51 protein-coding genes (1 of these 51 running past the window's edge) are annotated in these 57,671 nt (G+C 69.8%); 23 read left to right on the top strand and 28 right to left on the bottom strand.

Annotated elements, in window-relative coordinates; translation table 11 throughout:
• Positions 1 to 449 precede the first annotated feature (449 nt).
• Complete coding sequence (locus AB0367_RS33115) at positions 450 to 590, bottom strand: hypothetical protein (RefSeq protein ID WP_366230426.1); 141 nt, start codon at positions 588 to 590, stop codon at positions 450 to 452.
• 225 nt (positions 591 to 815) lie between these two features.
• Here AB0367_RS33115 and AB0367_RS33120 point away from each other — a divergent pair, with 225 nt between their 5' ends.
• Positions 816 to 986 carry a hypothetical protein gene (locus AB0367_RS33120; RefSeq protein WP_366230427.1) on the top strand — a complete coding sequence of 57 codons (171 nt, stop codon included), beginning with the start codon at positions 816 to 818 and terminating at the stop codon, positions 984 to 986.
• 406 nt (positions 987 to 1,392) lie between these two features.
• Here AB0367_RS33120 and AB0367_RS33125 read toward each other — a convergent pair whose 3' ends face one another.
• The 3 genes from AB0367_RS33125 to AB0367_RS33135 form a co-directional block, all read right to left on the bottom strand.
• Complete coding sequence (locus tag AB0367_RS33125) at positions 1,393 to 1,962, bottom strand: nuclear transport factor 2 family protein (RefSeq protein ID WP_366230428.1); 570 nt, start codon at positions 1,960 to 1,962, stop codon at positions 1,393 to 1,395.
• 132 nt (positions 1,963 to 2,094) lie between these two features.
• Positions 2,095 to 3,057 carry a D-2-hydroxyacid dehydrogenase family protein gene (locus AB0367_RS33130; protein WP_366230429.1) on the bottom strand — a complete coding sequence of 321 codons (963 nt, stop codon included), beginning with the start codon at positions 3,055 to 3,057 and terminating at the stop codon, positions 2,095 to 2,097.
• A gap of 187 nt (positions 3,058 to 3,244) precedes the next feature.
• Positions 3,245 to 4,456, bottom strand: coding sequence for an ABC transporter substrate-binding protein (locus AB0367_RS33135; protein ID WP_366230430.1), 1,212 nt, complete (start codon positions 4,454 to 4,456; stop codon positions 3,245 to 3,247).
• Positions 4,457 to 5,278: 822 nt separating this feature from the next.
• Between AB0367_RS33135 and AB0367_RS33140 the strand changes: the two genes are divergently transcribed.
• Positions 5,279 to 6,007 (top strand): SDR family oxidoreductase, encoded by a 729-nt coding sequence (locus tag AB0367_RS33140; protein WP_366230431.1) that lies wholly within the window; start codon positions 5,279 to 5,281, stop codon positions 6,005 to 6,007.
• Positions 6,008 to 6,103: 96 nt separating this feature from the next.
• Here the strand turns inward: AB0367_RS33140 and AB0367_RS33145 are convergent, their stop codons facing one another.
• The 4 genes from AB0367_RS33145 to AB0367_RS33160 all read right to left on the bottom strand — a co-directional run bounded on the left by AB0367_RS33145 (position 6,104) and on the right by AB0367_RS33160 (position 8,262).
• Positions 6,104 to 6,202: a hypothetical protein gene (locus tag AB0367_RS33145; RefSeq protein ID WP_366230432.1), complete on the bottom strand. Its 99-nt coding sequence runs from the start codon at positions 6,200 to 6,202 to the stop codon at positions 6,104 to 6,106.
• Positions 6,163 to 6,345: a hypothetical protein gene (locus tag AB0367_RS33150; RefSeq protein WP_366230483.1), complete on the bottom strand. Its 183-nt coding sequence runs from the start codon at positions 6,343 to 6,345 to the stop codon at positions 6,163 to 6,165. The genes AB0367_RS33145 and AB0367_RS33150 overlap by 40 nt, the downstream gene beginning before the upstream one ends.
• 108 nt (positions 6,346 to 6,453) lie before the next feature.
• Positions 6,454 to 6,726 carry a GlsB/YeaQ/YmgE family stress response membrane protein gene (locus tag AB0367_RS33155; protein WP_366230433.1) on the bottom strand — a complete coding sequence of 91 codons (273 nt, stop codon included), beginning with the start codon at positions 6,724 to 6,726 and terminating at the stop codon, positions 6,454 to 6,456.
• A gap of 786 nt (positions 6,727 to 7,512) precedes the next feature.
• Positions 7,513 to 8,262: a helix-turn-helix transcriptional regulator gene (locus AB0367_RS33160; RefSeq protein ID WP_366230434.1), complete on the bottom strand. Its 750-nt coding sequence runs from the start codon at positions 8,260 to 8,262 to the stop codon at positions 7,513 to 7,515.
• A gap of 97 nt (positions 8,263 to 8,359) precedes the next feature.
• Between AB0367_RS33160 and AB0367_RS33165 the strand changes: the two genes are divergently transcribed.
• Together AB0367_RS33165 and AB0367_RS33170 are read left to right on the top strand one after the other, a co-directional pair.
• Positions 8,360 to 9,670 (top strand): MFS transporter, encoded by a 1,311-nt coding sequence (locus AB0367_RS33165; protein WP_366230435.1) that lies wholly within the window; start codon positions 8,360 to 8,362, stop codon positions 9,668 to 9,670.
• Between the two features lie 144 nt (positions 9,671 to 9,814).
• Positions 9,815 to 10,012 (top strand): hypothetical protein, encoded by a 198-nt coding sequence (locus tag AB0367_RS33170; protein ID WP_366230436.1) that lies wholly within the window; start codon positions 9,815 to 9,817, stop codon positions 10,010 to 10,012.
• Positions 10,013 to 10,033: 21 nt separating this feature from the next.
• On the opposite strand, the gene AB0367_RS33175 is transcribed toward AB0367_RS33170, so the two are convergent.
• Positions 10,034 to 10,996, bottom strand: coding sequence for an alpha/beta hydrolase (locus tag AB0367_RS33175; protein WP_366230437.1), 963 nt, complete (start codon positions 10,994 to 10,996; stop codon positions 10,034 to 10,036).
• A gap of 64 nt (positions 10,997 to 11,060) precedes the next feature.
• Here AB0367_RS33175 and AB0367_RS33180 point away from each other — a divergent pair, with 64 nt between their 5' ends.
• Entirely contained in the window at positions 11,061 to 12,008 is a 948-nt protein-coding gene (locus AB0367_RS33180) for a WYL domain-containing protein (protein ID WP_366230438.1), read from the top strand.
• Positions 12,009 to 12,205: 197 nt separating this feature from the next.
• Here AB0367_RS33180 and AB0367_RS33185 read toward each other — a convergent pair whose 3' ends face one another.
• The gene (locus tag AB0367_RS33185) at positions 12,206 to 12,817 is read right to left on the bottom strand and encodes a YdeI/OmpD-associated family protein (protein WP_366230439.1); all 612 of its coding nucleotides are present in this window, start codon (positions 12,815 to 12,817) and stop codon (positions 12,206 to 12,208) included.
• Between the two features lie 222 nt (positions 12,818 to 13,039).
• Between AB0367_RS33185 and AB0367_RS33190 the strand changes: the two genes are divergently transcribed.
• Both AB0367_RS33190 and AB0367_RS33195 read left to right on the top strand, forming a co-directional pair.
• Positions 13,040 to 13,369, top strand: coding sequence for a metalloregulator ArsR/SmtB family transcription factor (locus tag AB0367_RS33190; RefSeq protein ID WP_366230440.1), 330 nt, complete (start codon positions 13,040 to 13,042; stop codon positions 13,367 to 13,369).
• A 46-nt stretch (positions 13,370 to 13,415) separates the two neighbouring features.
• Entirely contained in the window at positions 13,416 to 15,449 is a 2,034-nt protein-coding gene (locus AB0367_RS33195; protein ID WP_366230441.1) for a cation-translocating P-type ATPase, read from the top strand.
• A gap of 201 nt (positions 15,450 to 15,650) precedes the next feature.
• Here the strand turns inward: AB0367_RS33195 and atzF are convergent, their stop codons facing one another.
• The 5 genes from atzF to AB0367_RS33220 are packed head-to-tail and all read right to left on the bottom strand — an operon-like array spanning position 15,651 to position 23,835.
• Positions 15,651 to 17,321, bottom strand: coding sequence for an allophanate hydrolase (gene atzF / locus AB0367_RS33200; RefSeq protein WP_366230442.1), 1,671 nt, complete (start codon positions 17,319 to 17,321; stop codon positions 15,651 to 15,653).
• Positions 17,318 to 20,812 (bottom strand): 5-oxoprolinase/urea amidolyase family protein, encoded by a 3,495-nt coding sequence (locus AB0367_RS33205; RefSeq protein WP_366230443.1) that lies wholly within the window; start codon positions 20,810 to 20,812, stop codon positions 17,318 to 17,320. The genes atzF and AB0367_RS33205 overlap by 4 nt, the downstream gene beginning before the upstream one ends.
• A 4-nt stretch (positions 20,813 to 20,816) precedes the next feature.
• On the bottom strand, positions 20,817 to 21,455 hold the full coding sequence (locus tag AB0367_RS33210) for an urea amidolyase associated protein UAAP2 (protein WP_366230444.1): 639 nt from the start codon (positions 21,453 to 21,455) through the stop codon (positions 20,817 to 20,819).
• The gene (locus AB0367_RS33215; RefSeq protein WP_366230445.1) at positions 21,452 to 22,249 is read right to left on the bottom strand and encodes an urea amidolyase associated protein UAAP1; all 798 of its coding nucleotides are present in this window, start codon (positions 22,247 to 22,249) and stop codon (positions 21,452 to 21,454) included. Before AB0367_RS33215 ends, AB0367_RS33210 begins: the two co-directional genes overlap by 4 nt.
• A complete protein-coding gene (locus AB0367_RS33220; protein ID WP_366230446.1) occupies positions 22,246 to 23,835 on the bottom strand; it encodes an amino acid permease in 1,590 nt (529 codons plus the stop codon). Before AB0367_RS33220 ends, AB0367_RS33215 begins: the two co-directional genes overlap by 4 nt.
• 244 nt (positions 23,836 to 24,079) lie before the next feature.
• Here AB0367_RS33220 and AB0367_RS33225 point away from each other — a divergent pair, with 244 nt between their 5' ends.
• Positions 24,080 to 24,640 carry a helix-turn-helix domain-containing protein gene (locus AB0367_RS33225; RefSeq protein ID WP_366230447.1) on the top strand — a complete coding sequence of 187 codons (561 nt, stop codon included), beginning with the start codon at positions 24,080 to 24,082 and terminating at the stop codon, positions 24,638 to 24,640.
• A gap of 142 nt (positions 24,641 to 24,782) precedes the next feature.
• Positions 24,783 to 26,537 (top strand): extracellular solute-binding protein, encoded by a 1,755-nt coding sequence (locus AB0367_RS33230; protein WP_366230448.1) that lies wholly within the window; start codon positions 24,783 to 24,785, stop codon positions 26,535 to 26,537.
• A 25-nt stretch (positions 26,538 to 26,562) separates the two neighbouring features.
• On the opposite strand, the gene AB0367_RS33235 is transcribed toward AB0367_RS33230, so the two are convergent.
• Both AB0367_RS33235 and AB0367_RS33240 read right to left on the bottom strand, forming a co-directional pair.
• A complete protein-coding gene (locus tag AB0367_RS33235; RefSeq protein ID WP_366230449.1) occupies positions 26,563 to 27,990 on the bottom strand; it encodes an Hsp70 family protein in 1,428 nt (475 codons plus the stop codon).
• Positions 27,991 to 28,801: 811 nt separating this feature from the next.
• Positions 28,802 to 29,593: an SMI1/KNR4 family protein gene (locus AB0367_RS33240; RefSeq protein ID WP_366230450.1), complete on the bottom strand. Its 792-nt coding sequence runs from the start codon at positions 29,591 to 29,593 to the stop codon at positions 28,802 to 28,804.
• A gap of 290 nt (positions 29,594 to 29,883) precedes the next feature.
• On the opposite strand from AB0367_RS33240, the gene AB0367_RS33245 reads away from it, so the two are divergent.
• Both AB0367_RS33245 and coaA read left to right on the top strand, forming a co-directional pair.
• Positions 29,884 to 32,295 carry a family 20 glycosylhydrolase gene (locus tag AB0367_RS33245; RefSeq protein WP_366230451.1) on the top strand — a complete coding sequence of 804 codons (2,412 nt, stop codon included), beginning with the start codon at positions 29,884 to 29,886 and terminating at the stop codon, positions 32,293 to 32,295.
• 331 nt (positions 32,296 to 32,626) lie between these two features.
• Complete coding sequence (coaA, locus tag AB0367_RS33250) at positions 32,627 to 33,571, top strand: type I pantothenate kinase (protein WP_366230452.1); 945 nt, start codon at positions 32,627 to 32,629, stop codon at positions 33,569 to 33,571.
• Between the two features lie 44 nt (positions 33,572 to 33,615).
• On the opposite strand, the gene AB0367_RS33255 is transcribed toward coaA, so the two are convergent.
• The 4 genes from AB0367_RS33255 to AB0367_RS33270 form a co-directional block, all read right to left on the bottom strand.
• Positions 33,616 to 35,964, bottom strand: coding sequence for a hypothetical protein (locus AB0367_RS33255; protein ID WP_366230453.1), 2,349 nt, complete (start codon positions 35,962 to 35,964; stop codon positions 33,616 to 33,618).
• A 150-nt stretch (positions 35,965 to 36,114) separates the two neighbouring features.
• Positions 36,115 to 36,498, bottom strand: coding sequence for a nuclear transport factor 2 family protein (locus tag AB0367_RS33260; RefSeq protein WP_366230454.1), 384 nt, complete (start codon positions 36,496 to 36,498; stop codon positions 36,115 to 36,117).
• 204 nt (positions 36,499 to 36,702) lie between these two features.
• Positions 36,703 to 37,272 carry an HDIG domain-containing metalloprotein gene (locus AB0367_RS33265; protein WP_366230455.1) on the bottom strand — a complete coding sequence of 190 codons (570 nt, stop codon included), beginning with the start codon at positions 37,270 to 37,272 and terminating at the stop codon, positions 36,703 to 36,705.
• Positions 37,273 to 37,473: 201 nt separating this feature from the next.
• Positions 37,474 to 37,938 carry a VOC family protein gene (locus AB0367_RS33270; protein ID WP_366230456.1) on the bottom strand — a complete coding sequence of 155 codons (465 nt, stop codon included), beginning with the start codon at positions 37,936 to 37,938 and terminating at the stop codon, positions 37,474 to 37,476.
• A 114-nt stretch (positions 37,939 to 38,052) separates the two neighbouring features.
• On the opposite strand from AB0367_RS33270, the gene AB0367_RS33275 reads away from it, so the two are divergent.
• A complete protein-coding gene (locus AB0367_RS33275; RefSeq protein WP_366230457.1) occupies positions 38,053 to 39,033 on the top strand; it encodes a transcriptional regulator in 981 nt (326 codons plus the stop codon).
• A gap of 138 nt (positions 39,034 to 39,171) precedes the next feature.
• Positions 39,172 to 39,906 carry a phosphotransferase gene (locus tag AB0367_RS33280; protein WP_366230458.1) on the top strand — a complete coding sequence of 245 codons (735 nt, stop codon included), beginning with the start codon at positions 39,172 to 39,174 and terminating at the stop codon, positions 39,904 to 39,906.
• Positions 39,907 to 40,450: 544 nt separating this feature from the next.
• Here the strand turns inward: AB0367_RS33280 and AB0367_RS33285 are convergent.
• The 4 genes from AB0367_RS33285 to AB0367_RS33300 all read right to left on the bottom strand — a co-directional run bounded on the left by AB0367_RS33285 (position 40,451) and on the right by AB0367_RS33300 (position 43,876).
• Positions 40,451 to 41,455, bottom strand: a complete 1,005-nt coding sequence (locus AB0367_RS33285) for a hypothetical protein (RefSeq protein ID WP_366230459.1) — start codon at positions 41,453 to 41,455, stop codon at positions 40,451 to 40,453.
• 7 nt (positions 41,456 to 41,462) lie between these two features.
• Complete coding sequence (locus tag AB0367_RS33290; RefSeq protein WP_366230460.1) at positions 41,463 to 41,690, bottom strand: hypothetical protein; 228 nt, start codon at positions 41,688 to 41,690, stop codon at positions 41,463 to 41,465.
• A gap of 520 nt (positions 41,691 to 42,210) precedes the next feature.
• Positions 42,211 to 43,056 carry a GTP pyrophosphokinase family protein gene (locus AB0367_RS33295; RefSeq protein WP_366230461.1) on the bottom strand — a complete coding sequence of 282 codons (846 nt, stop codon included), beginning with the start codon at positions 43,054 to 43,056 and terminating at the stop codon, positions 42,211 to 42,213.
• A gap of 157 nt (positions 43,057 to 43,213) precedes the next feature.
• Complete coding sequence (locus AB0367_RS33300; RefSeq protein WP_366230462.1) at positions 43,214 to 43,876, bottom strand: hypothetical protein; 663 nt, start codon at positions 43,874 to 43,876, stop codon at positions 43,214 to 43,216.
• Positions 43,877 to 44,152: 276 nt separating this feature from the next.
• Between AB0367_RS33300 and AB0367_RS33305 the strand changes: the two genes are divergently transcribed.
• Together AB0367_RS33305 and AB0367_RS33310 are read left to right on the top strand one after the other, a co-directional pair.
• Positions 44,153 to 45,097, top strand: coding sequence for an MAB_1171c family putative transporter (locus AB0367_RS33305; protein ID WP_366230463.1), 945 nt, complete (start codon positions 44,153 to 44,155; stop codon positions 45,095 to 45,097).
• 50 nt (positions 45,098 to 45,147) lie between these two features.
• Positions 45,148 to 46,329, top strand: a complete 1,182-nt coding sequence (locus tag AB0367_RS33310) for a cytochrome P450 (RefSeq protein ID WP_366230464.1) — start codon at positions 45,148 to 45,150, stop codon at positions 46,327 to 46,329.
• Between the two features lie 218 nt (positions 46,330 to 46,547).
• Here AB0367_RS33310 and AB0367_RS33315 read toward each other — a convergent pair whose 3' ends face one another.
• Positions 46,548 to 47,006: a PaaI family thioesterase gene (locus tag AB0367_RS33315; RefSeq protein WP_366230465.1), complete on the bottom strand. Its 459-nt coding sequence runs from the start codon at positions 47,004 to 47,006 to the stop codon at positions 46,548 to 46,550.
• Positions 47,007 to 47,132: 126 nt separating this feature from the next.
• On the opposite strand from AB0367_RS33315, the gene AB0367_RS33320 reads away from it, so the two are divergent.
• On the top strand, positions 47,133 to 48,467 hold the full coding sequence (locus AB0367_RS33320; protein ID WP_366230466.1) for a PLP-dependent aminotransferase family protein: 1,335 nt from the start codon (positions 47,133 to 47,135) through the stop codon (positions 48,465 to 48,467).
• A 76-nt stretch (positions 48,468 to 48,543) separates the two neighbouring features.
• Here AB0367_RS33320 and AB0367_RS33325 read toward each other — a convergent pair whose 3' ends face one another.
• Complete coding sequence (locus AB0367_RS33325; protein ID WP_366230467.1) at positions 48,544 to 49,206, bottom strand: helix-turn-helix domain-containing protein; 663 nt, start codon at positions 49,204 to 49,206, stop codon at positions 48,544 to 48,546.
• A 229-nt stretch (positions 49,207 to 49,435) separates the two neighbouring features.
• Here AB0367_RS33325 and AB0367_RS33330 point away from each other — a divergent pair, with 229 nt between their 5' ends.
• The gene (locus AB0367_RS33330) at positions 49,436 to 50,251 is read left to right on the top strand and encodes a DUF3050 domain-containing protein (protein WP_366230468.1); all 816 of its coding nucleotides are present in this window, start codon (positions 49,436 to 49,438) and stop codon (positions 50,249 to 50,251) included.
• Positions 50,252 to 50,261: 10 nt separating this feature from the next.
• On the opposite strand, the gene AB0367_RS33335 is transcribed toward AB0367_RS33330, so the two are convergent.
• The gene (locus AB0367_RS33335; protein ID WP_366230469.1) at positions 50,262 to 51,758 is read right to left on the bottom strand and encodes a condensation domain-containing protein; all 1,497 of its coding nucleotides are present in this window, start codon (positions 51,756 to 51,758) and stop codon (positions 50,262 to 50,264) included.
• Here AB0367_RS33335 and AB0367_RS33340 point away from each other — a divergent pair.
• The 6 genes in view from AB0367_RS33340 to AB0367_RS33365 are tightly spaced (each overlapping or abutting the next) and all read left to right on the top strand, a layout consistent with a single transcriptional unit that may run on beyond the window.
• Positions 51,664 to 53,121, top strand: a complete 1,458-nt coding sequence (locus tag AB0367_RS33340; protein ID WP_366230470.1) for a class I adenylate-forming enzyme family protein — start codon at positions 51,664 to 51,666, stop codon at positions 53,119 to 53,121. The two genes, AB0367_RS33335 and AB0367_RS33340, sit on opposite strands and share 95 nt — an antisense overlap.
• Positions 53,118 to 54,569 carry a condensation domain-containing protein gene (locus tag AB0367_RS33345; RefSeq protein ID WP_366230471.1) on the top strand — a complete coding sequence of 484 codons (1,452 nt, stop codon included), beginning with the start codon at positions 53,118 to 53,120 and terminating at the stop codon, positions 54,567 to 54,569. Before AB0367_RS33340 ends, AB0367_RS33345 begins: the two co-directional genes overlap by 4 nt.
• Positions 54,550 to 55,470 (top strand): thiamine pyrophosphate-dependent dehydrogenase E1 component subunit alpha, encoded by a 921-nt coding sequence (locus AB0367_RS33350; RefSeq protein WP_366230472.1) that lies wholly within the window; start codon positions 54,550 to 54,552, stop codon positions 55,468 to 55,470. The genes AB0367_RS33345 and AB0367_RS33350 overlap by 20 nt, the downstream gene beginning before the upstream one ends.
• Entirely contained in the window at positions 55,467 to 56,432 is a 966-nt protein-coding gene (locus tag AB0367_RS33355) for a transketolase C-terminal domain-containing protein (protein WP_366230473.1), read from the top strand. Before AB0367_RS33350 ends, AB0367_RS33355 begins: the two co-directional genes overlap by 4 nt.
• Entirely contained in the window at positions 56,425 to 57,606 is a 1,182-nt protein-coding gene (locus tag AB0367_RS33360; protein ID WP_366230474.1) for a 2-oxo acid dehydrogenase subunit E2, read from the top strand. The genes AB0367_RS33355 and AB0367_RS33360 overlap by 8 nt, the downstream gene beginning before the upstream one ends.
• On the top strand, positions 57,603 to 57,671 hold the 5' end (the start) of the coding sequence (locus AB0367_RS33365) for an amino acid adenylation domain-containing protein (protein WP_366230475.1). Its footprint extends 6,045 nt past the window's final position; only the first 69 of its 6,114 coding nucleotides appear in the window; its start codon is at positions 57,603 to 57,605; the stop codon falls past the right edge of the window. Before AB0367_RS33360 ends, AB0367_RS33365 begins: the two co-directional genes overlap by 4 nt.

Here is a 57,671-nt window from a genome sequence, read left to right on the forward strand (position 1 = left end):
CCTTGTCGACACTGCGGTCGCGCTTGGTCAAGAATTCCTTGGCCTTGTCCAGAAGCTTGCTCACGGCGGGAGTCCTCTCCTCATCAACAGTCGAAATCTCTTCCCACGGACAGCGCCACGAGCGCCGGGCGCGGCCAGCTGCAGTGTGAACTCCGTCCACTCAGGGCGACTGCTCGTTGCGTTCTACCCCGGGATGCCTCGGCCATGCCTCGACGGCGACGGCCAGGCTCAACCAGCTCTGGCAGCGCGAAAGTCAGGTCACGGCGCCAAGCCCGGCCGGCAAACTCCTCGCGCCGCCATGACGTGCCCACAACCGGTGCCGTAACCGCAGTCGATGGGGCCGTCCGCCAGCCACAGTACGGCCACACGGGGATGGGCTACCTGACGACCCGGACATGTTCACTCAGGCCGAGACGCACGCTCGGCCCGGCGGTCGACGGCTGCCGCCACTATGCCTGACCCCCGCACGCGGCGCTGGCAGCCTGGATGCGCCGCACGGTGCGCAGGGCCTTCTTCGCCGCGACGCGGACCTCGCCGTCGAAGACCGTCGCGCCGCGGTCCTCGGCCTGCAGACGCTCCAGGGTCGGCACGACCCGCTCGTCGCCAATCGAGCGAGGGCGACCGCGGCCCAGGAGCGACAGCTCGGATCCCCGTCCGCAGCCGCCTCGACCAGCCACGGGATGATGTCCGGGGCGAAGAGGGCCAGTCTGGGTCACGCCGGAACCGACCACTCCCCGCCTGCGCCCGTTTGGCGGACGCCGCGCGCAATGGGCTCAGGCAGCACCATCGGACAAGCCCAAAACAGGAGGGACCGAATGGCCATCACGGGAACGCTGATCGGGGACAGTCTGCGCCCGGGAGCGGAGTTCGCACCTCCCAGCGCGCGGATCAGCAGGATCTACCGACTCGACCTGAACGACACCGCCGCAACGACCCAGCCGCAGGTCTGGACCGTGATCGACTTCGAAGCGGACGACGCGGATTAGCCCGATTTCACACGGCTGACGGAACCCGATCCTCCGTCGACCACGCGGCGCGCACGCCTACGCCATCCCTCGCCGGGCTGGTTACCGTCGAGGCCGCGGTGCTTCGAAGCGTGTGGGCGGCAAACCGGATCGTGGTGGGCCTCCTGACAGCAACGAGAACTGGTTCTGGCGCAGATTCCGGATGCTGTTGGTGATCTTGGAGGTCAGTCGGCGGTCATAGCGTGGAAGCGGCATCGCCGCCAACTCCGGACGCCCACACCGTCATCGGCCGGTGGTTCTACGTTGCGGTCCACCTCGCCGCAGCCGCCGCAGCGCTCCTCGGGTATCGGGCCGGTCGTCACGCAGCGGCGCAAGCGGTGCCACGGCCGATCCTCGCCGGTGCCCTACAGCACTGCCGCGCTCCCATTCATGCCTCGACCCCAGCGGCATAATCTTCTGAGTTCCAGTCCACTCCGCGATCAAGAAAGGTCCACAATGGGTCCTTTTGATCCCTCTCCGATCGAGCGCCAGCCTGTGGCCGACTGTCCTGAACCTCGCCGACACACAGCTCATCAAACACAACCATGCGGGATGCGATACGCCACCGACCATGAGCATCCGGCGTGAATTTATCCAGGTACCTACATTTCACGGTCGTCGATTGCTGCGCGCCAGAGTCTTCTTGTATACGGCGCCTTAGATAGCACACGCAGTAGGACTCAACCAAGGCGACATCCGGATCTGGCAAGTCAACGATGACGTTGGTGATGACATGGACCGAAGAGTCCAACGTTGCGTGGCGAATTTTCATGTCCTCAATCAGCCCGTCGACCCCGCCTTGGTACGCACCATGGTGATCGAAGGCATTGTCGTGGTAGCACGCACGCACCGAGTCCCAGTCACACCGATCGACCGCCCTCGCATACCGGTACAGGCAATCAGTAACGGCCATGGTCACATCGACCCGTGATCGGTCGACCTGGTCTTCCTGCGGCATTGGTCACCCACTTCCTCAAATCTGTCGATGCTGTACTGCATCAGGCAGCTGTGTTCGGCGCTCGGACGTTCGTGTCAATGTGCACGCGGCCTGACCCCTCATTGCTCTCGCCTGACCCTGTGCTGCGCCCGCTTACGACTCGGCCGGGATTACCCGAACCGGGGTGCCCTGCAGCCATGACACGACGTCTTCCACCACGTGCGAGAAGAACCGCTCGTACATCGGCACCGAGACATAGCCGATATGTGGCGTCAGAACAGTGTTCGGCGCGTCGCGCAGCGGGTGGTCTGCTGGCAACGGCTCGACGGAGAACACGTCCAGCGCCGCGCCGGCGATGACGGCGTCCGACAGGGCCTCGGCCAGGGCATACTCGTCCACGATCGGCCCGCGCGAGGTGTTGACCAGGTAGCCGTGCGGGCCGAGCAGTTCCAGCTCCGGTCGACCGATCAGGTTCCTCGTACGTTCACTCAGCGGGAGGTGGACGGTAGCTACATCGGCGCGCTCGAACAACTCGCGCTTGCCGACGAGTTTCGCGCCTACCGACTCCGCCCGCTCGTTGGTGAGATTCTGGCTCCAGGCGACGACGTTCATGTCGAAGGCCAGTGCGTAGCGGGCGATCCTCGAGCCGATATTTCCCAGCCCGATGATGCCGAGGGTCGATCCTGCCAGTTCAGGACCGATCGTGGTCTGCCACCGCCCTGCCCGCAGCGCGGCATCCTCCGCCGGCACTCTGCGGGTGACTGCCATGATGAGGGCCCAGGTCAGCTCGGCCGTGGTGTGCGGCATGCCGCCAGTTCCGCAGACCACGATCCCGCGGGCATGTGCGGCCGCGACGTCGATCGCCGCGTTGAACGGACCGGTGGTGACCAGGAGTGCCAGATTGGGCAGGCTGTCGAGGATCGCCGACGGGAACGCCGTCCGCTCGCGCATCGCCACGACCACTTCGAACGGCTCCAGCCGGCGCACCAGGTCAGCCGGGTCGGCGATATGGTCGTGGAAGAATGTGACGTCGGCCCGGCCGTCGAGGGGCGTCCAATCGGCACTCGACCGGGCGACGCGCTGATAATCGTCAAGGACGGCGATCCGAACCGGCATGGCGCGGGCTCCCTCGATAAGCTGGTTACGGGGTCAGGGACATCCTGCGACGAAGGTCGGCGCGAAGTTCCGCCTTGGCGGCCTTGCCGCCCGAGCCGCGATGCAGTCCGGCCATAGGCGATCATCATCTGGGACGGATGATGATCCGTGGGGCGGAGGATGTCCGCCCCACGGATGACTCATCGGTCTAGCAGGGCGGCTGGTAGGTCGCCCACGGCCCCTTCGGCCTGTTGTCCGCGCCGAACTCGATCAGCGACAGGCCGCAGAGGCCATCCGCACCGAGGTGCTTGGTGGCGGAGTAGGACAGAGTGAAGCTTGCCTGGCCGAACGAGGCCGGATATCTCGAGATGCTTTGGATCGCTTCGTTCAGCTTCTTCGAGTCGTCCGCGCCGCCGGCCTTCTCGATCGCGAGCTTGACGATGTGCACGGTGTCCCAGGCTTGGGCGTCATAGGCCGTGACCTCGTAGTCCGCGCCGTTCTTGTTCTTCAGGAGCTTGGTCAGTTCCTGGGTACGAGGGTTCTGGTTATTGATGGAACCCATGAACACCAAACCGTTGAGGGCACCCGCGTTGGCCAGCTTCCAGGACTCCGGCTGGTTCCCGATCGACGCAAGCGAGAACCGCGGCTTCGCGGCCAACTGGCTGGCGAGCGTGTTCTGCGCGAGCACCTCGAACGGGCCACCGAGGCTGGTCACCATCACCGCGTCGACGTTCGCGTCCTTGAGTCGGGCCACCTGCGCGGACAGGTCGGCCGCCGCAGTGGCGCCCTTCTCTGTCGCCGTGACCTGCACACAGGGCATCGCGCCGAACAGCGACTTGTTCACCGCCGCGATGGTCGACGAGTCATCGGTCAGCACGCCGATCTTCTTGATGTTGGCCTTCTGGAACGCTCCGCAGTACACCTCGGCCCAGTCGCCGGTCGAGTTGGCGAGCATGTAGATGAACTCGTTGTTCGGCGCGTCGACCAGCGACTGGGTAACGCTGGTGGGGGCGATGGCCGGGATGCCGAGCTGGGTGAGGGTCGGCTTGGCCTGCGCCGATGCCGCGCCACCAGTCTGCATCAGCACCAGCTTGGCGCCCTGGCTGACCAGCTTCTGCACCACGGCCGGCGACTTGGTCGGGTCGCTCTCGTCGTTGCCCACCACAAGCTGGAGCGGACGGCCCAGCACGCCGCCCTTGTCGTTGATGTCCTGAACGGCCAGCCGGATCGTCTTGCCGGAGATGTTGCTGTATGAAGCGCCCGGACCGGTGCTGTCCTGGTCCAGGCCGATGATGATCGGATCGCCGGTCGCCGTGCCGGTGCTCGGTGTGTCGGAGCCACTCTTACTACAGCCCGCGAACGCCACCAACGCGGCGATCAGCGCCCCGGCAAGCGCCGCCGATCTCCTGGATATGGCCACGTATACCCCTGCCTTACTGGGACAAACCGAAAATGGGCTCAACTGTTACGTCGCTACCACCACGTCGTTCCTGCATGCGGGGTCTGACGAGGGGTTCCCGGGAACCTAGCAAGCGCTTGGTCGACTCAATATCTCTTCGGGCGCCGTCCCGTGTCAAGGGTCCACAATGGCGAGCGGGTTACAGAACGATCAAGCCGGTCATCGTTGCACCCTGCGGGTGCCGAGTAGTCCCGTCGGCGGGTTGAACTGCTGGTTCGTGGGAGTGAGCCTTGGCGGGGTTCGATCGCCGTTGGTCGACTGTGGCGTTGACCCGCGCCCACCTGATCTTCCGGCAGCTCCTCGCGTAGCTGGCCTCCCCGGCCCGCAGCCGCCCGCGCATCGCCGATGCGGCAGGTGACCACCAGCGGTCGCCCCGCCGAGGCGCGGACTTTATGCGCAGGGCTGCCGTGGCGCGGTGCTGGCGGCGGGACACTCCCCCACTGGGCGGTCACCTCCGCCGTCAGCTTTTGGGGCAGTCCTCGGCCTAACAACGTCAGCGACTGCCAACGGCCATGGTGATGTTGCCATGGCCAGGGACACCCTGAAGGGCTTTCTACGCTGGGCTTCGACCCGACCCGTTTCCAGACCGAGCCGCCAGCCTGCTACCGGGCCTCCTGGCAGCTACCCGGACCGGACTCACACCGGCAGGCGACGACGAGCTTACGACTCAAGGTCCACTACACGAGTTCACCTCCGAGTCTGCTTGGCGCACGAAGGGCCGAGGCTAGCCTCGAGGGACGATGAGGGGATTTGTGACCTAGAAAAAGGCAGAAAAGGTACGAAATGGATGTCAGTTCACTTACCGGGCAGGTAGCCGTCGTCACTGGCACCACCAGCGGAGTGGGGCGAGCGACGGCGAGGCGGCTCGCTGCGGCGGGTGCTGCCGTTATTGGGGTCGCGCGCCGGGATGAACGTGAGGTCGGCACGATCACCCCTGAGCCCGTCAGCGGCAGCTATCGGCACGTTGTCGGCGACGCGGGCAGGGCAGAGACCGCGACCGCCGTCGTCGACCTCGCGATAGCCGAGTTCGGGCGGGTGGACATTCTGGTCAACAACGCCGGCATGGGGCACTACGCAGACCTCGTCGAGTCGGATGTCGACCTCTTCGACCAGATGATGGCCACAAACGTGCGAAGCACGTTTGTTTTCACGCGAGCCGTCGTGGATACGATGATCGCGCAGCGGAGCGGTCTCATCCTTACGATTTCTTCCCAGGCCGGCCTGGACGGATACGGCGGAGAAGCCATCTATTGCGCTACAAAGCACGCGCAGGTCGGGTTCTCGCGAGCTCTCCGCAAGGAACTGCAACCATTTGGGATCAAGGTTGGTGTCATCTGCCCCGCCGGCATTGAGACCGATTTCGCCGTTGGGCAAGGACGCACACCAGAGGGTATCGCCACCGCCGGATATCTCTCCCCTGACGACGTGGCGGACGTCGTCCTGTTCGCCACATCGCAAAGCCGCATTGCGACGATGGTCGATATTGGCCTTATCTCGGTCAACGAGTCCTGACAGAGACGATGTCCCTCCGAGATCTGACCCAAGCCCTGACTGACTTCGGGTCGCCGGGTCGCCGGGCCGGCGTGGCCGTTCAGCCGCTGACGACGCTCATCGGGTGACGGCACGGAAATGGGCCGTCATCCGTGCGGCGTCCGGCGTGTGCCCGGTCAGCAGGCGGAACCCGGCAGCGGCCTGGTGAACGAGCATGCCGCTGCCATTCGCCGTTCGGCAGCCCAGCGTTCGAGACGGCCCAGCAGGGCCGTCTCGAACGGCCGGTAGATCACGTCGACCACCCACAGCCGCCGCGTCAGCAGGTCGAACGGCAGCGGCGTCCCGGGGTGTCCCTGCATACCGATGGGGTGGCGTTGACGAGGCCGTCGACCGGGGCACCCGTCATCACACCACCGCCGAAGCGGGGCGCCTGGGGAGTGTCGAACCGGCCGAACGGTGATGCCGGGTCAGTGCGCGCGGCGCCGGCCGTAGAAGCCGGCAACCGCCCACACGCCGAGCGCGGCGAGCACCACCTGGGTGAGCAGTTCCAGCCAGTCGATGCCGGGCGTGTTCGCGTAGCCCAGGGCGCCCGCGATCGCGGTGCCGATGAACGCCGCGATGATGCCGATGACGATGGTGAGCCAGATCGGTATGTGCTGCCTGCCGGGTACGACCAGGCGCCCCAGCACGCCGATGATCAGGCCGACGACCAGCGCGGAGATGATGCCACCGATGGCCATGTCACGCCTCCAGATCTCCGGGAATGCCGTTGTCCGTCTGGATTCCCGAACCGGATCGACGGCAAACCACTACCCCACGCCGTGGCACAGGTCACCCGGTGGCGACCGGTCGCCAAACAAGGGTTATGGGTCGCGAACCGGCAGGCGGCTCAGTGGCGGGCAGCAGCCCGATCCGGCCGTGATAGACGGCCGAGCTGGTCAGTGTCCGAGCCAACGAGCAGCCCGGCGGGGCAGGTGACCAAGACGCCGACGATCACCATGCCCGGTCGAGGACGTAGCCGAGACTTGCGGGCTCGCGGCCGGTGACCGCGCCGCCGGATGACGATCCGACGATGGGCTCGACTGCCGTTCAATGCTCACGTCACACCACCTCGCACCGGCCGCCACGGCCAGCCACTGCGGCCGGACAGCGTCAGCAGCCGCTTCAACCAACTCGCCACCACCGCCGAAGCCCGCCCGATCGGCACGCACCAGATCCGGCACCTCCTCGCCTCCCACCTCCTGGACCTCCGATACGGCATCCCGAAGTCGCCGAACGCCTCGGCCACGACCCCGCAACACTGCTGCACTACTACTCCCGCGTCAACGCCGCCCGCCGCCGCCAAGCCGCCCACGACCTCGCCGACCTCATCACACGAACAGCAGCCGTCACACACCTCGACACCGCAGACCGACCGCCGAAACCAGCCTGAGGATCGACCGGCAGGACCCTCGTCTATGCCTGCAGGTCCATCGTGGACGGAGCATCATGAATGGGAGTGGTGGGCGTCGACGTGGGGTGCCGCGTCAGAAAAGTGAGCGCTGATACCGGCCTGGGCTTTGTCCGACAAGGGCGGTGAAGGCGTCGATGAATGCGCTGGGGTTCGCCCAGCCGCACGCGGCGGCGACGCCGGTAACGGGAGTACCCTCCGTGAGCATGATCAAGGCCCGATGGATGCGCAGCTGCGTGCGCCACTGCCGGAAGCCCATCCCGGTCTCCCGATAAAACAGCCGGCTCAGGGTGCGTTCACTCGCGCCCACTTCGCGACCGAGTTGATCGAGGGTAACCGGATTGGACAGATCGCGTTCGACGAGCGCCGCAATCGCCACCAGGCGGTCGTCACGAGGTTCGGGCAGGTGCAGGGGTTGCTCGGGGGCCGACACGACGTCATCGATGATGACCCAGCGGAGCCTTGTCAGCGAGCTGGCGGATCTGGCCTCGTCTCTTGTCAACGCAAGCGTCGCCTCCCGCGCCAGAGGAGTCATGACCAGAACGGCAGGAGAGTCTGGCAGCAGAGCCGCCATCGCCATAGACAGAAACACGATGTGCATGTCCGTCGAGCCGTGGGCGCGGTGCTGATGCTCGAATCCGGCAGGAATCCACACAACGCGGTTCGGCGGGGCGATCCACGCACCGGCCTCGGTCACGAGCGAGAGCAGACCGGTCGCCGGGTAGACCAGGTGCCCCAACTGGTGAGTGTGTACCGGTGTGCGCTGGTCGTGCTCGAGCGGGAATATCGACTCCAGGCCCGGTGAAAGATGGCGGAATTCAGGCATAGGCAGTCACTATAACGGTTGTCCTCATCGTCGATTCGGGATGGACTCGTAGCGACACCCAGACCCCGCGTTCGGGCACCAGCTCAAGAGGAGTTCCATGGCAACCGCTACCGGCCCCATCCCACGAATCGACTACCCGGCCCCCAGCGAAGAGCCGTTGCGCCCGGAAGAGATCGAGGCGGCGGCCGGCCAGTCGCGCAGTCGCCTCGGCTACTTGGTCCTTGGCGTCGGACTCTTGCTGATCGGGCTCAATCTCCGTATCGGCGTCACCGCCGTGAGCCCCGTGCTCGCCGATATCCAATCCGGCCTTGGCCTTTCCGAGGCGGTCGCCAGCCTGCTGACGACGATCCCGGTCTTCGCGTTCGGTGCCTTCGCGTTCCTAACGCCCGGGCTGAGTCGACGCATCGGCATCCACCGACTGCTCGGTGCGGCGATGGCCACGCTCATCGTGGGCATCGTGCTCCGGGTCATTCCCGGTCTGAGCGCCTTGTTCGGCGGCACTCTGGTCATCGGAGCAGCCATCGCGATCGCCAACGTCCTGCTACCAGCGGCCATCAAACGCGACCTCGCCCACCGGACTGGCCTCATGATGGGCCTGTACGCCACTGTCATGTCCCTCGGCGCGGCCCTGGCATCGGGGTTCACCGTGCCGCTGCTCGCTGTCACCGGCGGGCAGTGGCGGCCCGCCCTCGCGCTCTGGGCCATCCCCGCGGCGATCGCACTCGCGGTATGGATCCCACAGATGCTGCGCTCGCCCGGTCGCGCACGACGCCCACACTCGGTCGCCGACGCCACCTCCGAATCCGGGGAACCCCCGTTCCGCGTTATCCTCACCGATCCCATCGCGATCGGCGTGACCGCGCTGATGGGCATCCAGTCGATGATCTTCTACGCAACGATCACGTGGCTTCCCACCCTCCTGCAGGACGCCGGCATCGACCCCGGCACCGCAGGATGGATGCTGTCCTTCTCGGCCATCGCGGGCGTCGTCGCGGCACTGTTCGCGCCCGCCCTGACCAGGCAGTGGCGACCGACCTGGCTGCCCATCGCAATAGCCACGGTGCTCACCGGAGCAGGCCTTCTCGGAGTCGCCATCGCCCCCACGCAAGCCACCTTGCTCTGGATGATCCTCATCGGGCTCGGACAGAGCGCCTCCATCGCCCTCTCGCTCAGCTACATCGTCTGGCGCTCACCGGACGCCCATCACGCCGGCCACCTCTCCACAATGGCTCAAGGATTCGGCTACCTGTTCGCCGCCTTCGGCCCCCTCGGGCTCGGGGCCCTCCACAGCGCAACAAATGGCTGGACCATCCCGATCATCGCGCTCGGAGTGCTCCTCATCGCGCAACTGCTCGCCGGAGCGGTTGCCTCTCGACCACGGCACATCCGAGCCAAACTCCGCCACTGAACAACCCACTATCCTCAGGCAAGGCGGACACCGCATCATCGGCGTCCGCCTTGCCCTGATTCTCTGCTTGCCGACCGGCCATCTCATTTGCGCGACCGCGATCACGACAGAGATGGCAGGCGCGACCCGCCCGCTGAGGTCCCCTTGGACATCGCGCGCCACCACGTCGAGCGCGTGCAGCGGCAGAATCTCCGTCCATCACCGGCGAACCCGTCGTCAGCCACCAACCCGCAGCGCAGGGTCGGCACCGCCGGACAGTGCTCGTCATCGCCGTTCGGGCTGGTCGACATCGCCGTCAACGCCATCAGCGACTACAACCTGCAGGCCCGCACGGAACCCTGAGGCGGATCTCCTGCTGGAGTACTAGGCGGCATCCCGCTGGTCCAGCCACTTGAGTATCGCCTGGTTCGTTTCTTCCGGCTTTTCCTGCTGGATCCAATGACCGCAATCCAGACGGACTACTTCCACATTCGGCACGAACTCTGTCAGGTTTTCAGACCTCGAGACCGCATCACGGTCGCCGTAGATCATGAGGGTGGGCTGTTGGATGATCGGGTCCAGGTCTGCCAACAAGCGCCAGTTGCGGTCCAAGTTTCTGTACCAATTTACACTTCCCGTGAACCCCGTTGCTTCGAAAGCGGAGACGAAAACAGCCAGTTCACTGTCGCTCATGACCGGCTCACCGAGGGGTGTTTCCGCTCTGGCGAGATTGATCAACGCCATACCCGGCTGAGGCTCTGCGGGGGGCTCGTTCTTCCGGTACATGTTGCGAAGGAACTGGAACGTATTCTCTTCGAATACGGCATCTGCGACGCCCGGCTGTCGATTGAAGTGGACGAAATAGAAATCGCTGCCAAGTGCATCTTCCATGGACTCGATCCAGGGCTTTTCTCCGCGCTCGGGGTAAGGCAGGCTCAGATTAATCACCTTGTTTACACGGCTTTGATACAACAAGGTCAATCCCCAAACAACAAATGCGCCCCAATCATGACCGATAAAGGTGGCATCTTCGTATCCGTAGTGATCGAGGAGTGCGACAAGATCCGCCGACAAGTGCTCGATGTCATAGTCGGTTACTTCAGTCGGACGGGATGAGTTGCCGTATCCGCGCTGGTTCGGAACGATGACGTGGTAGCCCGCTGCGGCGAGGGCGGGCATCTGATGGCGCCAAGAAAAGGCGTGCTCCGGCCAGCCGTGACAGAGCACGATGGGCCTTCCTGCATTCTGCCGGCCCGCTTCGAAGACTTCGAGTTCCACGCCGTTGACTGAAATGAGGGTGGGTTCGGGAAAATCGGTTGGATCGACGGTGTGCGCCGGTGAGGTCATGTCGCCATCCTGCCGACCGAAACCGGTCATCCCATGACCGGTTCTCTGTGGAAATGTTGTCCGGGTGCGAGCCGACCGGCTGATGGCCATCCTCCTCCTGCTCCAACAACGCGAGCACGTGACAGCGGCAGAGGTCGCCCGGGAGCTGGAGGTCTCCGAGCGCACCGCCCGCCGCGACCTCGACGCCCTGGCCATGGCCGGAGTACCCCTGTACTCCATGCAGGGCCGAGGCGGCGGCTGGCGCCTCCTGGGCGGCGCCCGCACCGACCTGTCCGGGCTGACCGCGAGGGAGGCCCGCGCCCTGTTCCTGGTCGTCGGCCCGGCCTCGGCTGCGACGCCGGCCGTAAAAGCAGCGCTGCGCAAGCTCGTCCAAGCCCTGCCGGAGCCCTTCCGGGTGCAGGCCGCAGCAGCAGCGTCATCGCTGGTCATGGACCCGCAACGATGGGGGTCGGGCCGGGTCGAGCACCAGCCACCTCGCTACCTCGACGAACTCCAGGACGCGGTGATCCGCGGCGTCCAGGTGCGGCTTGGCTACGTCGACCGCGACGGCGCCGAAACCGAGAGAACCGTCCACCCGCTGGGCATCGTCGCCAAAGGTCCGTCGTGGTACCTCGTCTGCAACACCGAGGCCGGCCGGCGGACCTTCCGGATCGACCGCGTGTCGTCCGCCGACCCGACCGGTGATCCCGTACACCGACCCGAGGACTTCGACCTTGCCGAGAGCTGGCGCGAGATCGCCGACGAGGTCGAACGCAGGCGAACGCCCCTCGAGATCCAGGCGGTATGCGGGCCCCACGGGATGAGCCGGCTCCGGATGATGCTCGGCGATCGGCTCGAAATAGGAGGCGCCACGACCGACGGCCGCATCGAGGTCGTGATCCGCGGCTACAACGAGTACGCGCTCGCCGGCGAGCTTGCCGGGCTCATCGAATGGCTCGAGGTGACCGGCCCCCCGGGTGTCCGAGACCACCTGGCCTCGATCGGCAACGCGCTCGTCCAGCGATACGGCTGAGACCGGCATGGCGCGTCATCGCTCCTGCGATGTCTACGGTTACGCGCAGCGCAGGCACGCCAACGCGACCTGCAGCCGTCGCCCTTCCCGGACCGCGCACCAGCGGAGATCTTCACGCTTCTTGAACCGGACGAGACGGAGTTTCGAGAACAGTCCTGGTTCATGACGTGGGTTTGTCCGTTCCGGCAGACACCCGGTCACGACGTCGGCGGGTCCGCCGGCCTGGCTCGCTGCGGCTGGATCGTCTCGTGCCGGGCCAGCATCGCCACGCACTCGGCGATCTTCCGGGTGCGCGTCTCGGCCCGCTTGACGGCATTGACCCGGCCGATGAGGGCGAAGCGGTTGGTCTTGGTGAGCACGTCGAACATCGCCTGCGCCGCCGGGTCGGCGGCGATCGCGGCTCGCAGGTCAGCCGGCACCTCCGCTTCCGACGGCGGCGCATAGGCGGCCGCCCACCGCCCGTCGGCCTTCGCGGCGTCCACCGCGGCGCGGCCAGCGGGCAGCATCAGGCCGGCCGCCTCCAACCGGGCCACGTTGGCGACGTTGCGTTGGGACCAGATGCTGCTGGACCGGCGCGGGGTGAACCGCCTCCAGGAACTCCCCTCGTCACGCTTGCGGGCCTGCCCGTCGATCCAGCCGAAGCACAGTGCCTCGTCGACCGCCTGCTGCCAGGTCAGCGTGGTGACGGAGCCGCCCTTCCTGGTCAGGGCGAGCCACACGCCAGGAGAGGCGGTGTGGTTGTCCAGCAGCCACGCGCGCAGCACCGCGCCGTCAGCCACGATCAACTCGTCCAGTTCGGTTCCGGCCACCACCGCAGGCTACCGGCCCGTCGCCGCAGGTCAGCGGCCCGGCCGGTGCGAGGGCATCACCTTCTTTCGGTGCCATCGAGGTCGACGTCGACGCCGAACTCGCCCGGCTCGATTCACCGGCTACCGACCGCTGGGGTGTGCGACGCCCTGTTCTGATGGCGCTGGCCTCGAGCATATTATTCAGCCCAACCTGAATACAGGAATTTCTGTATCGTTAGGGTTGTGGAGACGTTACTGCATTCGGACGCGCTGGCTCGGTTCGGGCACGCGCTGTCGGATCCGACCCGTACCCAGATCCTGTTGAACCTACGCACCGGGCCCGCGTATCCGTCGGAGATGGCGGAGCGGATCGGGGTGTCGCGGCAGATTCTGTCCAATCACCTTGCCTGCCTGCGCGGTTGCGGTCTGGTGGTGGCGGTGCCGGAGGGGCGACGCAGTCGTTACGAGCTCGCCGACGCGCGTATCGCGGCCGCGCTCGGGGATCTGCTGGGGCTGGTGCTGGCCGTGGATCCGGCCTGCTGCCCGGACGCGCAGACCCAGGATTGCTGCTGACGGCACCCGCTGACGCCACGACGATGACACGAAAGCGAGAGCGGCGATGAGCGACGCGTGCTGCGGCACCGACGATCCCCGCGACGACCACGACGCTGCCGGTGAGCAGCCGAAGCGGTTGTGGCAGGTGCGAGAACTGCAACTGGCCGCTGCCGCGGGCATTCTGCTGCTGGCCGGGTTCGTCGTCGGCTGGTCGGGCTCGGAGATGACCGCGACCGTGCTGCACCTGGCCGCGGCAGGGCTCGGCGGCGTGACGTTCGTCCCTGGGGCGGTGCGGGCGTTGTGGCGGCGGCGGATCGGCGTGGGCACACTCATGACGATCGCGCTGATCGGGGCGCTGGCCTTGGGCCAGTTCGCCGAGGCGGCGATGCTGGCGTTCCTGTTCTCCATCAGCGAGGCTCTCGAGGACTACTCGCTCACGCGCACCCGGCAGGGATTGCGGGCGCTGCTGGCCCTGGTTCCCGACCGGGTCCGGGTGCTACGCGGCACGGGCGAGACAATCATCGAACCAGCCGAGCTGCGGGTCGGGGACCGGATGCTGGTGCGGGCCGGGGACCGGATCGCCAGCGACGGCATCGTGCGTGAAGGCCGCTCGAGCCTGGACACCGCCGCGGTGACCGGGGAGTCCGTGCCCGTGGAGGTCGGACGCGGTGACATGGTGTTTGCCGGATCGATCAACGCCCACGGCGTGCTGGTGATCGAGGCGACCGCCACCGTCGCGGACAACTCCCTGGCCAAGGTCGTGCGCGTGGTCGAGGACGCCCAGCAACGCAAAGGCTCCAGGCAGCGGCTGGCAGACAGGCTGGCCCGCCCGCTGGTGCCCGCGGTCATGGTGCTCGCCGCCGGCATCGCCGTCCTCGGCGCGATCTTCGGCGACCCAAGCGTGTGGATCGAGCGTGCCCTGGTGGTGCTGGTCGCGGCCACCCCGTGCGCGCTGGCCATCTCGGTGCCGGTCACCGTCATCGCCGCCGTCGGTGCCGCCACCCGGCTGGGGGTACTGGTCAAGGGCGGTGCCGCGCTCGAGACGCTCGGTGCGGTGCGCACGGTCGCTCTCGACAAGACCGGCACTCTCACCCGCAACCAGCCCGCGGTCGTCGAGATCGTCCACGCCGCCGGTCACACCGCAGACCAGGTCCAGGCCGTCGCGGCCGCGCTCGAGGCCCGCAGCGAACATCCGCTCGCCGCGGCGATCCTGGCCGCCGTGCCCGCTCCGGAAGAGGCGGCACAGGACGTCACCACCATCCCCGGCGCGGGGATCGAAGGCATCGTCGGCGGGCGGGCAGCCCGGCTCGGCAAACCCGGCTGGGTCGCTCCCGGCGCGCTCACCAGCGATGTCGACCGGCTCCAGGACGCCGGTGTCACCGTCGCCGTCGTCGAGCACGACCACACTGTGATCGGGGTGATCGGCATCCGCGACGAGCTGCGGCCCGAGGCCGCCGACACCGTGGCCGCGCTGCGGGCGGCGGGGGTGCGGGTGGCGATGCTGACCGGCGACAACACCCGCACCGCCACCGCTTTGGCCGCGCAGGCCGGTATCGAGGATGTGCACGCCGAACTGCTGCCCACCGACAAGGCCGACCACATCGCCCGGCTGCGTCGTGAGCACACCGGCGCGGTCGCGATGGTCGGCGACGGCGTCAACGACGCCCCCGCCCTCGCGACCGCCGACATCGGAATCGCCATGGGCGCCATGGGAACCGACGTCGCCATCGACACCGCCGACATCGCGCTCATGGGTCACGATCTGCGGCATCTACCCCAGGCCGTGCTCCACGCCCGGCGCGCCCGCACCATCATGCTGCAGAACATGGGCCTATCCGCCGCCATCGTGCTGTCACTGGTGCCCCTGGCCGCTACCGGCATCCTCGGACTGGCCACCGTCGTGTTCATCCACGAACTCGCCGAAGTGTTCGTCATCGCCAACGGTGTGCGTGCTGCACGCCTGCAACCCCTCCGCGGCGCACCCGCACCTCAATCCGTCAGCACCACCCCGGCCGCAGCGCCACCCGCCGCTACCGCTACGAACTGCAGCTGTACCACGACACCGGCTACCAGGAGATCCGTTGCCCGCAGGGCGTGACGCCGCCGGTGCCTTCGGCCTCGCCGGTCCTGACGCTGCCGCCGGACGCCGATGACCGTCTCACCGCGGCGCTGCGCGGCGCCACGCCGGACACGCTCGCCAATGTGGTGCGGGCCGCGTTCCCGCAGGACGGTATCCGCGTCGACACCCGAACACCCGCCTGTACACCAACCCGCCCCGGTAGACGCCGCCGGCCACGCGTCAGGTCCGCGGATGGGACGCCATGTAGGCGCGCCAGCCGCCGTATGCGGTGATGTCGGGGGCGTCCTCGACGGCCACGGCCTCACACAGGAAGCCGGTGACGGTCGAGCCGTCCTCGAGCCGCACCTGGCCCAGCACCATGGGGGTGGGCAGCGCGGCCAGGAACGGGCCGACCGCGGCCTGCGGCAGTTCCCACAGCTCGCCTTCGATGGCGCCGCCGCCGTCGGTGACGCGGACCAGTCCCGGTTTCGGTGGTGCGGTGGCCAGGGCGTGCAGCCGGTACTGCGGTGCGGTGCGGACCGGGCGGAGCAGGCGGCCACCCGCCCCGGTGAGCTGATGGTTGAGCGGCTGTCCGCTCAGGTGCGCGCCGACCACCATCACCGGCAGTCCTCGGCCGCCCCTGCCCGCCGGGGCTTCGCCGGTCAGCAGTGCGGCGATGTCGCCGGCGACCGCGTCGGCGAAGCCGCGCGCGACGACCTGGACGCCGAAGTTGGTGCCGCCGGCCTCGCCGGCCGGCACGGCGACGGCGCTGAGGCCGAAGAGGTTGCAGAAGTTGGTGTAGGTGCCGAGAGCGGCGTTGACACCGATCGGGTCGGCGTCGACCTCGGCGATCGTCGGGTGGATCGGGGCGGTCGGCAGCAGCAGCGCGTCCGCGTCGCCCCAGGCGGTCATGGCCTCGCGGCGCAGGTGCGCCAGCCGTTCGGTGTCGGCGACGAGCACGTGTGCGGGGATGTCGCGGGCGGCGCCGATGATCGCCCGGACGGTCGGGTCGACCTCGTCGGGGTGCCCGTCGATGAAGGCGCCGACGGCGGCGTACCGTTCGGCGACGAACCCGCCGTTGTAGAGCAGTTTCGCCGCGGCGAGGAACGGTGCCAGCCGGATCGGGCGCAGCCGGGCGCCGCGGGTCTGCAGGGTCGTCGCGGCCCGCTCGAACGCGTCGAGCCACGCCGGTGCCATGCCGGTCAGCTCGCCGCGGTCCGGCACCGCGACGATCGGGTGCGGCGGCGCGGCCAGCGGTGCGTCCGCCGGGAACACCGGATCGCTCATGATGGCCATGGCCTCGGTGCCTTCGGTGACGGTGCGGGCGAAGACGGTGACGCAGTCGAAGCTGCGGCAGGCCGGCACCACCCCGGCGGTGGGGACGAGCCCCGGTGTCGGCTTGACGCCGACGATGCCCTGGAACGCGGCGGGCACCCGGCCCGAGCCGGCGGTGTCGGTGCCGAGGGCCAGGTCGGCGATGCCGAGCGCGACGGTCACGGCGGAGCCGGAGCTGGACCCGCCGGCGACCCGGGCGGGGTCGCGGGCGTGACGGACCGCGCCGTACGGGCTGCGCGTGCCGACGAGGCCGGTGGCGAACTGGTCCAGGTTGGTCTTGCCGAGGATCAGCGCGCCGGCGTCGACGAGGCGCTGCACGGCCGGGGCGCTGCGTCCGGGCCGGTAGGCGTACGCCGGGCAGGCCGCCGTGGTGGGCAGGCCCGCGACGTCGATGTTGTCCTTGACCGCGAGCAGCCGCCCGGCCAGCGGCAGGTGTTCTCCGGCGGCGAGGCGGGCTTGCACGGCGGCGGCGTCGGCGAGCACGTCACGCTCCGGGCGCAGCGTGATCCACGCTTCGGGTCGTTCGCCGAGGGCGAGCCGGGCGTAGGCGGCACGGACGCGGTCGGTCGGGGTCATGCCAGCACCACCAAAGGGCTGCCCGGTGCCACCTGGGTGCCGGGAGTGACGAGGATGTCGATGACCGTACCGTCGCGTGGTGCGGTGACGACGCTCTCCAGTTTCATCGCCTCGAGGGCCAGCAGCGGCTGCCCGGCGGTCACGCGGTCGCCGGGGCGGACGTCGACCCGCCACACGCTGGCGACGAACGGGGCCTCCACCAGTGCGCCGCCGTCCGGCACGGACACTGTTGCGGCGGCGGGCGGCGCCTGCGGTTCGGGGCGGGGGTCGAACTCGCCGGCCGCGGCCCAGGCTTCGCGTTCGGCGCCGAACGCGGCGGCCTGCTTCGCCCGGAAGGCGGCGATGGAGGCGGCGTTTTCGACCAGGAAGGCTTCGTGTTCGGCGAGGCGGAAGGTGCCGTCGTCGATGCGCAGCCGGTGCCGCCCGGCGGCGACGTCGGCGCGCAGGTCGAGCAGTTCCTCGGCGCCGACCGGGTACCACTGGATGCGGTCGAAGTGGCGCAGCAGCCACGGGTCACCGGTTTCGCGCTGCCAGCGGGACCAGACCTGCACGGTACGGCCGACGAACTGGTAGCCGCCGGGGCCTTCCATGCCGTAGATGCACAGGTAGGCACCGCCGATGCCGACGGCGTTCTCCGGGGTCCAGGTCCGGGCCGGGTTGTACTTGGTCGTGACGAGCCGGTGCCGCGGGTCGAGCGGGGTCGCGACCGGTGCGCCGAGGTAGACGTCGCCGAGGCCGAGGACCAGGTAGCTGGCGTCGTAGACGGTGCGGTAGACGTCGTCGACCGACGCCAGGCCGTTGACCCGGCGGATGAACTCGATGTTCCACGGGCACCACGGGGCGTCGTCGCGGACACCGTTGATGTAGCGGGCGATGGCCTCCCGGGTGGCCGGGTCGTCCCAGGACAGCGGCAGGTACACGGTCCGGCTGGGCACGACCAGGTCGCGGGTGGCGGGCAGGTCGGCCTGCAGCGCGCGGACCAGTCCGAGCAGCTTGCGCACCGGCAGCCGGGCCGGGTCGACGTGGACCTGCAGCGAGCGGATGCCCGGGGTGAGGTCGACGACGCCGCCCAGGCCCTCGGCGCGCAGCCGGTCCATCAGGGCGTGGGCGCGCATCCGCAGGCCGAGGTCGAGGGTCATCGGGCCGTACTCGATGAGCAGGTTGTCGTCGCCGCAGCGCCGGTAGGTGACATCCTCGTCGCGGGCCAGGATGCCGTCGTCAGCCGGCCGCGGCAGCGGTGTGAAGTCGAGGTCGCAGACGGGCACGAACCGCACGGTGTCGCCGGGGGCGAGCTGGCCGAGCTTCCACCGGTCGGCGGTGATGACGGTGGCCGGGCAGACGAACCCGCCGAGGCTGGGCCCGTCCGGGCCGAGCAGGATCGGTACGTCGCCGGTGAAGTCGACGGCGCCGACCGAGTACGGGGTGTCGTGGATGTTCGACGGGTGCAGCCCGGCCTCGCCGCCGTCGGTGCGCGCCCACCGCGGCTTCGGGCCGATCAGCCGGACGCCGGTGCGGGCGGAGTTGAAGTGCACCTGCCACTGCGCGGCGTAGAACGCGTCGATGTCCTCGCGGGTGAAGAACTCGGGGGCCGCGTGCGGCCCTTCGGTCGCTCTGAGCCGCCAGTCACAGCCGATCACCGGTCGCTGCGCCACCGGTACGGCAGCGGCGGCTGCTCCGGTCGGTGCTGCCGTGCGCAGCACGTCGCCCAGGCGTAGGGTTCGGCCGCCGTGCCCGCCGAACTGCCCGAGGGTGAACGTCGCCGCACTGCCCAGGTACGTCGGGACGTCGAGCCCGCCGGCGAAGAGCACGTAGGTGCGCAGGCCTCCGCCGATCGCCCGGCCCACGTCGAGGACCGAGCCGGCGGGCACCCGGACCGGCTCCCAGCGGGGCACCGGGACGCCGTCGACGGTGACGGGCATCGCGGCGCCGGTGATGCAGACGGTGGTGTCGGCGGTGCACCGTAGCGCCGGTCCGTCGACGGTGCACTCCAGGCCGGGTGCGCCTTCGGGGTTGCCGAGCGCCTTGTTGCCGAGCCGGAACGAAAGGTCGTCCATCGGCCCGGACGGTGGCACACCGACCTCCCACAGCCCGGTGCGGCCCGGCCAGTCCTGCACGGCCGTCAGCGTGCCGGCCCGTTCCACGACGATGCGCGGCTCCATGTCGTGCACGCCGGTGAGGGTCGCCGTCGCGTGCCGGGCGGCGAGCACGTCGCCGTGGCCGGTCGCCGCCCGCAACAGGCCGAGGTTGGTTTCGATGCCGTCGACGCGGGTGGCGCGCAGGGCAGTGCTCAGGTTGGCGAACGCCTCGTCGCGGGTCGCTCCGGTCGCGATGACCTTCGCGAGCATCGGGTCGTACGCCGTGCTCACCTCGGTACCGGCCTCGACCCAGCCGTCGACCCGCACGCCGGCCGGGAACTCGACATTGGTGATGAGGCCGGCGCTGGGCCGGTGGTCCTGGGTGGGGTCCTCGGCGTAGACCCGGGCCTCGACGGCGGCGCCGGCCCCGCCCTGGCGGGGGGTGTCCAGGACGGTGTCGTCGCCCTGGGCCAGGCGCAGCATCCACTCGACCAGGTCGACGCCGAGGACCTCCTCGGTGACCGGGTGCTCGACCTGGAGGCGGGCGTTGACCTCGAGGAAGGACGCCTGTTCGCGTTCGGCGTCGTAGACGAACTCGACGGTACCCGCCGACCGGTAGCTCACCGACGCGCACAGGGCCGCCGCCGAGGTGTGCAGCCGTTCACGCACGGCGTCGGACAGTCCGGGCGCGGGCGCCTCCTCGATCACCTTCTGGTTGCGGCGTTGCAGGCTGCAGTCGCGGTCGCCGAGCGCGACGACGCGGCCGTGGCCGTCGCCGAAGACCTGGACCTCGACGTGGCGGGCCCGCCGGACGAAGCGTTCCAGGAAGACGCCGCCGCTGCCGAAACTGGCGACGGCGAGGCGCTCCACCCGGTCGTAGGCGGCGGTGAGCTCGGCTGGTGTGTGGCATGCCTGCATGCCGATGCCGCCACCGCCGCCGGTCGCCTTGACCATCACCGGGTAGCCGATCCGGCCGGCGGCGGCGAGAGCCTCGTCGAGGCCGGACAGCAGACCGGTGCCCTCGATCATCGGTACGCCCGCCGCGTGGGCCAGCTCACGCGCGGTGTGCTTGGCGCCGAACGCGGTGAGCTGGGCGGGTGTCGGCCCGACGAAGGCGAGCCCGGCCGCTTCCACGGCGGCGGCGAAGGCGGCGTCCTCGGAGAGGAATCCGTAACCGGGGTGCACGGCACCGGCGCCGGTGGACAGCGCCGCGTCGAGAACGCGGTCCACCAGCAGGTAGCTCTGCCGGGCCGGGGCCGGCCCAAGCCGTACGGCCTGGTCGGCCAGGCGGACGTGCGGGGCGCCGCGGTCCGGGTCGGAGAAGACCGCGACCGTCTTGAGGCCGAGCCTGGCGGCGGTGCGGATGACGCGGCAGGCGATCTCGCCGCGGTTGGCGACCAGCAGGGTGTCGAACACGCGGCTACTCCCCTGTGACAATCATGCGGACCGGCGTCGGGTCGAAGCCGTTGCACGGGTTGTTGATCTGCGGGCAGTTCGATATCAGGACCAGCACGTCCATCTCGGCTCGCAGCGCGACCCGCAGGCCGGGGGCGGAGATGCCGTCGACGATGCCGAGGCTGCCGTCCGGGTCGACCGGCACGTTCATGTACCAGTTGATGTTGCTGACCAGGTCCCGTTTGCCCAGGCCCCACCGGGCACCTTCGATGAGGAAGTTCTCCACGCAGGCGTGCTGGTGCTTGGTGTGCTGCCCGTAGCGCAGGGTGTTCGACTCGCGGCTGCAGGCGCCGCCGACGGTGTCGTGCCGGCCCACCTCATCGCCGACGACGCGCATCAGCGCCCGGCCTTCGCTGGAGTGCAGCACGCTGCCGGTGGTCAGGAAGATGCCGCCCTGCGCGGCGATCGTGTCCGGCGCCGAATAGCGTTCGCTGGTGTCCTCGGCGTTGTAGAGCAGACAGTCGACGGCCTGGTTGCCGTACAGGTCCACGATGGTCAGGACCTGGCCGCGGCGCACGATCGCCGACCAGGGCGCGCGGGCGGCGACGGTCTCGTCGAGCACGATCCGGCCGGCGACCAGCGCCGGTGTCGCGGTGGCGGTCATGCGATCCCCCGGGCGGTGAGGTAGTCCGCGGTGTTGAGCAGCGCGCGCTCGCCTTCCGGTGTCCGCGACCACAGGGCGTCGGTCGGCGCGGTGGGCAGGCCGGGCCGGGCCTCGATGCGTACGGGTGTGCAGGTGTACGCCTCGCGCGGATCGAGCGGGTGCGGCACGTTGGCCAGCAGCACGATCAGCGGCATCTCCGCGCGCAGCTGCACGATCGCCCCGGCCCCGGCCGACCCGAGCCAGGTGCACGCGCCGTCGTCGCCGACGCGGATCCCCTGGAAGAACGAGATGCACGGCGGCAGGTCCCGGCGGGTCAGGCCGTGTTTGGCGGCGGCCAGGGTGAACAGCTCCCGCCCGGCCGGTGTCGGGCCGTGCGGCGAGCCGTCGCCGTACCGGTCGGTGTTGCTGGTGAGTGTGGAGGTACCGCAGAAGGTGTCCGAGCGGTCCTGGGCGCCTGCCGTCACCGCGGCGAGGACGCGCCCCTGGTCGGAGAGCAGCAGGTGGCCCTCGCCGATGTACGCCTGCCACAGGACTTTGACGGTGTCGGCGACGTTGAGGCGCTCCCACGGCTCGTCGGCGTTGAACAGCAGCACCGACACGCAGGCGTCGCCGTACAGGTCGGTCAGGCGCAGTGTGGTGCCGCGGGCCAGCCGTTTGCCGGCGTAGCCGCCACCCGGGACGGTCTCGGCCCAGCTGAGGCCGTCACCGGCCGGGATGGTGGGCATGCACTCCACCACCGTGCCGCCCTGGGCGCGGGCGTGTTCACGCGCGCCGGCGGTGGTGGCGGTGCTCACGCGGTCTCCCCCGCGGCGACAGGCGCGGTCACGGGCGCGGCGAAGTCCAGCCGCGGGTGCAGGGCCGCGACCCGGGTGCGATGGCGCAGGTAGGCCACGGCTCCGGCGAGCAGGGTGGCGCCGACGAACAGCAGCGAGAAGTAGTGCAGGTACCAGTGGGTGCCGGCCGGGTCGTAGACCTCCTGCCGGGGCCAGCCCAGGTTGAGGATCATGCCGATGCCGTAGAGCACGGCCACGGCGTTGACGACGGTGCCGAACCGGCCGAGGGAGAACAGTTTGCCGCCGCGTTCGGTGGCGGCGACGCCCTCGCTGTGCGGCCAGCCTCGGCGACGCCGGATCAGCAACGGGACCGTGACCAGGGCGTAGGCGATGTAGAGCAGGACGATGCAGACGCTGGTCAGGGCGGTGAACAGGGCGGCCTGGCCGATGTTGACCAGCAGGACCGCGGCCGCGCCGACACCGACGACGATCGCCGGCAGCGCCGGCGTACCGGTGCGCGGGTTGACCTTGCTGAGCGCGCCGGAGAACGGCAGGACACCGTCGCGCGCCATCGAGAAGATCATCCGGCTGCCGGCAGTCTGGATCGCCAGGGTGCAGACCGCGACGGCGATCGCCACGTCGACCAGCAGGATCCGGCCGCCGGTCTGGCCGAGACGGCTCGTCAGCACGTACGGCAGGCCTTCGGTGGCCAGCCGGCCATCGGTCAGGCTCGGCGCGGCCATCAGCGCGACCAGCAGCATGAGGCCGCCGCCGATACCGGAGGCGGCCAGCGCCCGCAGGATCGTCCGCGGCGCGACGTGCCGCGGGTCGCGAGTCTCCTCGCTGAGCTCGCCGGCGCTATCGAAACCGACCACCACGTACGCGGCCATCAACGCCGACACCAGGAACGGGCCGACGTAGGACAGGCCGCTGCCCAGACCGCCGGTGTCGAAGACCACGCCCGGTCCCCGCTCGACGTTGAACAGCAACAGGATCACGACGGCCGCGACACCGATGATCTCGAGGGTCACACCGGTGCTGTTGACGATCGCCATGAGCCGCACGCCGCTGACGTTCACCAACGTGGTCAACGCGATCAGGATGGAGCCGAGGACGACGGCGTTGGTGGCACCGCTGGTGGAGGTGAGCGCGGGATCGCCGCCGACGAGCTGGAAGCCGGACCAGATCTGCGGAAGCACCACCTGCAGGGCGATCGCGGCGGCGGCGACCGTGACGATCTGCGCGACGATCATGACCCAGCCGGCGAACCAGCCGATCGTGGCGTTCGACAACCGCCGCGACCACTGGTAGATGCAGCCGGAGAGCGGGTAGCGGGCGGCGAGCTCGGCGAAGTTGAGCGCCACCATGAACTGGCCGGCGAAGACCAGTGGCCAGGTCCAGAAGAAGGCCGGGCCGCCGAACGAGAACCCGAAGGCGAAGAGCTGGAAGACCGTCGTGAGGATCGACACGAAGGAGAAGCCGGCGGCGAACGACGCGTAACTGCCGATGCTCCGGCGCAGTTTGGGCTCGTAGCCGAAACCACGCAGGTCCACGGCATCAGCTCGGTCGCCCGCCGGCGGTGTCGCCAGGGTGGGGGTAGTGGACAAGACCGCCTCCTCGATGCAGGCGGCGGCGGGTGCTGGCCGACCCGCCGCCGAATACCTGTCGGGTGACAGATTTGCCGGTGTGAGATCGACGGTCGTTTCCCGGCCGTAAACCTTCGATTGCCGGATGTGTCGGCGCGGTTACGTCGCAGCCGGATCGACCGGGGCATCGACCGCGTGCGACGATGCTGGCGTGAGCTCCGCGCCTTCAGTCGGTCGTCCCCGCTCCGGAGCTCGGCGCCTGCCTGTGGGTACGGCGCGGGAAGAGATCCTCGACGCCGCGGCCGAGCTGTTCGCCGAACGGGGATACGCCGCCACGTCGACCCGCATGATCGCCGAGATGGTCGGGGTGCGGCAGGCGTCGCTGTACTACCATTTCAGCACCAAGGAGCAGATCCTCGCCGAACTGCTCGAGTCCACCGTCGGCCCGTCCCTGGCCTACGCCGAGCGACTGGCCCAGGAGGCGCTGAGCCCCGCCGACGCCCTGCAGGCGCTCGTCCGGTACGACGTCGGGGTCCTGCTCGGCGCGCGCTGGAATGTCGGCATCCTCTACGCCCTGCCCGAGATCGCGACCGAACCGTTCACCCGCTTCCGCGCCGACCGCGAGCAGCTCAGGGCCGCCTACCGCCGCCTGGTCGCCGCCGTCGCCGGCGCCTCTTCGCCGGACGCTGACGTGACCGGCGACCTGGTCTTCGGCATGGTGGAGAGCGTCATCGGCATGCGCCGCGACCTGCCGGCACTGCCACCGCCGGACCGGCTCCAACAGACGGTGGCCGCGGCGGCGTTACGCCTCGCCATCGCCCCGTGAGCCGGGCCGGATCGACGCAACGGGCGTGAACCTTCGGCGGGGTTGTGGCCGTCGGTTACGATGCGGGGCTCTGCTGGCGAACAGGAGATCGTCGATGGGCGTTGTCGCCGGGCCACGTGCGCGAATGCCGCTGGTGATTGCGGTGATCGTCGGTCTGATAGGCGTCGTGGTGACGTACGTGGTGCTCCGTCGCGACCCCGGGGAGGCGGGCGCCGGCAAGCGATCCGGCTGTGAACCCATCGAGGTCAGTTCGTCGACCGAGAAGGCCGACCTGATGATCGAGTTGGCCCGCCGGTACAACGCCTCCGACAGGCTGTACGGCGGCAAACGGTGCGCGTCGGTGACCGTGCACCGGCTCACGTCCGGCGCGGCGGCGGAGGCGCTTAGCTCCGGCTGGGATGAACAGCGCGACGGTGGGCCGGCACCGCAGGTGTGGACGCCCACCGCATCGTTGTGGCTCCAGCTGGCCCGCCACCGGGAGACCACCGGCGGCAAGCAGGTGGTGCCGGCGGCCGGCACGCAGATGCCGTCGATCGCGCAGAGCCCGCTGGTCATCTCGATGCCGAAGCCGATGGCCGAGGCGTTCGGCTGGCCGAATCGCGGGTTCGGGTGGAGTGACGTGCTGGCGCTGGCGTCCGATCCGCAGGGGTGGGGCCGGTACGGCCATCCCGAGTGGGGCCGCTTCTCTTTCGGCAAGGACAACCCGCACCGGTCCACGTCCGGCCTGGCCGCGACGGTGGCCACGTACTACGCGGCGACCGGCCTGTCCCGCGAACTGACGGCGGCCGATCTCACCCAGCCCAATGTGATCAACTTCGTTCGCGGGGTCGAGGCCGGCGTCCTGCACTACACCGACGACGCGGTGAAGTTCCTCGCCAACCTGGCCGAAGCCGACGCCAAGGGCGCCGCGATGTCGTACGTGAGCGCCGTCGTGCATCAGGAGCAGCTCACCTACCTCTACAACAAGGGCAACACCACCGGCGACCCGAAGGTGAAAGGCACGGCACCCACGGTGCCGCTCGTGCCGATGGTGCCGCGGGACGGCACGCTGATGCTCGACCACCCGTACGTGGTGCTGCCTTCGGCCAGTGACGCACAACGGGAAGCGGCCGCGGATTTCCTCGCGTTCCTGCAGCAACCAGCCCAGCAGGCCGAGTTCGCGGCGATGGGCTTCCGCGACCACCAGGGCAACGCCGGCACCGAATTGGCGAAGACCCTGCGGATCCCGGCCGGGCAGAAGCTCAGCCTGATCCAGTCACCCGTCGGAGAGGTCCTGGACAAGATCCTCGCCGGCTGGGACGACCTGCGGAAGAAGGCGAGAGTGCTGCTCGTCCTCGACGTCTCGGGCTCGATGAAGGAGAAGGCGGCCGGTGACGTCAGCAAGCTGGAAGCCGCGAAGAACGCGGCAATCGCGAGCCTCGACCTGCTGCATCCCGACGACGAGGTGGCACTGTGGACGTTCTCGGGGCAGCGACCGAACGGTGCGCAGCCCTACACCGAGCGGCTGCCGATGTCGCGCATCCGTGACGCGAAGCAGCAACTCACCGGCATCATCCGGGCGCTGAGCGCCGATGGCGGCACGGCCTTGTACCACACGACCCGGGCCGCCGACCGGTACATGCGGGAACGGCTGGACGCCGACCGCATCAACGCGGTCGTGCTGCTCACCGATGGGTACAACGAGTATTCGGCCGACAACGACCAGGCGAAACTGCTCCGCGACCTGGACGGGTCACGCCTGGAGAACTCGGTTCGCATCTTCGGTATCGCCTTCGGTGAGGAGGCCGACCTGGACACGCTCGAACAGATCGCGAAGGTGTCGCGGGCAGCCGCCTACGACGCGCACGACCCGGCCAGCGTCGACAAGGTGTTCAGCTCGGTGTTGAGTAATTTCTAGCGGGCAACGGCCGGCAACCGCGTCTTCAGCGGTCGAACACGATACCGAGGGCCACCCGCACCGTGTGCACGATCACGGTGACCACGGCTCCCGCAGTCAGCACGGCCGCCGCGCTCGCATCGGCGAGGCCGCCCATCATGCCGCTCAGGGCACCGAGCAGCACGGCCGCTGCCACACTCCACGGATCGGTGAGGTGGCGGCGGATCGACCGCCCCCGCCCCGGTTCGACGGCCTCGTCGACGCGCGGCTCGTGGCCTGCCGTCGTCGTCGAGGCCGGCGATGGCTGCATGACTCGCTGCGGCGAGCCCTGCGCAACGGTCTCCTCCGACTCGGCACCGGCGGGCAGCCTCATCGTGACACCGGTCGGCGTGCGTTCCTCGCACGCGTCGAGCAGGATCAGTGAACCCTCCGCCACCACGAGCTCGGGCTGCTCCAGAACCGTCGGCGGCATCCCGAACGCGCGGTGCAGCAGCGTCGCAACGAGTGGGACGCGGCTCGACCCGCCGACGAGGAAGATGCCGCCGACGTCTGACAGCCCGATGCCCGCGCTGCGCACCGCGGCTCGGGTGACCGCGACCGTCCGCGCGATGACCGGTTCGGCGAGCTGCTCGAACTCGTCCCGGCTCACCGGAACGGTGTCGTCCAGGACCGGCAGGTGCACCAGCGTCTGCGAACGCCGGCTCAACGACTCCTTGGCCAGCCGAACGTCCTCCCACAGCTGCCACCGGGCCCGACGGTCGGCGGCGGTGGCCGGTCGCCGCAACCGGTCCCAGGCGTCCGGGGCCCGCTGCGCGATCAGCCGGCCCAGGTGCTCCACCAACGCGGCGTCCAGGTCCAGGCCGCCCACCTCGGGCAGCCCTTCACTGGCCAGTACCGTCAGCGCTCCGGCGGGACCGCGCCGAACCACACCGGCGTCGAACGTGCCAGCCCCGAAGTCGTACACCACCGCGCACTGACCCTCGCCGACCCGGCCGGCCTGGCCGAGGAAGTAGGCGGCGGCAGCGATCGGCTCCGACACGAGTATCGGGCTCGGCAGGCCGGCACGGACGGCCGCAGCGGTCAACCGGCTCAACCGCGACGCGCCCCAGGTCTCCGGATGCGTGACCACGACACGATCCGGGAGCTGGCCGACGACCTGCCGCGCCTGCGACGCCACACGTCCCAGCACGGCGGCGACCAGGTCGACCACGTCGGTCTCGTGGCCGCCGAGCAGGACGATCCCGTCTGCCATCCTTCGCTTCGGGTTGGGCTCGTACCGATCCGGATGCACCCGCGCCGACCGCACGGCTTCGCCACCGGACAACACGTCGCCGGGGCCTTCCAGGAGTACCGCCGACGGCAGCAGCGGTGACCCATCGAAGAGCAGGGAACGTGCTTCACCGTCGCCGCGACGCACCATGGCCACGGTGTTGAAGGTGCCGAAGTCAATCCCGAGCAGCACGCCGTGAGCCATCGTTGCAGAGTACGCGGCCCCGCATTTCCGTCCCGCCTTGATCGGTGCGTCATGGTGACTCTTCGGCGGTCCCGCGATCCGCGCGCCCTCTCGAAGACGTCGCCCTCATGCTCATCGCGCGCCGCACAACAAGGTTGGCCACGCAGAGAAGCCCTGTACACCAGGAACTTCCCTGCGTGGCCTACCCGACTATTCGCGACTAAGGTCGCTGAACATGCGAGTTGTGGTCAACGCTCTTTCTACTGTCTCGGCTGTGCCGTTGGCGCGTCAGATGGGCTTGGCCTTGGAGAGGTCCCAGCCGCTGGCGGCAGACAGCCAGACCTGCTGGGGGATGGCGAAGCGGCCACCGGCCTGGCCGGACCAGACCCACCCGCACGACCGTCCAGGACGCCGCACGCAACGACAAGGCCATGCTCACCTACGCACGCTCACTGACCGACGCCGGCGCCGAGGTCCGCACCGCACCGGTACTACCCCCACGCATGCTCATCGCGGACCGCGCCACGGCAATCGTGCCGATCGACCCGGCCGACACCAGAGCCGGCGCACTGGTCCTGACCGGCCGCGGCGTCGTCGCCGCACTGATAGCACTCTTCGAACAGGTCTGGACCACAGCCGTACCACTGGGATCCAGCAAATCCCGCGAACGGCAAGGAGTCACACATGAGCAGGGGCCCGTCCCTCGCCACCGCGGATCCCGAACCGTCGGATTGACCGGTCCGCAGGCCCCATCAGGTGGTCCGGCCGCCGGCCGGGGGCGGTGGCTCGACACCCGATCCCCCGGCCGCGCCGTGCGCATGGACGAGATGGTTCAGGCTTCCAGGCGATGACCGATGCGGTCGAGGGTCTCGCTGCCCCAGTACGTGCTGAGCTGCTTCGCCAGGCCGCTAGACGCCCGCACGGTGGTGACGAGGTCGACGAGCAGGTCATCGCTGGCCGCCCACAGGTAACACTGGCCGGTCGGGCCCCACGCGTCCTTCTCCAGCAGGACCCGCTGGTCGTCGGCGCTTCCGGCGAACCGGTACCGCTGGCCGTTGCTGTCCGCGGGCCGCTCCTCCAACCGCGTGCCGAGACCCGCCCAGGCGGCCGGGTCGAAGCTCGCAACCGGCGCCCGGAGCGCCTGGACGCTGGACATCGCCCGGTGGTCCCAGATCCGGGTGTACACCAGATCCGAGAACGAAGCCGTGAGCATCGTCCACTCGTCGGTGGGCTCCAGGTCGTCGAACGAGATCATCACGGGCGGGTCGTCGCTGCCGTCGAGCATGACCGCCCAGTAGCAGACTCCCTGATTTTCGATCATGAACGGCAGTAGCTGACGCTCGGCGACCGGATCCCAGTCGCGTTCCTGGTCGGGCTCGCCGTCGGGCCAGTAGGGCTCCGGCCGGCCCAGCTCGTGGGCCGCGTACACGCGGTCCTCGTTGCTGAACCTGCTCAGCGTCTCCTGTCCGGCGGCGAGTGAGTACCACTCCCGCACCGACGCGGGTAACGGGAAGCCGCGCGCAGTGGCGAACCGGTCGACTGCCGCAACGGCGTCGGGTGAAGTCTCCGCGGTTCGCCCGGCCAGGGCCAGCGAACGCGCGTGATACTGCGGCTGGGACAGCATATGTGCGAATCTCCTGAATGCCTTGTGTATGTTGATGTACTGCGATGTTGAATCGCGCGGTGCATCGTACAGAGACGGTTCAAGGCAGGCCGGGCCCAAACAACGGCGCGGGGCGTTGATCGAGACGCTCCCGGCGTAGGGGCACCGGCCCAGCGCCACCGCCTGGCCGGTGCGGCCGGACACATACGCCAGGAGGGCATGAGCGGTGCGGATCCCTTGACACTTTCCCGCACGGGCCATAGCGTGCCGTCAAACTAACAGGGAACTTAACAGTTTCGCTGGAGGATGCCGTGCACCGTTCCCCACGCAACCTGCTGCTCACCTCCGCCGTGGCCATCGCGACCGCCGCCACCGGCGCCGCCTTGCTGCTGACAGCCTCCCCTGCCAGTGCCGCGGTGAGCCTTTCCGACGTCGTACCCGCACCGGTGTCGGCGCAGCCCGCGGCCGGCGTGACCTACACCCTGCCGTCGGACGCCGCGATCCAGACCGCGGCCGGCGCCACCGACGTCGGCAACTACCTCGCCGGCATCCTCCGCCCGTCGACCGGCTTCGCGCTGCCGGTCTCCGCCACGACCGGCACACCGACGAGCGGCATCGCACTGCTGCTGTCCGGCGCCGACCCGAGCGTGGGCGCCGAGGGCTACCAGCTCGACGTGACCGCCGGCGCCGTCACGCTCCGCGCGCAGACCGCGTCCGGGCTGTTCCACGGGGTGCAGACGCTGCGGCAGCTGCTGCCGGCGACGATCGAGGCACGGACCGTCCAGAGTGGACCGTGGACGGTCACCGGCGGCCGGATCGTCGACTACCCGCGGTACGGGTACCGCGGCGCGATGCTCGACGTGTCGCGGCACTTCTTCGCCCCCGACGTGGTGAAGCGGTACATCGACGAGATCGCGCAGTACAAGATCAATACCTTGCACCTCCACCTCTCCGACGACCAGGGCTGGCGCATCGTCGTCGACGCGTGGCCACGGCTGGCGACCGTCGGCGGCAGCACCCAGGTCGGCGGCGGCGCGGGCGGCTACTACACCAAGGCGCAGTACTCCGACATCGTCGCGTACGCGGCGTCCCGGCAGATCACGATCGTGCCTGAGATCGACATGCCCGGACACACCAACGCGGCGCTCGCCTCCTACGCCGAGCTCAACTGCAACAACACGGCCCCCGCGCTGTACACCGGCACCAACGTCGGGTTCAGCTCGTTCTGCGTGAGCAAGGAGGTCACCTACACCTTCGTGCAGCAGGTGCTCAACGAGCTCGCCGCCATCACCCCTGGGCCGTATCTGCACATCGGCGGCGACGAGGCGTCGAGCACGCCGGCGGCGGACTACCGCACCTTCATCAACCGCATCCAGCCCTACGTCGGCAACGCGGGCAAGACCGTGATGGGCTGGCACCAGATCGGGCAGACCGACCACACCGCGAACCGGGTCGCGCAGTACTGGGGCACCGGCACCTCCGACGCGGACCTCAGCGCAGCGGTGAGCAAGGGCGACAAGGTCCTGCTGTCGCCGGCGAACAAGACGTACATCGACATGAAGTACACCAACTCGACCCCGCTCGGCCAGACGTGGGCCGGCCTGATCGAGGTGCAGACCGCATACAACTGGGACCCGGGCGCCTACCTCTCCGGCGTGCCGGCCAGCGCGATCATCGGCGTCGAGGCTCCACTGTGGACCGAGACGATCACCAAGCTGGCCGACATCGAGTACATGGCGTTCCCGCGGCTGCCCGCCATCGCCGAGCTGGCGTGGTCGCCGCAGTCGGCACGCAACTGGGACACGTTCAAGGTGCGGCTCGGCGCGCAGGGTCCACGGTGGACGGTGCAGGGGATCAACTACTACAGCTCGCCGCAGGTCCCGTGGGGCACGCAGCAGACGACGCGCAGCGCGTACACCCAGATCGAGGCCGAGAGCTACAACGCCCAGACCGGCACGCAGGTGGAGACCACCACCGACACCGGCGGCGGCCAGGACGTCGGCTTCATCTCGCCCGGTGACACGCTCGCCTACGACCTCGACTTCGGCGCGGCGTCGCCGGCCTCGGTCACGACCCGGCTGGCCTCCGGCGCGTCCAGCGGCACCATCCAGTACCGCCTGGACTCCACCACCGGCCCGATCATCGCCAGCGTCCCCGTCACCTCCACCGGCGGCTGGCAGACCTGGACCAGCACCACCACCAACCTGACCGGCGCGGCCACCGGCGTGCACCGGCTGTACCTCACCTTCACCGGCACCGCGGGCGCCGACTTCGTCAACCTCAACTGGCTACGGTTCAACGCCGGCGGCGGCGGACTGCCCAACGCGTACAGCGTGCGGCAGGCGGAGAGCTTCAGCAGCCAGTCCGGCACCCAGACCGAGACCACCACCGACATCGGCGGCGGCCAGAACGTCGGCTTCATCACGCCCGGCGACTGGCTCGGCTACACCAACGTGGACTTCGGCACCCCGACCGCGGCGTCGGTGACCACGCGACTGGCCTCCGGCGCGTCCAGCGGCACCATCCAGTACCGCCTGGACTCCACCACCGGCCCGATCATCGCTAGCGTCCCCGTCACCTCCACCGGCGGCTGGCAGGCCTGGACCAGCACCACCACCAACCTGTCCGGCTCGGCCACCGGCGTCCACACCGTGTACCTCACCTTCACCGGCACGGCAGGCGCCGACTTCGTCAACCTCAACTGGTTCCAGTTCAACCGGTAACACCTGTTCCACGCTGTGCGGCCAGGCCTGCGGGCGACCAGGATTTCGCGCTGGATGGCCTGGTCCACACAGTGGCGGAAGGCGTCACAGGGTGCGTCATCGAACACCTCGAGGCCGGCGGCGGCGAGCACGCCGCCGGCCTCCTCGCACCACGCCACGAACGTGTTCCACGCGACCTCCGGCCGCCAGCGGCCGGATCGTGGGTGACCATGACCATCCCCACGAGTACGAACATGCCGCCTGAGCTCGCCGCCGAGGGCCTTGCCATTGGGCGGTGACCTTTCCGGCATCTTGTGGTCATCACCAGATGGGGCTCGTATGCTCCGGCTTCGTGACTCAAACGCGGAAAGCGCCGGTTTCGCTGTACCACCACTTCGACCGCTCGGAGTGGGCCGCGCTGCGCGGGGAGAGTCCGATGGCGCTGGGCGCGCAGGACCTTCCGCGCCTGCGCGGCCTGGGCGACGCGCTGTCGCTCGACGAGATCGAGCAGATCTATCTGCCGCTGTGCCGCCTGGTGAGCCTTCACATCGAGCAGGTGCGCAACACGCGGCGGGTGGCGGCGGAGTTCCTCGACCGGCCGTTCACGGACGTGCCGTACATCATCGGCATCGTCGGCAGCGTGGCGGTCGGCAAGAGCACCCTCGCCCGCGTGCTGCAGGCGCTGCTGGCCGAACTGCCCGGCCGCCCGGGCGTCGACCTGGTGACCACCGACGGCTTCCTGCTACCGAACGCGGAGCTGGAGCGGCGCCGCCTCATCAACCGCAAGGGCTTCCCGGCCAGCTACGACCGGCGCAGGCTCGTGCGGTTCCTCTCCGACGTGCGGGCGCGGCGGCCGGAGCTGAGTGTTCCGGTGTACTCCCACCTGGTCTACGACATCGTGCCCGGTCGCTCGCAGTTGGTGGACCGGCCGGACATCCTGATCGTCGAAGGGCTCAACCTGCTGCAGAACACGGCCCGGGCCGGAAGCGACGTCCTCGCCTCGGACTTCCTGGACTTCAGCATCTACCTGGACGCCAACGAGCCGCACATCCGGCAGTGGTACACCGAACGCTTCCTCACCCTGCGCCGCACCGCGTTCCAGGACCCGGTCTCCTACTTCCACCGCTACTCGGCGCTCACGGACGCCGAGGCGGTCGCCACGGCCGGCCGCATCTGGGACGAGATTAACCAGCCGAACCTGGTGCAGAACATCCGGCCGACCCGGGAGCGGGCCCGGCTGGTCCTGCACAAGGGGCCGGACCATCTGGTCGACAGCGTGCGCCTGCGCCGCATCTGATGGTCACGGGCTCGCCGTCCTATCCGTCGATGGGCAAGCCCATGTCAGGACGCCGAGCCCGCGCCGGCCAGGGCGTGCAACTCGTCGGGGTGGTTTGGTAGCCCGTTGCGGTCGAGGACCTCGAACAGGTTGACGTTGAACATCCACACGTTCGCACTCTTGGCGATGGCGCGGATGACGGTGCGCTGCGGGTCGGTGAGGGGGTCGCCCTCCTGGTACGCCGCGGTGGGAAAGACGATGTCCAGCAGCGCGTTGGCGACGGACACGGCATCAACGGCGTTGACCTGGTCGAGGACCGCGCACAGTCCGGTCAGCTGTTCGCCGGCCTGGTCGGCCGGGAGCAGGGCGAGGGCGGTGGCGACGTCGGTCAACGGTTCTCCGCCGAGGAACAGGCTGCCGTAGCCGGTCGGCACGAGGTCGCCGCGCAGCGCGTCAACGAGCACCCGCACGCCGTCGGCGGCGGGAGTGTGGTGCTGGCGGACCCAGGTCAGCGCGGCGCAGAACCGCAGCAGCGGGTCGTCGCCGCTGAGGTGCTGTTGGAGGGCCTGCCGGGTCTGTGGGTCGGTGTCGTGCAGCGCCAGGCCGAGCAGGATCGCCGCCCGGATCTTGCGCTTCGGTTCGGTCGCGAGCCGGTCCCGTAACGCATCCGCGGCGGCCGCGCCCGGTGCGGCGGCGAGCAGCGTGACCGCGCGGCGCCGGAACCTGGCCCGCCGGTGGGCGGCGAGCCTCGTCCAGGTCGGTACCGCGTCGGCGAGGCTGGTGAGCACCTCGTGGTAGGCGCTTTCCGCACCGTGCTCGGCGAGGTGCTCGGCCGGGTTTGTCGCATCGCCGGGAAGGCTGGCGTGGACGAGTTTGAGGCGGTGTACGGCGGCGGGTGAGCCGTCCCGGGTGGCAATACCCACCAGCAGGTCCAGCAGCCGCTTCCGGTCGTCGTCGGTGGCCACCCGGTCGACCAGCGCGGTCATGTACCGGAAAGCGGGGCCCGTGGCCTCGGCGAGCGTGTGCTGGTGCCACAGCAGGTTCGACAGCACGGCCAGGGCCATGGAGAAGGCGTGCGGGTCCGCCACGGTCAGTCCCTTGAGCAGGAACGGCAGGTGGCTCCCGCTGCCGTAGAACGTGTCGAGGTCGTCCCACGCCACCGCGTCCGCGCCGGCGAGTTCGGCCGGTGTCGGCGCCGCGTGCCAGGTGCGCAGGGCATGGGCGACACGGCCGAGGTTGGCGTTGTTCGCCAACCGGTCGAGGCCCTCGAACGACACGGAGCCGAGGTCGGTGCCTTCGGGGTCGAACAGCCGCCACTGCCCTACCGGCCCACCGCCGGTGCCGGGCTCCACCGGCCCCTCGGCGATGACCGCGCCGGTGGCGTCCAGAGCCCGCCACCAATCGACCGATTCACCGTCGACGGTGGCGTCGCTCGGAGTGACCTCGGCGGTGCGGGTTCCCGACTCGTCGAACCAGTTCGCGACCACGAGCGCCTCGTCCCGCGTGGTCCGCTCCATGCAGGCGACACCGTTGTCGTGGAACCGCCGGAACGTCTCAGTGCCGTCGGTGGCCCACTCCCGCTCATGGTCGAGGCGGTGACGGTGGTCCCATGAGCGTTTCAGCTTCGTGCCGTCCGACCCGCGACGCTCCAATCTGAGCAGTCCGCCACTGCTGAAGTAGCTGCGCCGTTCGGCCCGTCGTCCGTCGACGAAGTCGGCCTCGACGTAGCTGCCCAGACCGGCGGCCAGGCACAGCTCGACCGAGGCGGCGTCACCGTCCCGGGCCGCCTCGACGAGCGGCTTGTCCCCCCAGCGTCCGACCTCGTGGCCGGCACGGTTGTAGACAATCATGTGCGGCGTCCCGTCGGCGTTCCAGTGCCGGGCCGCCCCGTGCAGCTCGCCGTCGCGCCGCCGCACCACCGCCCAGAGCCCGTTCGGGTAGAGGTTGGCGATCTCCGGCACCCCGGCCGGTCGGGGCGGCATCGGTTCACCGGCAATCGTCAGCTCACCGCCGTCCCCCGCGTAGCAGCGGGTCCGTACCAACACGCCGTCCCCGTCGTAGTCGTTGCGAATCCTCCGGATCGCCGTCGCGCACCCGTCGAACGAGAACGGATCGCGGCTCGGGTTGTCCGTGCGATACCCGAGCGCGAACACCACCACGTCATCGGCGTACTCGCAGGACACCGACAGCGAACCGTCGTCGTGGAACCGCCGGTACGCCCCGCGACGCTTGCCGGCACGCCACTCGCTCTCCTCCAGCAACGACCCGTCCGGCCGCCACGCCCGCCATGTGCCGGACCGTTCGCCACCATCCCGCGACCCGGTCACCCATGCCGGCCATCGCGGACCCGACGGGTACACCTCCCACCCCTCGACGAACTGCGCCTCCACCGGCACACCATCAGGCCGATCCACGCCACAACCTCATTTCCCGTGGTCCGCGCTCACCGTGCTGATCAGTATGTGAGGGTCGCGGTGACGGCGGACGCCGCCGCGGCTCGTTCGGCGACCCAGGATCGGCGCCAGCACCGGGTATTCGCTTGCCGCCGGCATGGTTCGCGAGGATCATCCCTCGGCCCAGGGGTCGGATCCGCGTATCTCCATGTCGGTGACGAGGTCGGCGGCGAAACGGTACACGTGCTCGACCCGCTCGTCGGCGATGACGGCGCCCTGCATGGTCCGTACGACCTGACGCACCGTCACGGCCACGCGGCCGTCGGGCTCCGTGGCGAACGCCAACGGCAGTACCACCGGGTCGATCTCGGCCCACTGCCGGGTCCAGTAGTCGCGGACCTGCTCGTGGCCGTGGACCCGGCCGCCCTCCCAGCCGTTCGGCCACGACACGCTCGGCGCCAGCGCGGCGAGCACCGCTGGAATGTCGCGGCGGTTGAAGGCTGCGTACATCGCGGCAAGGCGGTCGCTGCGCTCGACCGGCTCTCCAGGCTCCATGTTCAAAGTCTCGCTACACCGGTCACTCGCGCCAACCCCCGTTCGCGGCCAGCGCAACGGTATGGAGCCTCGGAACTACGAGCGCGCCAGCTTCCGCAACAGCCGCTCTGCGGGGCCGCCCGCAGCACATGCCCGAACCGGCCCGCGCAGGTCGCCGCGCTTGGCGCTCGCCGAAGTCGTCGGCCCGACCCGCCACCGGCCTAATTAGACGATCCGGTGCCCGTATTCGGCGGCGAGCGGGGACAGGTCCGGCTCGCCGTACTCGGCGACCATGGCCTTGAACACCGCGGCCTTGTCCTCGCCGAAGCGGGTCACAGCCACGGTGTACGCCGCGGCCGACACGAAACACGGCGGCGTCGACTTGCTGTGGAACTTGTCGGCGTACATGACGAGTCGCTCCTCCGCGGTCTCGGCCACGTAGTCCCCCAGCGGCAGCGGCAGGTCCTGCCGCCGCACGTCGTCGCGGGTGAGACCGACGCCGGTGTGGTGCGAGCAGAATCGGGCGAGCCGCTCGGGGAAACCCAGTTCGGCGAGGACCTCGTAGCCGAGCAGCCCGTGCCGGATGTACGCGTCCGCGGGGGCCAGACGGTACACGCCGATGTCGTGCAGCAGGCACCCGGCGCGCACAAGAGCCGCGTCGACGCCGGGCGCCACGACCTGCTCAGCTATTCGGGCGACGATCTCGCAATGGACGTACACGAGGTCAAACACGGCCGGAGTCGGGGCGAGCCGCTCGTGCAGCGCCCGGATCTCATCGTCACCAGGGATCCTCATGAAGAAGATCCTGTCGCACGGCCGAACGCGGCCAGGTCCCGGTCGGCGCCCAGCGTCCGCGAACCCGCGACCCGGAGTCTAGGGTCATCGTCGGTCGTGCCCGCCGTCTGACGCCAGTTCCAGCTCAAGGCCGGGGATCCGGCAACGGGACGCGGCCGCCGGGCTGGGCGCCGCCTCGTCCCGTTGCCGGAGCGCAAAGGATCAGTTGGCGTACTGGGCGGCGACGTCGAGGACCCACGTGATGCCGAAGCGGTCGGTCAGCATCCCGAACGCCGGCGCCCACTGCGCCGGGCCGTACGCCTCGATGACGGTGGCGCCGTCGGCCAGCTTCTCCCACAGCGCGCCGACCTCTTCGACGGTCTCGCCGCGGACCGACAGGAAGAACGGCTCGCCGGTCAGCGTCATGCCGTGCTCGCGCCGGGTGGAGTGCGTCGGCGCGGTGCCGGCTCCGGCCTGGCTGGGCACGTCGTAGGCCATGACGCGGAAGCCGTCCTCAGCCGCGACCTGGCCCCAGACGACCTTGCCGGCGTCGGGCAGTTCCTTCGGCATCCCGAAGTCGCCGTACGTGATGACGATGATCTCGCCGCCGAACACCGAGCGGTAGAACTCCAGCGCCTCCCGGGCGTTACCCCGGAAGTTGAGGTGGGCGGTGGTGGTGATGCTCATCAAGACTCCTGGTGAGAATTTGTTTCCGGTCGCGGTGTCCGACCCGGCGTCATCACCAAGACTCGACGGCGTAGGTGACAGGTTGTGGCACCTACTGCGGGCAGAATCAAACTCATGCCGAAAACCTCCGGCCGGCTGCTGGCCCTGTTATCGCTGCTGCAGACGCGCCGCGACTGGCCGGGCACGCTGCTGGCCGAGCGGCTCGACATCAGCCTGCGGACCGTGCGCCGCGACATCGACCGGCTCCGCGAGCTCGGCTACCCCATCGCCGCCGTCAAGGGTCCCGAGGGTGGCTACCGGCTCGGCGCCGGCACCGAACTACCGCCCCTGCTGTTCGACGACGAGCAGGCCGTCGCCCTCACCATCGCGCTGCAGATCGCCGCCACCACACTGGGCGACGGCACCGGCGAAGCGGCAGCGCGGGCGTTGACCACCATCCGGCAGGTCATGCCGTCCCGGCTCCGCCACCGCATCAACGCCCTGCAGATCACCGCCGTCGAACGGCCCACCATCCGACCGGCCGCCCCGATCGACGGCGACGTGCTCCTGGCGATCAGCTCCGCCGTGCAAGCCCACGAGATCCTCCGCTTCGACTACGGCTCCGAGACCGCGGACAAGCCCCCGCGCCGCGTCGAGCCGCACCACGTGATCACCTGGGACGGACACTGGTACCTCGTCGCGTGGGACCTCGGCCGGTCGGACTGGCGCATCTTCCGCGCCGACCGGATCACCCTGCGCATCCCCAACGGACCACGCTTCACGCCCAGGGAACTACCCGGCGGCGACGTGACCACCTTCGTCACCGGCAGGTTCCGCGGCGCTGACGACGGCACCACCGGCTGGCCCTGCCAGGGCACCGCGATCCTCGACCTGCCGGCCGCCACCGTCGCCCTCTACACGCGTGACGGGATCGTCGAGGAACTCGGCTCGGATCGCTGCCGGCTCACGCTCGGCTCCTGGTCCTGGTCCAGCCTCGCCGCCGCCATCGCCCGGTTCGACACCGAGATCGAGGTTGTCGGCCCCGCCGAACTCGCCGACGCCTTCGGCCACCTGGCCCGCCGCTTCGCCAGGACCGCCGCCGGCGGGATTTCCTGATCGGATACTCGTGCATGCCGCCAACCGTGAGCGCGAGCTCGTTCGAACTCCATCACGCCGTGTGACGAGCGTCCGGCACCGGCCGGTGCGCTGAACTGTCGAGAACAGTGATGTTCGGAACCCCGTAAGATATGCCCAGTGGGGTGGGAGGCACTCGGGCGATGGGGTGAGGACGTCACTCGCATCGAACCGCTCGCCGGCGGAGTCGCCAACGACGTGTGGAGCGTGCGCGTCAACGGGCTCCGCGCGGTCGGTCGTCTCGGCACCAGGAGCGACGCTGATCTCGCGTGGGAGACGGAGCTCCTCCAACACCTCGACCGTGAAGGTCTGACCGTGCCGGTCCCGATCCCGACTACAGACGGCCGGCTGTTCGCCGACGGTCTGGTGGTGATGACCTACGTGGATGGCGGACCACCCGAGACGAAGGCCGACTGGCGTCGCGTGGCCGGCACGCTCCGCGAGTTGCATCGCCTGACGCAGGGCTGGCCGCAGCGGCCAGGCTGGCGATCCTCGACCGACCTCCTGCACGCCGAGACCGGGACGAGGATCGACCTCGGTGCGATGCCCCGTGAGAGCGTTGCTCGATGCCGAGCAGCGTGGGCGCGGCTCACCGGACGTCAGACATGCGTCGTCCACGGCAACCCCAACAACCCTGGCAACGTCCGCATGACCGCGAGTCAGGTCGCGCTGATTGACTGGGACGAGTCGCACGTCGACGTCCCCGACCTCGACCTCGTGCTTCCCGGCAACGCCGCCGGCCTCGACGACGGCGCGCACGACATCGCCGGGCAGGCGTCGGCCGCTTGGGAAGCCGCCGTCTGCTGGGACGACGAGTACGCAGTCAGGCGGCTCGCCGAAGTTCGAGCGCTCTGAGCACGCGTTCGAGGAGAGGGGTTGTTGGCGGTCGAGTGCGCACATCCCGCTGCGACACGAAGTCGCACCTTTGCGAGTGATGCACATACGTCGTGCCCAGGCGGTTGGACACGGTGTCGTCGAAGGTGCTGGCGTTCATTGCCCCGGTTATGGCCATTAGCGTGCGGCCGGTCAGATCTGCCCAGCGGGCAGGACGGCCGGCGGCACCCTCGTGGGTGATGACTGACATGACGATCCCTCCCTCGCGGCTACGTACGGCACGGCGCAGGCCATGGAGTGCCACAACCGGACTTCCCAGGTATCGATATCGGTGCGGTGTCTCCGTGCCAGAAGAGACCATCGGTGCCGCTAGGCCTCTTCGCGTCGGTGGAAACTACTGAGATCCGCAACCGCCTACATTCGGCACTCAAGCGATCGATGTTGACTTCGCCGCTATCTGTGCTGCCAGGTTGCCCGGGCTCGGCGCTTCAATGTTGCCAGCCTCCAGCTACTGGGGCGGGATCGCACGCTCGCGGCTGACACCTGCCGCCCAGAATTTCGGATTTCAGACCGGATAAACCACCATCCGTCCGCCCTGGACCGAGGCCGCCCGGCCGCCGTCCGGCGCGATCGCCGCCCCGGAGTGGGCGCCCGGCGCGATCGCGTGCACGGTGCCGCCGGCCGCGTCGACGAGCCACAGGCCGGCCGCGCTCTGCCGGGTCGCCGCGACCACGAACCGGCTGCCGTCCGGAGTCGCCGCGACCCCGGCCTGGTCAACGAAGCCGCCGGCAACCTCCTTGGCGGCACCGGTGAGACCAGCCGGCGCGAGGAACAGCGTCCAGGCCGCAGTGGCGCCGGCGTCACCGGTGGCCAGGGCCGCCACCGAGTCCGTACGGTCCAGCGTGGTCGGGAACACGACCCGCTCGCCGCCCGGGCAGGTGGTGGCGCCGCCGGCCGCCCAGCCGCTGGACGGCCAGGGCCGCCCGGCGAACGTCGGGCCGGCGTCGATCGCCTCGAGAGCGTCGGCCCGCAGCCGGGTCACGGCCGCGCAGCCGCCGGTGACAACGGAGGCGAACGCCGTGTCGCCGGACCAGGTCACGTAGCCTGGCGCCCGACCCGACCTGAACAGCTGCTCGGTCGCGCCGGTGCTCCGGTCGACGGCGAGCACGCGGAAACGCAACACGCCGTTCTCGTAGCAGCCGGCAACGACGGCGAGCGCGCCGCCGGGCCGACGGACCGGCCGCAGAAGGCTGCCGTAGCAGTCGGCCGGCAGCTTGAGCGGCACCCGCTCGGCGTGACCTTCGCGCCAGCGCCACAGCTGGTGCTTGTCGTTGTCGTTCTTGGGTTCGACGCCGAAGTACAGGGCGTCGTCGAGCCAGGTCGGGTTGTACGGCGTGCCGGCGGTGCCGAGCTCGACGGTGACCGGAGCGTTGCCGGTCCCCTTCGCGCCCGGGATGGCTGAGGCCGTCCCGGCCGGAGTGCCCCCCGGCTGGGACGGCGTCTCGCACGCCGCCACAGCGAGTGCGACGACGACGGCGACCACCGCATGACGTGCGGAACGGATCCTCATGACGGCGTTATCTCCCCCGCATGTTCAGGCACAGGTAGACCTCGGCGTCGATGTGGTTCTTCAGCGCGCGCTCGCCGAGCTTCGCGCCCACCCAGTCGTTGTACATGTCGACCCTGGACTGGAAGCCCTGGTACGGGTTGCCCGGGTCCGGTGAGTCGATCTCGTGGGCGAGGCCCAACGTCAGCGCCTCCTCGACGGTGAACTGGCCGCTGCGCACCACGTTCGCCATCCACATCGAGTGATGGTAGGCGTTCCACGCGTGCATCTCGTCCTCGTGGCCGGCGACGTCACGGTTGGGGTACCGGGCGTTCGCTTGACCACCCTCGCCGCACCGACGCGTCCGCGCTCGACGCGGTCGGGCACGTGACGCACCCTCAAGGGGTCTCGCTGGCCTGGAACTCGCTGCACACACCCAAAGAGGTGTCGCAGACCTCCGCATGGCTTCCGACCCCACACCGGCATTGTCACGATCGGTGAATACCCATGGATACCAGCGCCGGCGCCGGCCCTGGCGTTCGCCCGATGGCCGTCAAGAAGTCTTCGGACAGCGGACCACGCGGGGCGCTCTTCAGTGCCGATCGATGTCGACTTCGCCGCTATCTGTGCTGCCAGGTTGCCCGGGCCTGGCGCTCCAATGTGGCCGGCCTCCAGCTAGTGGGGCGGGATCGCACGCTCGTTCCGGACACCTGCCGCCCAGAGTTTCGTGATCGTCGGCACACGGGACCGCACGAACGCTTCGGCGCCGGTAGTCGCCTTTAGTGCTGGCCATGAATCTCCCGATGCAGGCGTTCCATCCGCTCGTCCAGCCGGGCCGCGTCGTCGGCCGCGGCCACAAGCTCGGCACGTAGCGCGGTGGGGATGTCCGGGTCGTACTTGTAGTAGATCTTGTGTTCTAGGCTGGCCCAGAAGTCCATCGCCACCGTGCGCAACTGCACCTCGACCGGTATCGCGACGACGCGGTCGGACAGAAACACCGGGATCTCCACGATCAGATGGAGGCTGCGGTACCCGTTGGGCTTCGGTACGGCGATGTAGTCCTTCGTCCGCAGGAGGCGCACGTCCGATTGCCGAGTCAGCATGTCCGCGACCGTGTACACGTCCGAGACGAAGCTGCACACGATCCTGATGCCCGCGATGTCGTAGATGTTGGCGCCCACCTCCGCGACCGTCATCGCGCAGCCGATACGCGCCGCCTTCGCGCTGATGCTGGCCAGCGTCTTCAGGCGCGGGCTGACGTACTCGATCGGGTTGTCCCGGCCCTTGTGCACCAATTCCTCGGCGAGGATCTTCACCTTCGTTTCAACCTCGGCCAGCCCGAACTTGTAGCGCAGCCTGAACTGTGAGAACTCCTCGGCCAGATCTCGCAGCGTCTCCAACGCAGACGCGTCATCGAGCAGGGATCTCAACTCAAGCGAGGCGCCGTCGTCCGCAGTCTTCTTGCGCTGATACATCTGCCACCTTTCGTCATCGGCGCGGGTGAGGTACGTGTGCGTTGCAGGTGCCCACTGGCCAAGCATGACGTACTCCTGACTGGTGCGGCCGTTTTGGCACACTCGTGCGGGCAGGACTTCCGTGTTGTCGCTGTCAGCCGTGCGGCGCACGGCCTTCGAACGCCAGAGGACGGTGGCCGTGCGGGCGATTACCCACGGACAGTGCCATCAGCAGAATCGCGGGAGGGCCTGAAAAGGTTGACAGTCCGCCTCATCCGGCGACCGTCACCGTCGTGCTCCACCACGTGCGTGACGTAACCTTCGCCCGCTATTCGGGCACCGGCACGGCGCGGAAGAACTGGCGGCCGCCCCGCAGATGCCGCTCGAAGCGCAGGCCGGCACCGGCGAGGGCGGCGTGCAGCTCAGCGCGGCTGAGGCGGCGCACGGGGGCGCGCTGCTCCCACCGGGCACCGTCGAGGCGGTAGGTCGAGCGGCCGTGCAGCACGGTGCCGTCGAAGGACTCCACCTCGAAGTCGGCCTCGACCGGCCCGATCCGGCCCGTGGACGACACGGCCCTGTCGAACCACGATGGCGGCAGCCACTGCATGACGACCTGACCGTCCGGGGCGACGTGCCGGCGGCACGCGTCGAGCAGCTCCGCCCGCACCGCGGGATCCGCCGCGTTGACCCGAGGGCGCGCCACGAGCACGACCGGGAAACGTTCGCCGAGCTCCAGCGCCGCGAGACCGGCCCGGACGGTCTGGACGGCCCGCGCGTCGCGGACCAGGGCCAACATGGCGGCCGAGTCGTCGGCGACCGTCACCGGATGGCCCAGCGCGACCAGGGAATCGGCGAACAGGCCGCCACACCCGCTGAGATCCAGGACCGCGGCGCCCGGCGCGACGTTCGCGTGCACGAAGGCTGGCTCGCCGCTGGCGGGCAGCACCGCATACAGACCGACGGGGCGACCATCGGCGGTGACCTCGGACATCACGCCACCATGCCACACGCATGGCACCATTGCCGGCGACAGGACTCCATCCGGCCTGTGAGCCGCACCGCGGCGTGGTCATCCTGGACCAACCAGCGCCCCTCGTAATCCTCGTTCCAGGCGGTGGCCGGGGTCCGGACAAGCGGATTCCGCGGCCCCTCTGGACCCGCGTCGGGGTGTGCTGCCGGGAAGGCCGGCGCGTAAGTGGAAGGTGCCCCTGTTGGTGGCACCGATGTGCCGCACCTTCCACCAACCCGTTGGGAAGCCCTCATCGCGATGACGGTGCTGTTCGCCACCGCCGGCCGGCAGGGCGAGCATCCGACCGACGCCGCCGCGACCTACGCTCAGGACCCGGTCTACGCGGCCTACCTCGGCTGCTACATCGCAATGGTGTCGCTCGGCTTCGCCGACATCGTCCGGCTGTGCCTGCCCTACGCGCGCGCCGCCGGCCGCGTGTGGCTCAGCCGCGGCCTGCGGCTGAGCGCCGCCGGCGCCGGCCTCGGCCTGTTGTACTGCGCGGTCCGCGCGGCGACTCTTGTCGAGGGCCTGCTCGGCACCGACCCGAAGCGGCTCGAAGCGCTCGTGCCGATATTCGCCGCGCTCGGTGCGATGCTCGTCATCGTCGGCCTGACCCTGCCGTCGTTCGGCCCGCGGCTGTCGCGCATTGCCGCATGGCACGTGCAGCGTCGTGCGTTCCGTCAGATGTATCCGCTGTGGGAAGCGATCACGGTCACCGTCCCCGAGGTCGTGCTGGACCCGTCGGCTTCGCCGGACCGCGGCATCCTGCGCCACGTGGACCGGCGGCTGCGGCGGCGGGTGGTCGAGATCGGCGACGGCATCCGCCAGTTGCGCCATCACATGAGCGATACCGTGGCCACGGCGGCGACCGCCGACCCGCGGGCCCTCACCGGCCGGCCCCGTGATGCCGCCGTGCGCGCCGCGCAAATCCTGGCGGCCTGCCTCGCATACGAGGCGGAGCGCCGAGCACGGTTGGACACGCCTGCGGCAGACGGTACCGCCGATGGGGCACAACGCGCCGACGAGCGACAGCGGCGGGCACGCTGGGACGCCTGGCGCGCCGCGCTGCCGGCCACCGACCTCCGTGTGGCGCCCCTGGCCGGCACGGGTCCGCAGCCGCCCGCGTCCAGCGCCGACCACGAGGACTTCGCCGCGGAGGTGCGCGGGCTCGTCGATGCCGCCAGGGCACTGCGCGGATCATGAACTCCAGCAGCCGGCGACCCGGCCGGCACGAACCAGATCGGGAGCAGCACATGACCACCGCCGCGATGGACGCGCTACTCGCGGACCCGCACGGGTACTACGAGACGCTGCGCGCCAGCGGGCCCGCCCACCGGTTGACGCTGCCCGACGGTTCGCCGGTCTGGCTGCTGACCCGCTACGAGGACGTCCGCGCCGCGCTCGCCGACCCACGGCTTTCGCTCGACAAGCGCAACTCCGGCGGCGGCTGGGCCGGTTTCTCGCTCCCGCCGAGGCTCGACGCCAACTTGCTCAACATGGACGCGCCGGACCACACCCGGATCCGTCGGCTGGTCGCACCGGCGTTCACCCCGCGCCGGGTCGAGGCTCTCCGCCCGCGTGTCCAGCGGACCGCGAACGACCTGCTCGACCGCCTCGCCGCAGACACCGACGCCGACCTGGTGAGCGGATACGCCACGCCGCTGTCGATCGCGACGATCTGCGACATGCTGGGCCTGCCCGATGCCGACGTGGACCAGATGCGCGTCTGGACCAACACCCTCCTGAGCCCGCCGCCCGAGGACCCGAAGGCCCCGGCCCGCGCGGTCATGGCGATCGAACAGTTCCTGGTGGAGCTCATCCGCCGTAAACGCGCCGAGCCCACCGACGACCTGCTGACCGCGATGATCACGGCTCACGACGCCGACGACCACCTCAGCGAGGAGGAGCTCACGTCGCTGGCCTTCCTGACGATCTTCGCCGGCTACGAGAACTCGATCAACCTGATCGGCAACTGCGCCCTGGCCCTGCTGCGGCACCCGCACCTGCTCGACGACGTCCGCGACGATGCCGGCATGCGCCGTGCCGCGATCGACGAGACCCTGCGGCACGAGCCCGCGGCGAAGCTGTCGATCCGCCGGTTCGCCCTGGAAGACCTGGCCTACGGCCCGGTGACGATCCCCAAAGGTGCCACGGTCCTGCTGAGCCTGGCCGCCGCGAACCGCGACCCGTCGGCCGTCGACGACCCGGACGTGTTTCGCCTGCGCCGCCCGAGCGCGCCGCACCTGGGCCTTGGCCACGGTCCGCACCACTGCCTCGGCGCGGCTCTGGCCATCCTGGAGACCGACGTGGCCGTCGGTGAACTGCTTCGACGCCACCCGCGCCTGACCCTAGCGGAGCCGTCTGACGGCCCCGCGTGGCGCCGCTCGTTCCGCAGCCGGTCCCTGTCGACGCTGCGCGTCACGTTGAAAGGCTGAAGCGGGCCGCACCCGAACACCGATCGGACAGTTCGTCGCAGACGTGTAGCCGGCGCTGCGTGCGGCTCGAATCGAGCCGCACGACGCCCTGCGGCGCGGACCGAGACCGGGATGATCAGCACTTCGCCTAGCTCAAGGTGATAGCTCAGGGTGACAGGATCCGCGCGCTGCCGCCATGCTGTAGGTCCGCACGCCGCCCGAAGTGGTGCGCGCCCCGCTCATCGCCCGTCGGCCTTGTCGCCGCGCAGCGTCATCACGGCGCTGGTGACCGTCGCGACGGGCTTGCCGTCACCGCGGGTGATCTCGCACAGATAGTGGCTCACCGTCCGTCCGGCATGCGTGGCGTACGCGGTCGCGGTCAGGCGCTCGTTCCACACCGGGCGCAGGAACGTCGCCTTCAGATCGATGCTGGTAAACGACTCTCCCGGCTCGAGCACCGTGGACTGTGCCGTGCCGATCGCCGCATCGGCCAGCTCCACCAGCAGGCCACCGTGGACCGTTCCCTGCTGGTTGCCATGCACCGCGGCGTCGGCGTCCAACTCGACCACCGCCTGGCCCGGGCCGACGGCCGTAATCGTGAACCCCAGCAGCTCAGAGATCGCCGTCGGATACCTCACATGCGTCCGGTCATCCGGTCGCAGCGTCCCAGCCAGCTGTCTGCGCAGATACTCGATCACCGGCAGATCATGGACGGTCCCGGTCACAGGCTTCCCCCTCATCGACGTGGTACCTGCGACGCTAGCGACCTAAACTAGGACGATCCACCCATCGTCCTAGATACAAGTGTCCTCGACGAGGTGTCAATGCGTCCCGCCACCTACAAGGCCATCGTCGACCGGCTCGCCACCGCGATCCGGACCGGCGAGCTGCCTGCCGGCACCCGCCTACCGACCCACCGGACGCTGGCACGCGAGCACCGGATCGCCCTGGCGACCGCCACCCGCGTCTACGCCGAACTCACCGGCATGGGCCTGGTCGCCGGTGAGCCCGGACGAGGGACGTTCGTGCGCGACCAGCACGGCCACGACGGCCTCGACCCCGACCGACGGCTGCCGGTCCCCCGGATCGCCGACCTGTCGTTCAATCAGCCCCTCGCTGACGAGCAGACCACCCAGCTGCGCCACGCCCTGCGCGAACTGTCCACCTCCGGCAATCTCGACGCTGTCCTCTACCAGCAGCCACCCGGCGGCCGAAGCCACGAACGCGCCATCGTCGCCACGTATCTCCTCGACCGCGGCATAGACGTCCCCCCGGCGAGCGTGTTCCTGACCAACGGCGCCCAGCAGGCCCTCGACGCCGTCCTGGCCACCACCACCCGGCCCGGCGAGGTCGTCGCCGCCGACGCGCTCACCTACCCAGGTCTCAAACTGCTCGCCGCCACGCACTCGCTCGAGATCGCCCCCATCCCCTCAACCGCCGACGGTCCGGACCTCGACGCCCTCAACCAGCTCTGCGCGGCTCGACCGGTCCGTGCGATCTACACCATCCCCACCCTTCACAACCCCCTCGGCTGGACCCTCAGCCACGCCACCCGCGACCACCTCGCCACCATCGCCCGCACTCATGACGTGCTGATCATCGAGGACGGCACCTACGCCTTCCTCGACCAGACCCCGCCTCCGCCGATCCAGGCCATCGCACCCGAACGCACCTTCTACATCGCCAGCCTGTCCAAGAACGTCGCCACCGGACTGCGCTTCGGATTCGCCATCGCACCCGGCGCCCACGCCTCGTCACTCACCCGCAGTCTGCGCGCCACCACGTGGGGCATCCCCGGCATCGTCACGGCTCTGGCCACCGGATGGATCGCCGACGGAACCGTCGGCCGCCTGGAGAAGACCCGCCGCGACGACGCGGCCAGCCGCCAGCAGATCGCCCGCACAGCGTTCACCGGCCTGGACTACACCGCCCACCCCTCGTCCTTCTTCGGCTGGCTACGACTCCCCCACGACCTGCGCGCCGACCAAGCCGCCACCCACCTCGCCGACGCCGGCGTCCTCGTCTCCACCGCCGACGCCTTCGCCACCACCACCCACCCACCGCACGCCCTCAGACTCGCCATCGCCACCCCGCCCCTCCCCGAGCTGGCAGACATCCTCGAACACGTCCGCACCACCATCGACTCCATTCCCTGGTAACCGCCCGGACGGCGGGTTGCGGGTGCCGGCGAAGCCCGGACGTGCCGCGCCGTGGTACAGGCGAACTCCGGTTGCGTCACCGGAGCCGGCGGCGGCCCAGGCGGAGTTGGGCGCGCAGCACCTGGCGCGGGCGTAGCGGCGCAACAGGGAGCGGGTGGGCCGCGGTCGCGCGTAGGCCGTCGAGGGTCAGGGCGAGGTAGCGGCGCCAGGCGTTGGGGTCGATGGCATAGGTCGCCTCGCTGACACGCGAGTGCGCCCAGACGATGAACGCGATGTCCTCGGCCGTGATGTCGGGGCGCAGGCTGCCCTCGGCCTGAGCCCGCTCGACGATGCGGCGGCCGAGGTCGTACGCACGTTTCCGGGCTGCTTCGATCCCGGCCGCGTACGGAAAGCGCATCGACGCGATGTCGTTGAAGGCGAGATCGCCGGCCTGCAGTTCGCAGACGCGCTCGAGGAAGAATGTGAGCCCGTCCCAGGCCGGTTCTATCGCCACGGCGGCCTCGGCCGCTTTGATCCAGGCCCGTTTCTTCTCCGCCATGACGGCCCCCACCAGGTCCATCCGCGTGGGAAAGTGCCGATACAGCGTGCCGATCGCCAACCCGGCCCGGCGGGCGATGCCTTCCAGCGCGGCGTCGAGGCCCTCCTCCGCGAACACAGTCCTGGCGGCGTCGAGCAGTGCGGCTCGGTTGCGCTGTGCGTCCTTGCGCAGAGGACCGGTCGGTGGCTTGCGTGTCGTCACTCGCGCAGCCTACAACCTGAGGCATGCCTCATATTTTCGGATGAACATGAGGCATGCCTCGATTTCGGACAAAAACCAGTGCTCCAGCCCATTGCGGGACAACACCGAACCGGCCTAGCCTTTCGTCAACCCGACTGAATGGCCGGCTCCCGCACCCGCGCGGTGCGGCGGGGGGACGGCACAGTGCTCACATCGAGCTGACTCATCGCATACGGCGGAGGGAAGAACCATGCCACGATACGAGTGGGACCAGACCCACGCGGGGATCAACCGGCTCAAGGCGGCCGTGGCCGCGACCCGCTCGAATGTCATCACCCACGAGATGTACTCCCGCCTGGACTCGCACGCGGCCATCGTCACCTTCATGGAGCACCACGTCTACGCCGTGTGGGACTTCATGTCGCTGCTGAAGTCGCTGCAGCGCAACCTGACCTGCGTCGATGTTCCTTGGGTCCCCACCGGCCCGACGTCGAGCCGGCGCCTGATCAACGACATCGTCCTGGTGGAGGAGAGCGACGAGCTGGGCGGCGGGTTCATCAGCCACTTCGAGCTCTACGTTCAGGGTATGACCCAAGCCGGGGCCGACACGACGGTCATCGAGCCGTTCATCGACCTGATCCGCGCCGGCACGGAAGTGCCGGAAGCCCTGTCGGCACTGCCCGTACCAGCTCCGGCCGCCGAGTTCGTCCGCAGCACCTGGACATTCATCCAGACCCTGCCGCTGCACTGCCAGGCCGCGGCGTTCGCGTTCGGCCGTGAAGACCTCATCCCCGAAATGTTCCAGCAGGTCGTCGACGTCAACGAGAACGTCGGCCGGCTCGACCTCTTCGTCGACTACCTGCGCCGGCACATTCAGGTCGACGACGAGGAACACACCCCGATGGCCATGCAGATGCTGGCGGATCTCTGCGGTGACGACGAGGTCAAGTGGCAGGAGTGCGTCGGGGCCGTCACCGCCACCCTGAACGCCCGCGTGCGACTCTGGGACGGGATCACCGCGGCCATCAAGGAGCCGGCAGCCAGCCTGGCCGGGCAGGCTTCATAGCAGGGCGGACCTACTCGGACGCGCGGACCAGCACGTCCTCGACGTGCCGGAGCATGTCGCCTGCCGCCGGCGCCCACGCCGTGTCGCCGTGACAGGCGATCGTCATCAGCGCCGCGGCCGGCCGGTGCTGGACTGACAGGATGTACCGCGACCCGCCGGGCCGGTCGGGCTGCTCGGTAATCCGGTCCTGCACGGCTGGATCAGTGAAGGGAATGGCCTCGGCGCCGAGTGAGCGGCTGTTCGCCGCGCTGCCCACGATGGACGCGTCGATGTAATTGAACCGGGCCGCGGCCGCGCCAGTATCAGCCAGTTCGCCCAGGACTTCGGCGCTGATCGCCGCGGCCCGCGCCGGGTCGACGTTGGCGAACCGGTGGCCATGCAGCTGGTTGCTGGCCGTGGCTGTCAGTCGCGCGGCGAGGTCACCGGTCCCCGGCACGAGGACGGGCACCGGCATGACCGCCTTGCGGACCGATGCCTGCGTGCCCGCCGACAGCCGGTTCGCGGCGAGCGAACGGATGCCGGCGCACGGCGAACCCTCGACCAGGCTGATCACCGAGCCGAACGCGGTCAGGTAGACCGCCGATACCGGCATGCCGGTGCGGGTGGCGACGGCCTGTGCGGCTCGGGCGGCGTGCGCCGAGGCGAGCCACCGGGACTGCAGCACCGGGTCCGCCGGTGCTGTCCCGCTGGTCGGGCGCCAGCCGGACAGCCCGTCGCGCAGCGCGTCCAGCTGGCGCCGCCAGTAGGCCTCGGCCCGCTCGGCGTAGGCCCGGCCCGGTTCGGACATCTCCCACTCGGCCGTTTCCAGGGGCTGCTCCGGCGCGGGCTGGCCGTCGAACGCCGGATGTCCGCTCGCGCGACGACGCAAGGCTTGCAGGAAGTCGGTGCGGAGCACCCGCATGCCCCATCCGTCGACCGCGCAGTGGTCGACGACGATGCCGATCCGCTGCACGGCGCCGGCGGCGACCTCCAGGACGAAGAGCACCGGCTGCTGCTCCCCGAGCCGGAACGCCGTGGCCGTGGCCGCTGCGATCGCCTGGTCCGTTTCCGGGCCGGCCGGCGCGACCCGCACCACTTCGCCGAGCCGCTCCGCCGTCGGGAGAACGTGCTGCTCACGCTGGCCGGGGCCGGTCGCGGGCAGGAGAGTCCGCAGCCCCTCGTGGCGATCGAGCAGGTCACCGATCGCCGCCAGCACGACACCCACCGGTGCGCCGGCGCCGTGGACCACGCTGGTGAAGTTCGTGGCATATGACCACGGCGAGTCCGCGTCGATGCCGACGTCCATGAACCACTCACGTTGCGCGCATGTCAGCGGTCCGCGTCGAGTCGAGTTCATTCGCGTTCCTGTCCACTTTCTAAGGTCTCTTGAGTGGAATATTGCAGGACGACTCTGATCATGCAACCCTGTTGCCGTGGCTGTGCACGCGGCTCCGACAACGGTTCCACGTCTCCTCGCCGACCGATCCGCCTCGGAGCCGGACCGCGAGGCCCTGGTCGTTGACGGCATCGGCTCTTTGACGTTCGGCGATTGGCAGCGGCGTGCCGCCGACCTCGCCGAACGGCTGAAGCAGCGCGGGGTCGCGCCAGGCGATCGCGTCGGCCTGCGGTTCGGTTCCGCCGAATGGCTCGACTACGCGGTCGCGTACGTGGCGGTGCAACGCCTGGGCGCGGTCGCCGTGCCGATCTCCGACGACGCGGCGCCCACCGAACTGGCGTACATGCTCGCCGATTGCGGTGCCGCCGGGCTGGTGCACGCGGGCGGCGCGCCCGACTGGCCGGGCGGATGGACCCACGCCGTCGACGACGGCGCCGGCTCGCGATCCGGCGAGGACGGGTCCACACCACACGGTCTGGCCCAGATTCTGTACACGTCCGGCACGACGGCACGGCCCAAGGGTGTCGCCGCCAGCCACGCCAACGTCACGTACTCCTCGGGCGCCCGGCACCGGCCGTTCCGTCACTCGCGCCACCTGTTGCACGCGTTCGCGATCGGCACGAACGCGGCCCAGATCATGCTGATGAACGCGCTGCTCGCCCACCCCGCAGTGGTGACGTTGCCGCAGTTCACACCGTTGCGCTTCGCGCGCGCCATCGCACGCTGGTCCGCCGGCACGGTGTTCGTGGTCCCGGCGATGGCCATGGAACTGCTCACCGTGGCCGAGGGCCATGACCTGAGCAGCGTGCGGCTGCTCGGGTCGGCCGCCGCGCCGCTGCCGGCGCCGGTCGCCGCCCGCCTCGTGGCCGCGTTCCCGAACGCGACGGTCGTCAACTACTACACCTCGACCGAGGCCGCCCCGGCGCAGACCGTCATGACGTACGACCCGCAGCGCCCGGACAGCGTGGGCCGGCCGATAGCCGGCGGTGGCGTACGCGTCCTCGACGACGACGGGCGACCCTGCGCGCCCGGCGAGATCGGCGCCGTCTGGATGCGCTCGCCGGCCCCGACTCGCACGTACTTCGGCGACGTGGCGACCAGCGCCGCCGCGTTCCAGGACGGCTGGGTCCGGATGGGCGACGTCGGCTACGTGGACGCCGACGGCTACCTGTACCTCGTCGAACGGGACGGCGATCTGGTCAAGACCGGCGCCCACCGGGTGTCGACGCTGCAGGTCGAGGCGGCCATCCACGAGCATCCGGCGGTAGCCGACGCCGCCGTCGTCGGGCTGCCGCACGAGGTGCTCGGCGTCGAACTGGCCGCCGTGATCGTGGTCAGCGGCGACGCGGCGCTGACCCCGCAGGCACTGCGGGCGTTCCTCGCCGGCCACCTCGCGCCACACGAGATCCCGTCCCGCGTCCACCTCATGGACAAGCTACCGCGCAACCGCGGCGGCAAGGTCGACAAACGATCCCTGCGAAGGAGCCTGACATGATCCAGGCATCCGCGGTTCAGCACGGCATGTGGGTCGCCGTGTCCAGCGCCGCCCCCACCGCTTATCACATGCCGCTGGTCGTCACGTTCGCCCACGATCCGGACGCCGGGCTCCTGGCCAAGTCCTGCGCGGCCGTGGTTGAACGGCATGCGCTGCTGTCCCGCGCGATCGTGGACCGCGACGGCGTCACGTACCTCACGGAGGTCTCCGCCGCCAGGCTGCGCGTGGCCTGGCCGGACGAGTCCGTCGACGAGGAGATCGCGCGACCGTTCGACCTCGCCGAGGGGCCGCTGGTCCGGTTCGCGCTGTTCGGCCGGACGCTGATCATCACGGCGCACCATCTGATCTTCGACGGATACTCCAAGGAGGTGCTGCTGCGCGACCTGGCCGCCTTCTACGCGGGTGAGATCCCGGCTGCGTTGCCCCGCACCGCCGCGGAGGAGCTTGCCGCCGACGCGGCACGGCTGGCCGGCAGCCGGACCGCGGCGGCTGAGTTCTGGTCCGGCCGGTGGGCCGAGCCGCTGCCCGTGGTCGTCGGCGACCACGTTCTCACCGGGCGCGATCACGGGGCCGGGCAGGTGCGCGCGTTCGAGCCGGCCGTACCTGACCTGCCCGGGCTGACCCGGTTCGAGACGCTGCTGGCCGCGATCCACGCGCTGCTTCGCGGGTACGGCAACCCGCGCGTCACGACCGGCGTCGACCTGTCCACCCGGGAGCCCGGTTCGGTCGGCACCATCGGCCCGTACGCGACCGAACTTCCTGTCGACTCGCAGCCCGATCCGGACTCCTCGTTCGCGCGGTTCGCCGCCGAGTTGCGAGCCGCGCTCCGCGAGATGTACCCGCACCGGTCGGTTCCGCTGGCCCGTGCGGTGCGCCGGCTGCGGCCGCACGCCGCGGTGGCGCCCGTCTCCGTCAGCTACCGCCGGGTCGGTGCCGCGCCACGATTCGACGGCGTCCCGGCGGACGTCGACTGGCTGGCCTTCGCCGGCAGCGTGCGCGGCGACCTGCAACTTCAGGCAGTCGACGACGGTACGACGGTCACCGCGAGGCTACGCTACTCAGCCGCGGCGGCGCCGGTCGCCGCACGGTTCGCCGAGGACTTGTGCGGGATGCTCACACGGGTCGCGATCGCCCCGGAGACTCGACTGCGCGACTTGTCCGCCTCGACCACATCCGCACCGCCCGTCGCGGTCGAGGCGCGAGCCTCCGCGCCGGCCTCGGCACACGGCGGTGAACTCGTCGAGCCGGTCCTGGCCATCTGGCGCGACGTGCTCGGCAACCACGCCATCGGCCCCGATGACGACCTGTTCGACCTGGGCGGCGACTCGCTGACCGCGACGCAGATCATCGCGCGGATGCGCAAGACGCTCGGCATCGACGTCGACATCGACACGTTCTTCGACTACCCGACGGTCAATGGGGTCTTAGATGCCGCCGGCGCCCGCTGACGCGCCCGACCGGCCGGCGTCCGTCGACGCGCCCGACCGGCTCGCCGCCGACCGGGCGACGATGCTGCTCATCCGGCATTTCGAGACGGCGTTGCTCGACCTTTTCGCGCGCGGCGAACTGTCCGGAACCACGCACACCTGCCTCGGCCAGGAGTACGTGCCCGTGGCCGTGAGCGGCCTGCTCGAACCGGACGACCACGTGCTGAGCAACCACCGCGGTCACGGCCACTACCTCGCGCGGTTCGACGATCCCGAGGGACTGCTGGCCGAGATCATGGGCCGGGTGGGCGCCATCTGCCACGGCGTCGGCGGAAGCCAGCACATTCATCGGCGAGGATACCTCTCGACCGGGGTACAGGGCGAGAGCCTGCCGATCGCGACCGGGCTCGCGCTACACCTGCGCCGCCACCAGCCGGGTGCGCTGGCATGCGCGTACATCGGCGACGGCACCTGGGGCGAGGGCGCCGTGTACGAGGCGCTCAACATCGCCGCGCTGTGGCGCCTGCCGCTGCTGGTCGTGGTCGAGCACAACGGCATCGCCCAGTCGACGCCGACCGAACACGCCATGGCCGGCACCATCGCCGGACGCGCCGCCGCGTTCGGTCTGGCCCATACGCTCATCAACGCGACCGACCCGGCCGAAATCCGGACGAAGCTGGCGCCGCTCGTCGCTCGGGTGCGCGACGGGGAACCGTTGATCGCGGAATTCCGCGCTCCGCGTCTCGGCCCGCACAGCAAGGGCGACGACACTCGTCCCGCCGAGCATGTCGCGGCACTGGCCGACTGGTATCCGGCGGTGGCCGCCGCCGCGCCGGATCTCGACCGCGCGCAGCGGGAACGCGTCGCCCGCGTCGTCGCCGAACTGTCGGCCCGCCCGCCTGCCGAGTGGACCGACCGATGAGGGTCGCCGAGAACATCAACGCCGCGCTGCACACGGTCCTCGCGGGCGACGAGCGGGCGTACCTCATCGGCGAGGACCTCCTCGACCCGTACGGCGGCGCGTTCAAGGTCGCGCGTGGGCTCTCCACCCGATTCCCGGACCGGGTACTGTCCACCCCGATCAGCGAGTCGGCCGTGACCGGCATCGCGGCCGGTCTGGCCCTGGCCGGCGACACCGCGATCGTCGAGTACATGTTCGCCGACTTCCTGGCGCTCGGCTTCGACCCGCTGGTCAACTTCGCCGCCAAGTCCGTCACCATGTACGGCACGCGGCTGCCGATGCGCCTGATCGTGCGCTGCCCCAGCGGCGGCGGCCGCGGCTACGGACCGACGCACAGCCAGAGTCTGACCAAGCACCTCATCGGTGTACCCAGCCTCGCCGTGTTCGAGATGTCGCCGTTCCGCGACGCGGCCGAGGTGTTCGCCGAGATGCTGGCGCTCGCGCAGCCGTGCGTGTTCGTCGAGGACAAGATCCTCTACACCCGTCGGATGCACACCGTGATCGACCCGTTCACGGTCGAGGTGCGTGGGGGCGTGGCGTACGTCGGGACCGGAGAACGGCCGGAGCTGATCCTCATCGCGCCCGGTGGCATGGCCGAGCGCGCCATGGCCGCGCTGCGCATGCTGCTGATCGAACAGGAGATCGCCGGCCTTCTGGTGGTGCCGTCCCGGCTGTACCCGGTCCACCTCGACCTGCCGCCGGTCGCGCATGTGGTGGTGGCTGAAGACGGCACCGCCGGAGGCACATGGGGCGCCGAGGTCGCGCATCACGTGCATGCGCGCCACTTCGCGGACCTGGCCGCGCCCGTGACGCTCGTCCACGCGGCCGACACCGTCATCCCCACCGCGCCGCATCTGGAGCGTCAAGTGCTCGTGAGCGCCGTGACCATCTACGACGCGCTGGTGAGGACCGTCCGTGGCTGAGATCGCGGTGCCCAAGCTCAACAACAACGACGACAGCTACCTGCTGCTTGCCTGGCTCGCCCCGGACGGCCTGGCGGTGGCGGCCGGCGCCCCGGTCGCCGAGGTGGAGACGTCGAAGGCGGTCGAAGAGCTGACCGCCGCGACGAGCGGCGTACTGCGCCACCGCGCCGCGACCGGCGACGAGATCACCCCCGGACAGGTCATCGCACTCGTCGACGATCCCGCCGTCCCGGCCGAGGTCCCGGCCTCGCGACCGGCCGACGCCTCCGGCCCGACGATCACCGCACCGGCTCGCGCCCGCATGGCCGAACTCGGCGTCACCGACGAGCGCGTTGTCGCGCTCGGCCGCCCGATCATCCGCCGGGCCGACATCGACGCCCTGGCCGGCCTCGTCGCCGCGCCCGCCGCCACATCGCCGCCCGCCGCCACATCGCCGCCCGAAGCGATGGCGTCCGCGGCGGACGAACACTCCATCAGCCTGTCTCGCAACCAGCGTGCGGTCGCGCGCACGGTGGCGCGCTCGAGCGCCACCATCCCGGCCGCCTACACCGCGATGACGATGGACGTCGGCGCCGCGCTCGACGAGGCGCCTCGACTGGCACGCGCGGTACGGCGGCCGGTCGGCCTCGCCGAACTCTTCGTCGCCGCGATCGGGTCGGTGCACGCCGACCAGCCGATGTGCTTCGCCCGGCTCGACGACGACGGCAAGACCGTGCACCTCTGCGACGCCGCGCATGTCAGCGTCACCGTCGACCTCGGCGAGGGCCTCTACCTTCCGGTGGTACGAAACGCCGATACCGCGACGATCGCCGAGATCGCCCGGACGCTCACCAGGTACCGGGTGACGGCGGCCGGCGGCACGTTCCGTCAGGGCGACCTCGACGGCGCGAACATCACGTTGACGCTCCACCAGGACGCCCACGTGAGCCTGGCCATACCGATCGTGTACCCGGGCCAGACGTGCGCGGTCGCGGTCACCGCCCCGCGTCCCGAGCTGTACCTCGACGACAACGGCCAACCGGCGACCCGGACCGTGACACAGGTCGGTCTGGCCTACGACCACCGCGTCATCAACGGCCGCGAGGCCGCCCAATTCCTGGCCGCGCTGCACCGCGCACTCAACGAAACGCTGGTGCGGACGTTGCAGCATCCGCCGCACGAGGAGCCGCGATGAGCACGCTGCGAGCCGCCCAGGAGCGGCTGTGGTTCCTGCACCAACTGGATCCAGCCGACGCGTCG

This window comes from Dactylosporangium sp. NPDC051484 (genome assembly GCF_040689395.1).
Taxonomy (GTDB): domain Bacteria; phylum Actinomycetota; class Actinomycetes; order Mycobacteriales; family Micromonosporaceae; genus Dactylosporangium.

Coding starts and splice junctions, on each gene's coding strand:
- AB0367_RS33195 (WP_366230441.1), top strand. CDS start 13,416: ATGAGCGACGCGTGCTGCGGCACCGACGATCCCCGCGACGACCACGAC.
- AB0367_RS33270 (WP_366230456.1), bottom strand. CDS start 37,938: ATGAGCATCACCACCACCGCCCACCTCAACTTCCGGGGTAACGCCCGG.
- AB0367_RS33355 (WP_366230473.1), top strand. CDS start 55,467: ATGAGGGTCGCCGAGAACATCAACGCCGCGCTGCACACGGTCCTCGCG.
- AB0367_RS33350 (WP_366230472.1), top strand. CDS start 54,550: ATGCCGCCGGCGCCCGCTGACGCGCCCGACCGGCCGGCGTCCGTCGAC.
- AB0367_RS33210 (WP_366230444.1), bottom strand. CDS start 21,455: ATGACCGCCACCGCGACACCGGCGCTGGTCGCCGGCCGGATCGTGCTC.
- AB0367_RS33175 (WP_366230437.1), bottom strand. CDS start 10,996: ATGACCTCACCGGCGCACACCGTCGATCCAACCGATTTTCCCGAACCC.
- AB0367_RS33235 (WP_366230449.1), bottom strand. CDS start 27,990: ATGGCTCACGGCGTGCTGCTCGGGATTGACTTCGGCACCTTCAACACC.
- AB0367_RS33310 (WP_366230464.1), top strand. CDS start 45,148: ATGACCACCGCCGCGATGGACGCGCTACTCGCGGACCCGCACGGGTAC.
- atzF (WP_366230442.1), bottom strand. CDS start 17,321: ATGACCCCGACCGACCGCGTCCGTGCCGCCTACGCCCGGCTCGCCCTC.
- AB0367_RS33305 (WP_366230463.1), top strand. CDS start 44,153: ATGACGGTGCTGTTCGCCACCGCCGGCCGGCAGGGCGAGCATCCGACC.
- AB0367_RS33155 (WP_366230433.1), bottom strand. CDS start 6,726: ATGGCCATCGGTGGCATCATCTCCGCGCTGGTCGTCGGCCTGATCATC.
- AB0367_RS33300 (WP_366230462.1), bottom strand. CDS start 43,876: ATGTCCGAGGTCACCGCCGATGGTCGCCCCGTCGGTCTGTATGCGGTG.
- AB0367_RS33165 (WP_366230435.1), top strand. CDS start 8,360: ATGGCAACCGCTACCGGCCCCATCCCACGAATCGACTACCCGGCCCCC.
- AB0367_RS33130 (WP_366230429.1), bottom strand. CDS start 3,057: ATGCCGGTTCGGATCGCCGTCCTTGACGATTATCAGCGCGTCGCCCGG.
- AB0367_RS33330 (WP_366230468.1), top strand. CDS start 49,436: ATGCCACGATACGAGTGGGACCAGACCCACGCGGGGATCAACCGGCTC.
- AB0367_RS33260 (WP_366230454.1), bottom strand. CDS start 36,498: ATGGAGCCTGGAGAGCCGGTCGAGCGCAGCGACCGCCTTGCCGCGATG.
- AB0367_RS33290 (WP_366230460.1), bottom strand. CDS start 41,690: ATGTGGATGGCGAACGTGGTGCGCAGCGGCCAGTTCACCGTCGAGGAG.
- AB0367_RS33145 (WP_366230432.1), bottom strand. CDS start 6,202: ATGCTCGTTCACCAGGCCGCTGCCGGGTTCCGCCTGCTGACCGGGCAC.
- AB0367_RS33285 (WP_366230459.1), bottom strand. CDS start 41,455: ATGAGGATCCGTTCCGCACGTCATGCGGTGGTCGCCGTCGTCGTCGCA.
- AB0367_RS33160 (WP_366230434.1), bottom strand. CDS start 8,262: ATGCCTGAATTCCGCCATCTTTCACCGGGCCTGGAGTCGATATTCCCG.
- AB0367_RS33265 (WP_366230455.1), bottom strand. CDS start 37,272: ATGAGGATCCCTGGTGACGATGAGATCCGGGCGCTGCACGAGCGGCTC.
- AB0367_RS33120 (WP_366230427.1), top strand. CDS start 816: ATGGCCATCACGGGAACGCTGATCGGGGACAGTCTGCGCCCGGGAGCG.
- AB0367_RS33240 (WP_366230450.1), bottom strand. CDS start 29,593: ATGCTGTCCCAGCCGCAGTATCACGCGCGTTCGCTGGCCCTGGCCGGG.
- AB0367_RS33125 (WP_366230428.1), bottom strand. CDS start 1,962: ATGCCGCAGGAAGACCAGGTCGACCGATCACGGGTCGATGTGACCATG.
- AB0367_RS33140 (WP_366230431.1), top strand. CDS start 5,279: ATGGATGTCAGTTCACTTACCGGGCAGGTAGCCGTCGTCACTGGCACC.
- AB0367_RS33345 (WP_366230471.1), top strand. CDS start 53,118: ATGATCCAGGCATCCGCGGTTCAGCACGGCATGTGGGTCGCCGTGTCC.
- AB0367_RS33335 (WP_366230469.1), bottom strand. CDS start 51,758: ATGCCGTCAACGACCAGGGCCTCGCGGTCCGGCTCCGAGGCGGATCGG.
- AB0367_RS33275 (WP_366230457.1), top strand. CDS start 38,053: ATGCCGAAAACCTCCGGCCGGCTGCTGGCCCTGTTATCGCTGCTGCAG.
- AB0367_RS33150 (WP_366230483.1), bottom strand. CDS start 6,345: ATGCAGGGACACCCCGGGACGCCGCTGCCGTTCGACCTGCTGACGCGG.
- AB0367_RS33320 (WP_366230466.1), top strand. CDS start 47,133: ATGCGTCCCGCCACCTACAAGGCCATCGTCGACCGGCTCGCCACCGCG.